The sequence below is a fragment of the Halomonas sp. IOP_31 genome, assembly GCF_021151495.1.
GTDB lineage: Bacteria > Pseudomonadota > Gammaproteobacteria > Pseudomonadales > Halomonadaceae > Modicisalibacter > Modicisalibacter zincidurans.
In genome coordinates this window covers 1-56248 of the sequence record NZ_JAIRBP010000023.1, presented here as the reverse complement: position 1 = coordinate 56248, position 56248 = coordinate 1, and the positions used below count along the sequence as shown (strand labels likewise).

Below are 56248 nucleotides of genomic sequence, written 5' to 3'. Positions count from 1 at the left end.
GCCGGGTGATGTTCGACGGCGAGTCCGTCAACGCCCTGTCGCCTCAGCAACGCAACATCGCCCAGGTTTTTCAGTTTCCGGTGATCTACGACACCATGACGGTGCACGACAACCTGGCCTTTCCGCTACGCAATCAGCGCCAGCCGGCGGCCAAGATCGCCGAGCGTGTCCAGGAGGTTGCCGAGGCGCTGGAAATCTCCCATCTACTGCAGCGCAAGGCCCGCAACCTGACTGCCGACGAGAAACAGAAAGTGTCGATGGGACGCGGCCTGGTGCGCGACGACGTCGCGGCGATCCTCTTCGACGAGCCGTTGACCGTCATCGATCCGCAACTGAAGTGGCGCCTGCGTCGCAAGCTCAAGCAGATCCACGAGCGCTTCAACATCACCATGGTCTACGTGACCCATGACCAGCTCGAGGCCTCGACCTTCGCCGACAAGATCGCGGTGATGTATGACGGCCAGATCGTCCAGTTCGGCACTCCGCGCGAGCTTTTCGAAAACCCCGCTCACACCTTCGTCGGCTACTTCATTGGTAGTCCCGGCATGAACTTGTTCGAGGTCGAACTGACGGCTGACGGCGTGTGCCTGGCGGGCGCCGATCTACGGTTGTCCCCAGCGGTGCACCAAGCCCTCGAAGCACATGCCGGACAGCGTTTGACGCTGGGTATCCGCCCGGAATTCGTACAGCTGGTCGAGCCCGCCGAATCATCGCTGCGTGCCACGCTCGATCTGGTTCAAGACCTGGGAACCTACAAGGTGCTCGATCTGCAGCTCGGCATGACGAACAAGTCGCCGATAAAGGCTCGTATCGAAGAGGACCAGACGGTGCCCGAAAGCGAGGTAGGGCTGCTATTCCCCGAGCTTTGGACCAAGTTCTACGCCGACGATTATCTGGTGGAGATGAATGATGGACAAGATTCACAACAATAAGGCCTGGCTGCTGGTACTGCCGGTCTTCGTGCTGGTTGCGTTCAGCGCCATCGTGCCGCTAATGACGGTGGTCAATTACTCGGTGCAGGACATCTTCGGCCAGGGGAATCGCTACTTCGTCGGCACCGAGTGGTTTCGCGAGATCCTGCGCGATCCACTGCTGCACAATTCCTTGCTTCGTCAGTTCGGTTTTTCGTTCAGCGTATTGGCGATCGAGATCCCGTTGGGCATTGTCGTTGCGCTCTCCATGCCGCGGCGCGGTATCGGCGTACCGATCTGCCTGATCTTGCTGGCACTGCCGCTGCTGATTCCGTGGAACGTGGTCGGCACCATCTGGCAAATTATCGGCCGCGCGGACATCGGGCTCTATGGCTGGACGCTCAATGAGATGGGCATCGATTACAACTACGCCTCCAATACCGTGGATGCCTGGGTCACGGTACTGATCATGGACGTCTGGCACTGGACCTCGCTGGTGGCGCTGCTGTGTTACTCGGGGCTGCGTGCGATTCCCGACGTATACTACCAGGCCGCGCGCATCGACAGGGCCTCGCACTGGGCGGTATTCCGTTACATTCAGCTACCCAAGCTCAAGAACGTTCTGCTGATCGCCGTGATGCTGCGCTTCATGGACAGCTTCATGATCTACACAGAGCCGTTCGTGCTGACCGGGGGCGGCCCAGGCACCACCACTACCTTCCTCAGCCAGACGTTGACCAAGATGGCCGTGGGTCAGTTCGACATCGGCCGCGCCGCCGCCTTCTCGCTGATCTACTTCCTGATCATCCTGCTGGTCACCTGGTTGTTCTATACCGCCATGACCCACTCCGACGATAACGCCTGAGGTGCGCGATGAAAACCCGCAAACTGTTGGTGCTATTCACTTATCTGCTGTTCGTGCTGGTGCCGATCTATTGGTTGATCAACATGTCGCTGAAGTCCAACCAGGAAATCCTCGGTGGGCTGACACTGTGGCCGGAGAACCTCACGCTCGGCAACTACCAGACTATTTTCACCGATCCGACCTGGTACACGACGTATCTCAATTCATTGAGCTACGTGTCGATGAACACGGTGATTTCGCTGGCGGCGGCGTTGCCTGCGGCCTATGCGTTCTCGCGCTACCGTTTTCTCGGCGACAAGCACATGTTCTTCTGGCTGTTGACCAACCGCATGGCACCGCCGGCAGTATTCCTGCTGCCGTTCTTCCAGTTGTATTCCTCGGTCGGCCTGTTCGACACCGCGATTGCCGTGGCGCTGGCCCAGACTCTGTTCAACGTGCCGCTGGCGGTGTGGATTCTCGAAGGCTTCATGTCGGGCGTCCCCAAGGAGATCGACGAGACGGCGTATATCGATGGCTATAGCTTTCCGCGCTTCTTCTTTCGAATCTTCATCCCGATGATTCGCCCTGGCATCGGCGTCACGGCATTTTTCTGCTTCATGTTTTCGTGGGTCGAGCTGCTGCTGGCCGGCACGCTGACCTCGGTGGATGCCAAGCCGATCGTGGCGCAGATGACCAGCACCATTTCCGCCGGCGGCATCGACTGGGGGCTGCTGGCCGCCGCCGGGGTGGTGGCATTGCTGCCCGGGATCGCGGTGATCTACTTCGTTCGTAATCATGTCGCCAAGGGCTTTGCGCTGGGGCGGGTATGAACCGCCTGGCAGCAGGCATCGTCAATTAACGAATCGGCAAGGAGAAAGATATGGAATGGATGGCATGGACACTGCCGACGGCGATTTTCTTCACCGTCATCGGCCTGATCCTGATTGGCATGACGATCTGGCAGACCGTGTCGCCGGGTATTCAGCGCCAAGGTTTCTTGCCGATCTCCACGACCCGCGGGGATCGTCTATTCATCAGCTTGCTGATGGCCGGCTACGGACACCTGTTGCTGCTCGGGTTCACCGAGTGGCCGCTGTGGATCGCCACGCTTGCCAGCGTGGCGGCATTTCTCATCATCATGAAGTGGGGGTGACGCATTCATAAAGAAACCTGAGCCGCACCAAGCGCAGCACTGTACTCCACAATAACGAGGTAACTATGTCTTCCATCAATTACATGCCACGACCGACGCGCATCGCCATGGCCATGAGCCTGGCCGCCTGCTTTGCGGCGCCTTCACTGGTGTTTGCCGATCAGTATCAAGATGCCGCCAAGCGTTGGATCGAGAATGAATTCCAGCCCTCCACGCTAACGCCCGAAGAGCAGATGGCGGAGATGCAATGGTTCATCGACGCGGCCAAACCGCTGCGCGGCCAGGAGATCAATGTCGTCTCGGAGACGCTGACCGTCCACAAGTACGAATCCGAGGTGCTGGCCAAGGCATTTCGTGAGATCACCGGGATCAATCTGACTCACTCACTAATACAGGAAGGCGACGTCATCGAGAAGTTGCAGACCCAGATGTACTCTGGCACCAACATCTACGATGGCTATGTCAACGATTCCGATCTGATCGGTACCCACTTCCGTTATGGCAAGGTCGTACCGATTTCAACCCTGATCGAGCAGAATCCCGATTTCACATTGCCGACGCTGGATCTCGAGGACTTCATCGGCCTGTCGTTCACCACTGCGCCGGATGGTAAGGTCTATCAGCTGCCAGACCAGCAGTTTGCCAATCTTTACTGGTTCCGTGCCGACTGGTTCGCCAATCCCGAATACAAGCAGCAATTCAAGGAGAAGTATGGCTACGAGTTGGGCGTGCCGGTGAACTGGTCGGCCTATGAGGACATCGCCGAATTCTTCACCAATGACGTCAAGACCATCGATGGCAAGCGCGTCTACGGTAATATGGATTACGGCAAGAAGGATCCCTCGCTCGGCTGGCGCTTCACCGATGCCTGGTTCTCCATGGCGGGTGCCGGCGACAAGGGCATTCCCAACGGCTTGCCGGTCGATGAGTGGGGCATTCGGGTCGATGGGTGTAATCCGGTCGGCTCCAGCATGTCGCGCGGCGGCGCCGTCAATAGCCCGGCGGCGGTCTACGCGACCGAGAAATACGTCGAATGGCTGAAGAAATACGCCCCGCCGGCGGCGCAGGGCATGACCTTCTACGAAGCCGGGCCGGTGCCGGCGCAGGGCAACATTGCCCAGCAGATCTTCTGGTACACCGCCTTCACCGCCGACATGACCAAGCAAGGCCTGCCGGTGGTCAACGAGGATGGCACGCCCAAGTGGCGCATGGCGCCGTCTCCGGTGGGCGCGTACTGGCAAGAGGGCATGAAGAAGGGCTATCAGGACGTGGGCTCCTGGACCTTCCTCGAGTCGACACCCGAGAAACGCCGTCTGGGCGCCTGGCTGTACGCACAGTTCGTGACCGCCAAGACCGTTTCGCTGAAGAAAACGCTGGTCGGCTTGACGCCGATTCGCGAGTCCGACATTCAATCCCAGGCGATGACCGACGCTGCGCCCAAGCTGGGCGGGCTGGTCGAGTTCTATCGCAGCCCGGCGCGGCTGCAATGGACACCGACCGGGACCAACGTGCCGGACTATCCGAAGCTGGCACAGTTGTGGTGGCAGTATGTCGCCCGTGCGGCCAGTGGCGAGTCGTCCGCCAAGGAAGCGCTCGATGGCTTGGCCGAGGCGCAGGATCGGGTCATGGAGCGTCTGGAGCGTGCCGGTGTGCAGGAAACCTGCGGCCCGAAGATGAACGAGCCGCGGGACGTCCAGTACTGGCTCGACCAGCCCGGCGCGCCGAAGCCCGAGCTTGACAACGAAAAGCCGCAGGGCAAGACCGTGCCCTACGAAGAGATGGTCAAGTCCTGGGAAGAAAGTTGATCCTGCGGGCGTCTCTTCTGTCTCTCTTGCGGCGCCTGCGGGCGCCGTTTTTGCATCTGCGTTGCGAAACCGGCAGGCGTGACGTCAGCGATAGCGGTAATAAAGGCGCTCGCTCTTGCGCGGTCCCTCGATGCTCCAGGCCAGGTCGAAACCGGCTTCTGCCGGCGTGAGTCGCACGCGATAGCGATCGGCGGCACACTGATGCGCCTCTCGGGCGACCCAGTCGGCGGCGTCGCGGGGGCCGGTCGGTATCAATTCGAACAGTTGAACGGCCGCTTCGACGCCACGCCGCTCGTGGCTCAGGGCGATGGCATCCGCCCGCGGTGTCCAGCGGAAGACGTTGCGAAAGGCGATCGACTCGGTCGCGCCCTCCAGCCGGAAACGACCCCATTCAGTGAATGTAAGACTGGTGTCGGCGTGGGTCTCGACCTTCACCGTGCCGTTGCCCCGGCCGGCCCAGCCGCTGCGCGATCCTGCCAAGGGTTGTGAACTAAAATATACTGTTGAAGTTGACAGAAGCCGTTGGCGCAGCGCTAAGATAGCCGCCTCGATTGGTTGACTCATGGATCGCTCATGTCCTATCTGTTCGCTGTCACGGCCCTCTGGGCCTTCTCGTTCTCGCTGATCGGCGCGTATCTATCCGGTCAGGTCGATAGCTATTTCGCGGTGCTGGTGCGCATCGCTCTGGCCAGCCTGCTGTTTCTGCCGTTTCTGCGTCCGCGGGCCTTGAGCCATGCCCACAAGCTGGCGCTGATGGCCATCGGCGCCATCCAACTGGGGCTGATGTACATCTTCTTCTACCAATCCTTCCTGCTGCTGTCGGTGCCGGAAGTGCTGCTGTTCACCATCTTCACGCCGCTCTACGTGACGCTGCTCGATGACGCCCTGGACAAGCGCTTCACGCCATTTTATCTGGTCACCGCGGCGGTTGCCGTCATCGGCGCGGCGGTGATCCGCTACCAGGGCGTGAGCGCCGATTTCTGGCTGGGTTTCGCCATCGTCCAGGGCGCCAATCTGTGTTTCGCCATCGGTCAGGTCGGCTACCGTCACCTGGCGCGCCGGCTGCCGCCCGAGGTGCCCCAGCACAGCGTATTCGGCTGGTTCTACCTGGGCGCGTTGGGATTGGTGATCATCGCCTACGCACTGCTCGGCACAGCGCAACTGCCGAGCAACGGCGTGCAATGGGGCGTGCTGGCCTGGCTGGGACTAATCGCCTCGGGACTCGGTTATTTTCTGTGGAACAAGGGCGCGACGCGGGTCGATGCCGGCGCCCTGGCGATCATGAACAATCTGTTGATTCCCGCCGGGTTGCTGGTCAATCTGCTGATCTGGAATCGCGACGCCGACCTGCCCAGGCTGGCCGCCGGTGGCGCGATCATCGTCGCCGCGCTGCTGGTCAACGAAGGATGGGCGAGGCGTCGCCCGCTTCAGCGTCAACCAGGTCGGCAGCAGCTCGCCCATGGCGGCCAGCTCGGCTTGGATGTCGAGCCCCACGGCGGCAGCGGGATCGCCCGTGGCCAGTCGTCGGCAACCACGAACAGCCGCCGATAGCTGCCGTTCGCTTCGCGCAGCCAGGCAAGATCGCGTACCAGCGAATCGCCGGGTGCAGTCTCGGGGCCGATGGGGTCGGGACACGAGACACCTCGTGGCGGTTTGCCGGGGCCACGTCGAGCCCCCATAATAGCCGGCTCGACATGGCTGGGAGCGCCCATGGAACCTTTCAAGAACATCGGTCTGATCGGTCGTCTCGGCAGCGGCAGCGTGGTCGAGACGCTGCGCCGGCTGATCCGTTTCCTGGGCACGCGTGGCTATCATGTCATCATCGAGGACCGTACCGCCAGCGGGCTGGACGAACATCGCCAGCAGGAAGCCAGCCGCAGTCAGCTCGGCGAACTCTGCGATCTGGTGATCGTGGTCGGCGGCGACGGCAGCATGCTCGGCGCCGGCCGGGCGCTATGCCGTAGCGGCACGCCGGTGCTGGGCATCAACCGGGGTCGGCTGGGCTTTCTGACCGACATCCTGCCCGACGAGGTCGAGGAAAAGGTCGGCGAGGTGCTGGCCGGCGACTATGAAACCGAACGGCGCTTTCTGCTCGACGCCGAGGTGTATCGCGAGGGCTTGCTGGTCGGCGCCTCCGATGCGCTGAACGACGTGGTCGTGCACCCCGGCAAGGCCGTGCAGATGATCGAGTTCGAGCTGTTCATCGATGGCCTGTTCGTCTATAGCCAGCGCGCCGATGGGCTGATCATGGCCACGCCCACCGGCTCCACGGCCTACGCGCTGTCCGGCGGCGGCCCGATCGTGCACCCCGGACTCGAGGCGATCACTCTGGTGCCGATGTTCCCGCATACGCTGTCGAGCCGGCCGATCGTGGTCGACGCCGCCAGCGAGATCAAGATCCATATCGGCGAGACCAACGAAGCCTATCCGCACGTCAGTTGCGACGGCCAGACCCAGGTGGTCTCCAAGCCCGGCGACATCCTTTATGTGCGCCGCAAGGCGCAACGCCTGACACTGATTCATCCGCGCGGTCACAACTATTACGAGATCTGCCGCAGCAAACTCGGCTGGAGCAGCCGGCTGGGGGAGTGACATGAACATGACCGGCGGCATCGACGGCTACGACCTGGTCGGCGACGTGCACGGCTGCGGCGCGACGCTGGGCGCACTGCTGGAAAAGCTCGGCTATCACCTCGCCGGCGGCGTCTATCGCCATCCGCGCCGCAAGGTGATCTTCCTCGGCGATCTGATCGATCGCGGCCCGCGGATTCGCCTGGCGGTGTCGATCGCCCGGCGCATGGTCGAGTCCGGCGAGGCGTTCATGGTGATGGGCAACCATGAGATCAACGCGCTGGCCTACTATCAGCGTTGCCCTCCGGGCGCCGGCTGTGAATGGTTGCGCGAGCACACGCCGCGGCACAACCGGGTCATCCGCGAGACCCTCGAGCAGTACCGCGATCATCCCGCCGAATGGGACGACACGCTGGCCTGGTTCATGGAAATTCCGTTGCTGCTCGAGCGTGACGGCCTGCGGGTGGTCCATGCCTGCTGGGATGCACCGTTGATCGAGCGCTTTCGCGCCGCCTATCCCGAGGGTCGCATCGACGCGGCTTTCCTCCGGGAGTCCGCGTATTCCGGAAGCTTCGCGTTCCGGGTGCTCGAGCGGTTGACCCGAGGCGTTCACCTGAGTCTGCCCGAAGGCATTGCGATTCACTCCGGCGACGGCTTCACCCGGCGAACCTTCCGTGCGCATTTCTGGGCCCGCGACCCGCAGACCTACGGTGACGTCATATTCCAGCCCGACAACTTGCCCGGCGCTCTGGAACTGCGCCGGTTGTCGGATGACGAGCGTGCGCTGCTGCCTTATTACGGCCCCGAGCAGTGTCCGCTGTTCCTCGGCCATTACTGGTGCGAAGGGGTGCCGGCGCTGCCGGCGCCGAACATCGCCTGTCTCGATTACAGTGCGGTCAAGTTCGGCCGTCTGGTCGCCTACCGCTGGGACGGCGAGACGACCCTGAGCGCCGACAAGTTCGTCTGGCTGCGCGTGCCCCAGGATGAACGCGCCCGTCCCCGGCCCGGGGGAATCGATCTCGACTCATGAAGCTACAATTCATTACACAATTTTTTCGCCCTGCCATGAAACTAGTTTACGCGGCGGCCGTCAGAGTGAGTGTTCCCTTGAATGATCCCTTGCTTATTGTCCGGCGGCCTCCTCCGCCGGACTTTTCTTTTTGGTGCGTTTTTCATGTGCCCCTGTTTTTCATGTGCTCCTATCGCGTGTTCAGGCTGCATCGGGCTCGCGAGTCGCTGGCGATACGACCCGGCCGGGTGAGGGCTGGCCAAAGAGGATAAGGAACGATCATGCACAAGGTGCTGATGATCCCCCGCGAAACCGATACCCGTGCCCTGCGCCAGGCGCTCTGGGCGCAACGCATCGGGCATCGTTTCAGCGAGGAGGGCGATGCTCAGGTGTTATGGCTGGCCGACCCGCGCCAGCACGCGCAGATGATGCAGCTCATCGAGCGCTGGCAGCGTGGCGAGCCGCTGCTGCGCGACGACGACCCGCCGCGGGCCAGCGCCGGCTGGGGGCGCGGTGCACTGGCCGAGGCGCCGCTGACCGCCGGAATCATAGGGCTATGCCTGATGGTCTTCGCGCTGATGGCCCTGTTCGGCGATCGGGTCATCGCCTGGCTGACCATCGTCCCGGTGAGCGTGGTCGGCAACGGCCTGAACGTCGGTACGCTCACCGGCGCGCTGGGCGACGGTCAGTTCTGGCGTCTGCTGTCGCCGGCCTTCCTGCACTTCGGCTGGATGCATCTGATCTTCAACATGCTGTGGCTGTGGTACTTCGGTCGCCAGATCGAGAGCCTGCACGGCAGCGCTCGGCTGGCCTGGGTCGTGGCGATCAGCGCGGCGGGTTCCAACCTCGCGCAATACGTCACCGGGACGGTGCTGTTCGGCGGCATGTCCGGCGTCGACTACGCGCTGCTCGGCTATGTGTGGCTGATGTCGCGACGGGTTCCGCAGAGCGGTTTTTTCGTGCCGACCATGCTGGTGGTCTTCATGCTCGGCTGGATGGTCTTCACGATGACCGATTTCGCCGCACCGGTCGGCTTCGGCAATGTCGCCAACGAGGCCCATCTGGGAGGCCTGCTGTTGGGGCTGGCGATCGGCTGGCTGGCCAGCCGGCGTGCCAAATCCCATTGACGTTATTCAACCAGCGCCCGGCCAGCGTCCGGGTCGGGCAATAGCTCGCGAACACGATGCCGGTATCGGCTATGGCGGAGATGACGATGAGTGAAATGACCTTCGAGCGAATGATCGCGCAAATGACGCCGACGATCTACGACAGCCTCAAGCAGGCCGTGGCACTGCGCAAGTGGCCCGATGGCAGGCGCCTCAGCGACGAGCAGACCGAGCTGTGTCTGGAGGCGGTGATCCGCTACGAGATCGAGCACAACGTGCCCGAGAGCGAGCGGGTGGGGTATCTGCAGAACAGCTGCAAGAGCCAGCCTGCGGAGAGCGCTGGCGAGGACAGCATCAAGTGGATGAACTGATTGCGCGTCAGGGGAACCTGAGCAAGATGGCGATCGCCATGGGCGACGACGGTCTGGCGCGCTATACGCTACGCGCCGGCGAGTCGCGCCTGGATCTCAATGCGCGGCTGGGCCAGACGTTGCGGCTGAGCCATAGCGGGGCGATCGCCTGTACCCACTGCGGGCGAGCCACGCGCAAGAGCTTCGGCCAGGGTCATTGCTATCCCTGTTTCAAGCGCCTGGCGCAGTGCGATACCTGCATCGTCAAGCCGGAAACCTGCCACTACTTTGCCGGCACCTGCCGCGAGCCCGAGTGGGGCGAGCGCCACTGCTTCCAGCCGCACGTGGTCTATCTGGCCAACTCCTCGGGGCTCAAGGTGGGTATCACCCGGCATACCCAGTTGCCGACCCGCTGGCTCGACCAGGGTGCGATCCAGGCGTTGCCGATCCTCGAGGTGGAGACCCGCCAGCAGTCGGGCTTTGTCGAGATGCTGTTCAAGGGCCAGGTCGCCGATCGCACCAACTGGCGGGCGATGCTCAAGGGCGAAGTCGCCGAAATCGATTTGTGCGCCGAGCGCGACCGGCTGCTGGCGACGCTGGCCGACGGACTCGCCGACCTGCGCGAGCGCTTCGGCGAGGGCGCGATCCGCACGCTCGACGCCGAGCCGCTGGCTATCGACTATCCGATACTCGAAGCGCCGACCAAGGTGGTCTCGCACAACTTCGACAAGACGCCCAACGTCGGCGGGACTTTGATGGGCTTGAAGGGCCAGTACCTGATGTTCGATACCGGAGTGATCAACCTGCGCAAGTTCACCGGCTATGAAATCAGCGTGGAATAGCCTTCGAGGGGCGTTGGGCTGCCGCCTCCTTGGGATCGAGTATGCTGATTTCGCGGTTCCAGCGGGCCATGAAGGCGGCGCGGCGCAGCGGGTCGACGAAGGCCAGCAGCGAGGCATCGATGGGGATTGGATAGAGCCGTTCGCCGACCTGGTCGCGCAGCCGCTGGGCGGTGTAGGGGCCGATGACCTCGGGCAGCACGCTGAACAGCGGCGTGCTGCCGGCGAGGATGCGCTGGCCCTCGACACCGAGCAGAAAACTGACGAACGTCTTGGCGGCCGCCGGGTGCGGCGCATCGCGGTGCACGAAGGCCATGCGTATCATCACCAGCGCATAGTCCTGGGGCACCTGCACGATCAGCTCCGGATGGGTCTGCGCCCAACGCATGGCGTAGGAGCCCAGCAGGTTGTAGCCCACCCAATACTTGCCGCTGGTCAGGCCATCGAGCATGGCTTGGGTCGTTGCCTCAAGGCTGACTTCGGCGGCGCCCATGGCGGCGACCAGATCCCAGAAGCGTGGCGAGTAGCGCGCGTCCTGCTGGAACAGGGTGTAGCCGACGCCGCTACGCGAGGGCGAGTAAGTGGTCACCTTGCCACGCAGGATGTCGAGCTTGGAAGTCAGCAGGGCGTTCAGGTCGGCGTGGGTGGCCGGTGGCATCATGCGCCGCGACAGGTCGAGCCGGTAGGCCATGACTATCGGCTCGAAGGTGAAGCCGAACACCTCGTTGCGCCACTTGGCCCATGCGGGCCAGTCGCGCGCCTCGTCGCTGTCAAGCGGCTGGGCGAGTCCCTCGTTGACCCGCGCCAGTTGCCAGGGCATGGCGGAGCTGATCACCACGTCGGGGGCTGGCCGGACGTTCCGGGCGCGCCGGTCGACCTCGAGCGTGGAGCGATCGTGATATTCCAGGGCAATGTCGGGGCGCGCGCGCTCGAAGGCATCGAGCAGCGGGGCGATGACCTGACGGTCGAGGGCGGCCTCGATTACCAGGGGCGTCCTGACTTGCGCCAGCGTATCGAGGGGGATCAAGCACAGCAGCACCAGATATGCCCGCCAGTGTCGCAGCATGTCAGGTTTCCTCCGGCAGCAGCGAGAAACGTATACCGATCCACAAGCCATGGCCTGGCGCATTGCGTACGCTCAGCACGGCGTCGTGTCGTCGGGCAATGGAGTCGACGATGGCCAGGCCAAGGCCGGTGCCCTGGGTGTCCTGCCGTCCGCCACGCTCGAAGGGCTGATGCAGGCGGCCGAGCAGGTCGTCGCTCACGCCGGGCCCGTTGTCCTCGATGCCGAGCGTCACCATGTCGGCCCTGCGCTCCAGGCCGAGGGTGATCTCGCTGCCCGGCGGCGTATAGCGCAGCGCATTGTCGATCAGGTTGCCGATCATCTCACGCAGGGACCAGGGCTCGCCCTGGATGCGCAGCGGCGCCTCGGGTAACGGCGCCAGGCCCAGGTCGTGATGCTGGGCGATATCGCGCTCGGCCCATTCCATCACGGTGTCGCGCAGCAGGGCGGCCAGGTCGATCGCTGTCAGGCTCCCCTCATCGGCGTGACGCAGGCGGGCCAGGCTCAGCAACTGGCCGGCCAGGCGGCTGGTGCGTGCCGCGCTGTGGTGGACGGTCTCCAGGGCCTGGCGCCAGTCGGCGGGACATTCACTCTGCAGGGCCAGCTCGCTGGTGCTCTGCAAGCCGGCGAGCGGGGTCTTGAGCTGGTGGCTGGCATCGGCGGTGAAGCGCAGCAATGCATCGCGACCCTCGCGCTGGCGAGCGAGCAGCGTATTGAGGGTATCCGCCATGTCGTAGAGTTCGCCGGGTACCCGCGCATGCAGCGGGCTGACGTCGTCGGCATCGCGCTGGCGCAGCAACTGGCGCAGGCGGCGTACCGGGCCGAGTGCGGTACGGATGGCCAGCAGCATCAGCAACCCGGCCAGCAATACCATGGCCAGAAAACGCGTCAGGGTGCCCACGAACAGGTCGCCGGCCAGGGTCTCGCGGCCCGACAGGGTATGCCCGACCCAGATCTGCACCGGATCCAGCGACTCCCAGCCGGCGGAGGTCAGCTCGTGGCCGTGCAGGCGGATGGGCGTCCCGGCATGGGGAACGGTCATCCACACCGGCTTGGCCTGGGCGGCGCGTTGCCACGCGGGTTTCACGGCGCCGTCGAGGTTGCCGGTCACTTCATTGCCGGCTGCGTCGAGAATCGCGTAGAACACCCGCTCCTGCTGGTCGGTGGCGAGTATCTGGAAGGCTGCCGCCGGCATCTCGACGATCGGTCGACCGTCCTGCCACTGGATCGCCTCGGCGATGGTCAGCCCCGCCGCTTCCAACTGGCTGTCGTAGGCGCGATTGGCGGCGCGCTGAGCGCTGGTATAGGCCTCGACCAGCAGGAATGCACCGAGCACACCGACGGCGGTCAGCAGCCATACGGCCAGACGCCGCTTCAGCGTGCCGTCGACGACGATCACGCGGGGTCGTCCTCCAGACGATAACCCAGCCCGCGCAGGGTGCGGATGCGCAGGCCGCTGCCCTGCAGGCGCTTGCGCAGGCGGCTGATGTAGACCTCCAGCGCGTTGGGGCCGACCTCGCCGAAGCCGAACAGGCGGGTCTCGAGCATCTCCCGAGGAGCGATGCGCCCGGCATGCAACAGCAGCCCTTCCAGCAATCCCAGCTCGCGGCGCGGCAGCGCCAGCGTCTCGCCCTGCAAGGTGGCGGCGCCCGAGGCAGGATCGAAGCACAGCGGCCCGAACTGCAGGCGGTTGTCGGTGCGCTGCTGGCTGCGGCGCAGCAGCGCACGCACCCGGGCTTCGAGTTCGGCGATCGAGAAGGGCTTGGCCAGGTAATCGTCGGCGCCCAGGTCGAGACCGCGCACGCGCGCGTCGATCCCATCGCGGGCGGTAAGGATCAGTACCGGCGTGGCGTCGCCGCGTTCGCGCAGTTCGGCGAGCAGTGCCAGGCCGTTGCCGTCGGGCAATCCCAGGTCGAGCACGACCAGGTCGAACCGACTATGCGCCAGTGCCGCGCAGGCATCCGTCAGGCGGGGGAACGTCTCGACGGTATTGCCCAGCGGGCCGAGGGCAGCGACGAGCGAGCGGGCGATCAGCGGGTCGTCTTCGACGATGAGCAGGCGCATTGGACCAAAGTCTCGCGGGGGTGGGGCACCGATGACAGGTTGATGAAAGGTTGGATGCCTAGCATCTCTCGAGTCATCGAGATGATGACGGCAGGGAGGGGATGCCCCTCACGCTGACACTCTGACAACAAAGAAACAGGAGTCCGCCATGAAATTCAACTCGGCATTTCGCCGCTGGTCCTCGCTGATCGCGCTCAGCGGCGCGCTGATGACCGGCACGGCCCAGGCCCAGTCCGACGCCCCCGAGTGTATCGCCCCGGCCAAGCCGGGCGGTGGTTACGACCTGACCTGCCGCCTGGCGGCCAATGCGCTGCAGGAAACCGGCCTGATCGACAAGCCGATGATGGTCAGCTACATGCCCGGCGGCATCGGCGCGGTGGCCTACAACCATGTCAACGGCGTGCGCAACGACGATCCCAACCTGATCGTCGCGGCGAGTACCGGTGCGGCCGTCAACCTGGCGCTGGGCAAGTTCGGCGAGTACGACGCTGATGAGGTGCGCTGGCTGGGGGCGCTGGGCGCCGACTACGGCGCCATCGTGGTCAAGGCCGACGCACCTTGGCAGAACCTCGACGAACTCATGCAGGATCTCAAGACCCAGCCGGGCAAGATCGTCTTCGGCGCCGGGGGTACCGTGGGCAGCCAGGACTGGATGAAGGCGGCACTGACCGCCAAGGCGGCGGGCATCTCGCCGCGCGATCTGCGCTACGTGGCCTTCGAGGGAGGCGGCGAGTCGTTGGCGGCCCTGCTCGGTGATCACGTCCAAGTCTTCACCGGCGACATGTCGGAGCTGCGCCCGTACCTGGAAAGCGGCAAGATCCGCGTGCTGGCCTCGCTGTCCGAAGAACGTCTGGGCGGGCCCTACGCCGACATCGCCACCGCCGCCGAGCAGGGCTACGGTGTGCAGTGGCCGATCTGGCGTGGCTACTACATGGGCCCGGATGTCAGCGATGAGGCCTATCAGCAATGGGTGAGCAAGCTCAAGACGCTGTCCGAAAAGAAGGCGTTCGCCGAGCTGCGCGCGGCGCGCGGCCTGTTCCCGATGTCGCGTTTCGGCGATGACTTCGACAGCTACGTCAAGCAGCAGGTCGCTCAGTTCAAGCAGCTTGCCGAGGAAGTGGGTCTGACACAATGAAACTCGCCGCCGACCGCATTTTGGGACTCGCCCTGATCGGTCTGGCGGCGTTCGCCGCCGTCCAGGCCGCCAACCTGCAGATCCCGTTCAGCTACGAGCCCGTGGGGCCCAAGGTTTTCCCCATCGGCCTGTCGATGATGCTCGCCGCGTTGTCCCTGGTATTGGTGTTTCGTCCGGGCGAGAACGGCCACTGGCCGGACAAGGCGCTGATGCTGAAGTTGCTGGCGGTGCTGGGTGCGCTGGTGATCTATGCGCTGCTGTTCACTCAACTGGGCTTTTTCGGGTCCACCTTGCTTGTGGTGCTGGTCCTGGCCCGGTTGTTCGAAGCGACCTGGCTCAAGGCGCTGCTGGCCGCCGTGCTGATGGCCCTGGGCAGCTACTTTCTGTTCACGCAGGGGTTGGGAATTTCCCTGCCACGTGGCTATTGGCTGTCCGATTTCGCCTGAGGAACCCGGCATGTTCGATTTTCTGATAGATGGTTTCGGCGTCGCCCTGACCCCGCTCAATCTGGGGCTGGCCTTTCTGGGCGCCGTGCTGGGCACGCTGTTCGGCGCGCTGCCGGGTATCGGTCCGATCAACGGCATCGCCATTCTCATGCCGCTGGCCTATACGCTGGGGCTGCCCGCCGAGTCAGCGCTGATCCTGCTGGCCGGGGTCTACACCGGCGCGGAGTACGGCGGCCGCATGTCGAGCATCCTGCTCAACGTGCCGGGGGATGCCGGGGCGGTGATGACCACCCTCGACGGCCATCCGCTGGCCAAGAAGGGCCTGGCCGGCCCGGCGCTGGGGCTGTCCGCGGTGAGCTCGTTCGTGGGGGCGACCATCGCCATCATCGGCCTGACGCTGTTCGCGCCGCTGCTGGCCGAGGTCGCGGTGATGTTCGGCCCCGCCGAGTTCTTTGCCTTGATGGTGTTCGCTTTCTCTTCCATGGCGGTGATGATGGGCAAGGACCCGGTCAAGACTGCCATCGGCGCCGTGCTCGGCGTGATGATCGCCATGGTGGGCGTGGATTCCGGCACCGGCGTGCTGCGCTATACCTTCGGCATGGCCGAGCTTTACGATGGCATCGACTTCGTGGTGATGATTATCGGACTGTTCGCGATCAGCGAGATCCTGCTGATGCTGGAACACGCCAATCGCCAGGATGCCAGTGACGAGATGCCGCCGCTGGGGCGGGTGATGGTCAGCTTCAAGGAGCTCGCCTACTGCAAGTGGACCATGCTGCGCTGCGGGTTGATCGGCTTCATCGTCGGCGTGTTGCCGGGCACCGGCGCCTCCGTGGCCGGGGCGGTCTCCTATACCACCGAGAAGCGCATCTCCGACAAGGAAGGCACCTTCGGTACCGGCGACATGCGTGGTCTGGCCGCGCCCGAGGCGGCGAACAATGCCTCCGCGGCGGGCTCCTTCGTGCCCATGCTGACACTGGGCATTCCCGGTTCGGGAACCACCGCGGTGTTGCTGGGTGCGCTGATGCTCTACAACATCACGCCGGGGCCGCTGCTGTTTTCCGAACGCCCCGAGGTGGCCGGTGGCCTGATCGCCTCGCTGTACATCGGTAACGTGGTGCTGCTGGCACTCAACCTGCCGCTGGCGGGACTGTTCGCCCGGGTGCTGACGATTCCGCGCTGGGTGCTGGTGCCCGGCATCGCCATTCTGGCCTTCGCCGGGGTCTATCAGCTGAACTCCGACCTCACCGCCATCTACCTGATGCTGATCATCGGCGTGTTCGGCTACTTGCTGCGCAAGCTGGGCTTCTCGCTGGCCCCGGTGATTCTCGGCTACGTGCTCGGCGGGCTGATGGAAGACAACCTGCGCCGCGCCCTGTCGATCAGCGGCGGCGACCTGGGCATCCTGTGGCAATCGGGCATCTCGCTGGGGCTATGGATCGCCGCGGCGTTGCTGCTGGTGGTGCCGTGGCTGATGGCGAAGTTGCTGGCCCGCAGGTCGCTGGACGGCGTCTGACAGTTGCCGCATCCTCTGGCGGCGCTGGACCCGGACCGGACGCGTGGAGAGCCGATCCGGCCGCGCTTTCAATGACCACATGACAGAGGGGTTGCCTTGATTGGCACGATCAAAGGTCGGTGCATTGCCACCGGCAAGCTGCTTCCGACACTCGCCGTCGGCGCCGCCGGTGGCGGTATTGCCTATGCATTCGATATTCCATTGCCCTGGCTGCTGGGAGCACTGATCGCGACCACCGTGCTCAGCCTGGGCGGCGTGCGTCTGCGCGCGCCCACCACCTCGCGCAAGGCGGTGCTGGTGGTGATCGGGGTAATGCTCGGCGCAGCGTTCACCCCCGATATGACCGGCGACGTGGCCCTGTGGGGCACGAGTCTGGTGCTGATGCTGCTGGCCACGGCGGTGATGATGGCGTTCTCGGTGTGGTTCGGTCGGCGCGTGGCCGGCTATTCCATGGCTACCGCGATGTACTCGGGAGTGCCCGGCGGCGTATCGGCGGTCACGCTGATGGCGGCGGACTCGGAGGCCGATCTACGTGTGGTGGGGCTGACCCATGCGGTGCGCATTCTAGTGCTGCTGGTGGCGATACCGCCGGCACTCGATCTGGTCGGCCATGTCAGCCTGCAGTCGCGCCGTCTGACACTGGACGAGTGGCTGGCGGTACCGGGTTTCGGCGATGCCCTGCTGCTGGTCGGAGCCGGCATCATTGGCATGTGGCTGGGGCGACGCCTGCACCTGCCCAACCCGTTGCTGTTCGGGCCGGTGCTGCTGTCCGGCGCCCTGCACGTGAGCGGCGTGACCGAGGCGGCGATTCCGCCGACCATCGTCGCGCTGGCGCAGATCATCATCGGCGTCTCGGTGGGCGTGCGCTTCGGCGGAACGTCGCTGGCCACGGTGGGAACGAACCTCATGATGGCGGTCTTGCAGGCGGTTGCGCTGTTGCTGATCACCATTGTTGCCGCCTGGCTGGTAAACGCCCTCACCGGCTATTCGACAGCGGCGCTGTTGCTGGCCTACATGCCGGGTGGCGCGCCCGAATTGAGCCTGGTGGCGCTATCGCTGGGCATCGATCCGGCCTTCGTCACGTCGCACCACCTGCTGCGCATCAGCGTGCTGGTATTGCTGTTGCCTGCGCTGCTGCGAATCGCCATGCGGCGAATGCATAATGCTTGATTCCTGGAGCCTTGCGGCAGCGTGCGCAAGGCCTGATCAGTGCGGGTGCCGGCGGTTGGCCTCCATGCGCTCGAGAAAGACGCCCATTACCTTGTCGTAGAGCCGCGGACCGAGCACCAGGTCCTCGACGCCGGCATCCAGGTTGGGGTTGTCGTTGATCTCGATTACCACCACCCGATCGCCGAGATGCTTGATGTCCACCCCGTAGAGGCCGTTGCCGATCAGTCGCGTGGCCTTCAGCGCGGCCTTGATCACCGGCTTGGGGACGTCCTCCGGAGCGTGGGTGGTGAACCCGCCGCTGCGCGTCTTGCCGCGCGAATGATCGTAGATCTGCCAGTGGCCGCGGGCCATGTAGTAGCGGCTGGCGTAGAGCACCTGGCCATCGAGTACGCCGATGCGCCAGTCGTAGTCGGTGGGCAGCCACTCCTGGAGCAGCAGCAGCGCCGACGATTCGAACAGTCGCGCGGCCTCCTGTGCCAGCGCCTCGGCCGAGGCGATCTTGACCACGCCCCGCGAGAAGGCGCCGTCGGGAATCTTGAGCACCATCGGGAACTCTAGCCCGGCGGCCTTTTCGGGCAGCTGCTTGAGATCGTCGCGGTACAGCAGCAAACCATCCGGCGCCGGCACGCCGCGCGCACCCAGCAGGGCATGCAGGTAGACCTTGTTGGTGCAGCGCAGGATCGAGCGCGGGTCGTCGATCACCACCAGGCCTTCATGCTCGGCACGTCGCGCCATGCGGTAGGTGTGGTGATCGAGGCGGGTGGTCTCGCGGATGAACAGCGCGTCGAACTCGGCCAGTCGCGCTTCGTCGCGCTTGGTGATCAACGACACATCGATGCCCAGCCGGCGTCCGGCACGGATGAACTGCTTGAGCGCGCTCCTGTTGCTCGGCGGCAGGGCTTCCTTGGGGTCGACCAGGATCGCCAGGTCGTAGCGGTAGCGGCGACGCGCCTTGGGAGTGCGCCAGATCTTGCGCGAATGGCGGTTCAACGCCTGGGCGAAGCGGTCCTGCTCGGCTCCGCGCAGGGCGCTGAGCGCCAGCGGCTTGAGCCGGGTCAGCCGCCACAGCCCCTGGCGGCGCTGGAAGCGCGCCTCCATCAGCGGGCAGGGCAGGCGTTCGAACAGTCGCCGCGCCAGCCGGCCGAGGCCTTCCTCGAGACACTCGCCGAACATCACGCGCAGCGTGAACGCCTCGCCGGGCAGCGCGCCACGTCGCGACAACTCGTCCATCAGCGGCGCCAGCGACTCGAGCTGCAGATCGACCAGCGCCTTGCGCGACAGCTGGTTGAGCGTCTCGACGCTGGGCAGTACCCGCTGGCCGCGGGCCTGGGCCAGCAGCGACACATAGTAGCCGGTGTCCAGGTAGTCCAGCCCGCCACACAGGTTGATGACCTGGGTGGCGCTGTCCTGGGTGCCGGTGGCTTCCTGGGCCAGGTAATCGGCGGCGCTGATCAGGTCGTCGCTGGGGTAGTAGGGGCGCCAGTCGGCGAGCCGGTCGACAACGATACGCAACGGTGACATGGGCGAGCTTCCTGGCTGAAGTATACGGAGCGGGCGGGCCCCGATTGGCGCTAGAATGCACTTGACCGCGATCGGCTACAATAGCTTCAATCGCATAAAATGAGGGTGCTCGCAGGGCCTGATGGCCGCGTTGGCGCCGGCTCCAACCCTTCGCCACTAGCTTGAAAACTTCGTCATGAACCCGTTGCAGTCTTCCACGCTGCGCCCCGCGTGCGGCGCTGATCTCGATGCCCTGTGTCAGCTCGAGTCGATCAGCTTCGAGGGTGATCGCTTCACGCGTCGCCAATTGGCGCATCTGCTCAACCGCGCCCATGCGCACACCTGGGTCGCCGTCACCGAGCAGGGCACATTGCAGGGTTACGGCACACTGCTGTTTCGCCGCAACAGCCGTAGCGCGCGGCTGTACTCGTTCTGCGTGCATCCCGAGGCGCGTGGCACCGGCCTGGGGCGGCGCCTGCTCGAGGCGCTGGAGGGCGAGGCGCTCGAGCGCGGCATGCAGCGCCTGACGCTTGAAGTGCGCGCCGACAATCGCGTGGCGATGGGGCTCTATCGGCGCATGGGTTTCCTGCCGAGGCGTTGGCTGGAAGACTACTATGTCGATGGCTGTGCCGCCTGGCAGATGGACAAGGCGTTGTCCGAGGCCGGCGAAGCGCCGCGCGAGACCTTGGAGGCTGCACCCGCGGCGCGCTTCGGCTAGCATGCTCGCGGTCAACATTACTGGAGTTCTCTTATGCCATCCTTCGACATCGTCTCCGAGCTCGACAAGCACGAGGTCACCAACGCCGTCGATCAGGCCAACCGCGAGCTGGGCACGCGCTTCGACTTTCGCGGCGTCACCGCCAGCTTCAGCGAGGAGGACGGAGCGGTGACGATGGAAGCCGATGCCGACTTCCAGCTGCGCCAGATGCTCGACATCCTCAAGGGGCGCCTGATCGCGCGCGGCATCGATGTCGGCTGCTTGGACGAGCAACCCGCCGAGACCGGCGGCGTGCGCGCCCGCCAACGCGTGGAGTTGCGCCAGGGCATCGACCAGCCGCTGGCCAAGAAGATCGTCAAGACGCTCAAGGACGCCAAGCTCAAGGTCCAGGCGCAGATCCAGGGCGACAAGGTACGGGTCACCGGCAAGAAGCGCGACGACCTGCAGCAGGCCATCGCGCTGCTCAAGGCCGATGAATCCATCGATCTGCCGCTGCAGTTCGACAATTTCCGCGATTGACCTTGCGCTGAATCAAGATTCGTCGGCGTACCCGGGTAGCCTGGACGCGGATGACGCACCGATTGAAGTTGCCTAGGATGACCATAGGCGGTGGTTATTTCCCTCGGCTGGTCGGTCACGCTGTAATGAGCACGGGTAGCCGCCGAGCCGCCAACCGACGAGTATGCCCCCGCGGGGCTCGGTGGTTACCCCTGTTCGCTAGGGTCGTCGTCACAGGAGGGCGTGATGCCCAACATCAGACATGCCATTTACACGGCCCTGGCGGGTATCAGCTTCGCCCTGGGCGTGATTGGCCTGTTCCTGCCGGTGATGCCGACGACCTGTTTCATGCTGCTGGCGGTATGGCTGGCCTCGCGAGGCTCGCCACGCTTTGCGCTGTGGATCCGCGAGCATCCGCGCTTCGGCCCCTCGATCAGCGCCTGGGAACGCGAACGGGCGATTCCTCGCCATGCCAAGCGCTGGGCGCTGGCGATGCTGATCGTGTCGATGACCGTCATCGGCCTGAGCGTCGAATCGCTGGCCCTGCGTGTCGCGCTGATCGTCGGCCTGAGCGGGCTGGCGCTGTGGATCGCCACGCGTCCCGTGCCACGCCAGGGCCTCGGCAGCTGCCCGATGTTGCCTGCACCCTCCGAACGCCTCACCGGCGCCTCCTGCTCCTCGCAGCGCGCCAACCGCTGAAAACTGCACGAATGAGAAGGGCTGGCAGGCGGCGCCTTTGAGACTCTTGCCACGCTCACCGTACAATGGCGGCAACCTTGTATCAGGAGTACCCGTCATGCCCGATTCGCCGATTTCCGCAGAGGTCGAAATCAAGCCGGTCGATGCGCAGCCGCAACCGGTCTATCTCAAGGATTACCAGCCGCCGGCCTTTCGCGTCAGCCATACCGAACTCAAGTTCGACCTCGCGCCCTCGGCGACTCGCGTCAGTGCGGTCCTGCACATGGAGCGCCATCCCGACAGCGCGCCCGGCCGGCCGCTGGAGCTCGACGGCGAGCGGCTCTCGCTCAAGCGTATCGCCATCGACGGCCAGGAGCTGCAGGCTGGCGAATACCGGGTCGACGAAGCGCGGCTGACCATCGCCGAGCCGCCCGAGCGCTTGCGCCTGGAAACCGAGGTCGACATCGATCCGGCCAGCAATACCGCGCTGGAAGGCTTGTATCTGTCCAACGGCATGTTCTGTACCCAATGCGAGGCCGAGGGGTTCCGGCGCATCACCTATTATCCGGATCGCCCCGACGTGATGGCGACCTTCTCGACCACCGTGATCGGCGATGCCGAGACCCTGCCGGTGCTGCTGTCCAACGGCAACCCGGTGGAGCGCGGCGAGTTGCCGGACGGCAAGCACTTCGTCACCTGGGAGGATCCGCATCCCAAGCCCTGCTATCTGTTCGCGCTGGTGGCCGGCCAGTTGGAGAAGGTCGAGGATCGCTTCACGACCGCCAGCGGTCGCGAGATCACCCTGCAGATCTGGGTCGAGTCCGAGAACCTGGACAAGACCGAGCACGCGATGCGCTCGCTGAAGTCGGCGATGGCCTGGGATGAGCGGACCTACGGTCGCGAGTACGATCTCGATCGCTTCATGATCGTTGCCGTCAACGACTTCAACATGGGCGCGATGGAGAACAAGGGCCTCAACATCTTCAACTCGGCGGCGGTGCTGACCCATCCGCAGACCGCCACCGACGCCGCCTTCCAGCGCGTCGAGGGGATCGTCGCCCACGAATACTTCCACAACTGGTCGGGCAACCGGGTGACCTGTCGCGACTGGTTCCAGCTCTCGCTCAAGGAGGGCTTCACGGTCTTCCGCGACCAGAGCTTCTCGGCCGACGTCAATTCGGCGCCGGTCAAGCGCATCGAGGACGTGTCGTTCTTCCGTACCGCGCAGTTCGCCGAGGACGCCGGGCCCACCGCGCATCCAGTGCGTCCGGAGTATTACATCGAGATCGGCAACTTCTATACCCTGACGATCTACGAGAAGGGCGCCGAGATCGTGCGCATGCTGCGCAACCTGCTGGGCTGGGACGCCTTCCGCCAGGGCTCGGATCTGTACTTCTCGCGCTTCGACGGGCAGGCCGTGACCATCGAGGACTTCGTCGCCTGCATGGCCGAGGTCTCGGCCATCGATCTCGGCCAGTTCATGCGCTGGTACTCGCAGGCCGGCACGCCCGAGATCGACGCTCATGGCGAGTACGATTACGCCAATAGCGCCTATCGCCTGACGCTGCGCCAGCGCACGCCCCCGACGCCCGGCCAGCCCGACAAGCAGCCGCTGCACATCCCGGTGCGCATCGGCCTGGTCGGTACCAAGTCCGGCGACGATCTGGAACTCACGCTGGATGGCGAGCGGCTCGGCAAGGAGTGCGTCCTGCACCTGCGCGAGGACGAGCAGACCTTGGTCTTCACCGAGCTGGCCGAGGCGCCGGTTCCCTCGCTGCTGCGCGGCTTCTCGGCGCCGGTCAAGCTGCGCTTCCCCTACGGCCGCGAGGATCTGGCTTTCCTGCTGCAACACGATAGCGACGGCTTCAATCGCTGGGATGCCGGCCAGCGGCTGACCATGCTGGCGCTCGACGACCTGATCGCCGCGCACCGCAACGGCGTCGAGAAGGTCATGGACGCCCGGGTGACCGAGGCGTTCCGCGGCTTGCTGACGGCGTCTACCGACGACAAGGCGGTGCTCGCCGAAATGCTCACGCTGCCCTCGGAGGCGTACATCGCCGAGCAGCAGCCGATGGTCGATGTCGATGCGATCCATGCCGCGCGCGACTTCGTCAAGCGCTCGCTGGCCACCGTGCTGCGCAATGAGTTCCTGACGCTGTATCGCGCCAACCAGTCGCAGGCCGATTACGCCCCCAGCGCCGAGCAGATCGCCCAGCGCGGCCTCCAGAACGTGGCGCTTTCCTACCTGATGAGCATCGAGGACGACGAGGCGGTCGAACTGGCCCGCGAGCAGTTCGAGGCCGCTCGCAACATGACCGACGTGCGGGCCGCCCTGACGCTGCTGGTACACAGCTCGCGCGGCGACATCGCCGATCCGGCGTTGCGCGCCTTCGGCGAGAAGTGGGCCCACGATCCGCTGGTCATGGATCAGTGGTTCAGCGTTCAGGTCACGCGCCCGCAGTCGGATGCCATCGAACGCGTCAAGTACCTGATGGGCCACCCGGCGTTCTCGCTCAAGAACCCCAACCGGGTGCGCGCATTGATCGGCGCCTTTGCCGGCCAGAACCCGGTCAACTTCCATCGTCTCGATGGCCAGGGCTACCGGCTGCTCGCCGACGTGGTCATCGAACTCAACACGCTCAATCCGGAGATCGCCGCGCGAATCATTACCCCGCTGACTCGCTGGCAGCGTTACGACGAGCAGCGTCAGGCGCTGATGAAAGCCGAGCTGGAACGCATCCAGGCCGAGGAACTCTCGCCCAACGTCTATGAGGTGGTCGAAAAGGCGCTGGCTTTCTAGCACGCCAGGTGCCGGGTCGATGGTAGACAAAAGGGCCGCTCATGAAGCGGCCCTTTAGAGGTGTCAAATCATCCCTGGCACAGGAGGGGCACCGGTTACGGTGCGATGCGCTGGGTGGCGTCGGTGAAGCCCATCAGCGAGATATCCAGGTCCATGCGCTCGCCACGCGGTCCGATCATGCTCAGCGTGGCGGTGCTGCCGCCGCGCAACTGACGCATCAGCTCGGGTTTGACCGGCAGGTCGCCGCGGCAGCCCTGCTGCTGGCAGACCTGATAGGGGAAGCGGATCGGCTCGCCATTGTCGACGCTCAGTTGCATGCCTGGTGCCAGGCGCACGCCCAGCGGCAGCAGGAACACCAGCACGGCGCCATCGGCTTGTGGCGGATAGGCCTGCACCACGCGCATCAGCGGCTGGCCACTATTGGGATTGTCGATCAACTGGGTCATCGTACAGGCACCCTGGGCCGTGTCGCCCTGCGGGCAGCGCACCTCCCAGTCTTGGACCTTTTGGATATCGACATTGGCCTCGGCCGGGGGCTGTTGTTGTTGAGCGAAGGCCGCGGGAGCCAAGGCAAGCGCGGCCAGCAGCGATAAGGCCCAGTGGCGCAATGCGAAGCGATTCAACATGTTGTCCGTCTCCTGTCGTCATGATCTTCTATAAGGGCCGGGTCGCGATTGACCCGAATCAGTCATAAAAGCAAGCAATCGTGGCGATGACAATGCCCGGTGAGCAGCGTGCGCGTCAGGCGATCAGCCAACTGAGCACCAGCAGGCCCACCAGCACCCAGCACACGCCGCCGAGCAGCGAGCCGCGCAGAAAGGCGCGCAGGCCCTTGTAGAGCATGACCAGGCCGACGATCAGTACGAGCAGGCTGAACAGCGAACCGCTGATGCCCAGCGAGTCGGACAGGCCATCGGCGAAATCCTCGACGGCCCAGTAGAGTCCGCCGAATAGATTGCCCAGCAACTCGACCAGGGTGCGGATGGCGTCGCCGATCGCCTCCCCCAGCCAGGTGAAGAATCCGTCATCCTGCATGGTTCGTCCTTGATGATGGTGTCATCGCGCGTCGCGTGTCTCGGCCGGTGCGCCTGGCTGCTGTTCGCGCAGCCAGGCGAGCTCCTGAGACCACGAGGCTGACTCGATGGTTCGTAGCCCGCCGCGAAGCCATGGCGGGTGTCGATGCACATGTCGACCCGCAAGCGATCGTCGACCTGCACGATGATCTCGTGGGCGCCGAGATATTTCATGGACGCATACGGGTAGCTGGTTTGCGCCTATGGTAAGGCCTGTGGCGACAGCTAGCGAGTCGCACAGACCTGCCCATTAGCCGCCCAGTCGCCGCGTGGCCGCCAGCGGTGTGATGCGCGGCGGTTCGTTCGCCGGCCATTCGACACGCGCCTCGATGGCGTAGATGTCGCGCAGGCAGGCTTCGGTGAGCACCTCGGCGGGCTCGCCGCAGGCGGCGGTGCGGCCCTCCTTGAGGACCCAGAAGTAGCGGGCGAAGCGCGCCGCCAGGCTCAGGTCGTGGATGGCGATGACCACGATCATGTCGCGCTCGACGGCCAGCCGTTCGAGCCAGTCGAGCACCTGCAGCTGGTGGTGCAGGTCGAGGGCGCTGGTCGGTTCGTCGAGCAGCAACAGGCGCGGCTCGCGGATCACCGCCTGGGCGATGGCCACGCGCTGGCGCTGCCCGCCGGACAGCTTGGCCAGTTCGCGTTCGGCGAGCGTCTCGAGCTCCAGGGCCCGGAGCATGCCGCGGACCTGGGCGAGCGCGGCGCTCGAGGGTTCGTGAATGCGCGTGCGGCGCGCCAGCAGCACCGCCTCGAAGACGCTCAGCACCGCCTGGGATCCCAGTTCCTGGGGTAGATAGTAGAGCCGCTCGGCGCGCGCCTCCAGCGACAGCGCGGTCAGGGAGCAGGCGTCGAGGGTCGCCTCGCCCCGGGCTCGCTCGATTCCGGCGATCGCCTTGAGCAGCGTCGACTTGCCAGCGCCATTGGGGCCGATCAGCGCGGTCAGTTCGCCGGGGCGGGCGTGCAGGCCCGTCACGCCGGGCAGGATCTCCGTGCGCCCGATTCGGCACGTCAGCCGCTCGATGCGCAGGCTCATCCCCAGCCTCCCCGGCGACTGCGCAGGATCAGCGAGACGAAGAAGGGCAGGCCGATCAGGGCGGTGAGAATGCCGATCGGGAAGAGAATGCCCGGGATCAGCATCTTGGAAAGGATCGAGGCCAGCGACATGATCAGCCCGCCGCTCAGCGCCGACATGGGCAGGAACACGCGCTGGTCCTCGCCCACCAGCAGCCGGGCGATGTGCGGGCCGACCAGCCCGACGAAACCGATGGTGCCGACGAAGGCGACGGCGGTGGCGGCCAGCAGCGAGCAGCACAGCATGATGCTCAGCCGCAGGCGGCCCACGTTGATGCCCATCGCCTTGGCGTGCAGATCGCCGAGGCGCAGCGCGGTGAGCCGCCAGCCGGCGGCCAGGAACACCGGCAGCGTGGCCAGCAGCGCCAGCAGCGCCAGGCCGACCGTTTCCCAGCTCGATCGGGCCAGGCTGCCCAGCGACCAGAACACCAGCTGCTGCAGCGCCTCGGCCGAGGCCAGGTACTGCATCAGCCCGAGCAGGGCGTTGAAGAAGAACATCATGGCGATGCCCATCAACACCATGGTCTGTACCGTCACGCCCCTCAGCCGGCTGATTCCCCAGATCAGCAGCGCGGCGAGCATCGCCAGCGCGAAGGCGTTGGCGGTAACCAGCAGCGTCCCGGCGAGCGGCACGACGCCCAGGCCGAGGATGATCGCCAGCGCCGCGCCGAAACTGGCCGCCGAGGAGATGCCCAGCGTGAAAGGATCGGCCAGCGGATTGTCGAGGATGGTCTGCATCTCGGCCCCCGCCAGGGCCAGGCTGATGCCCACCAGCACCGCCATCAGCGCCGTCGGCAGGCGAATCTCCCAGACCACCACGGCGAGCATGCGCGACGCGGAATCGGGATCGATCAGAGCCGCCAGCAACGCGCGCAACGGGTACTGACCGGGCCCGGTGGCCACGTCGGCGAAAAATGCCGTCAGCATCGCTAGTGCGGTGATCGCGATCAACGCAATATGACGACGGCGACGCGCCAGGTAGCGCGACACGCTGTCGTCGGGCTCCGACGTCGCGGCCGAGGCGGAAAGGAGTCGGTTCATGGCACTTGGATCTGGGAAAATCGGTGGCCCAACATACTGCAGGATTCGCCGGCCCGTAACTTCACGGTCGGTAGTTGCCAAGCATGGCTTGCTGGACACAGCGCTCGATGTCCTGGGCGGTGGGCACGAGCTCCTCGCGTACCATCAATATCAAGGCCTGGCATTGAAGCGGTGGTCGTGGGCCGGGTGGCAGGTGATGTGGCCGTCCTCCGCCACGTAAGCCATCAGCGTGCCCATGCCCGCCGTCATCAGCCGGCAGGTCACGTCGGACCACACGGCGTCTTCAAGATGAACCGGATAGCGCATGGCATGGTCGTCGTGATGGGTGAACAGGTTCTCGAGAATCTTTTCCGCCCCCGGCGCCACCAGCGAACGGACCAGCATCTCCGGGTAGGCGCGGATCGGGCGTGGCGTGGTGCTGGCGCCCGCCATTTCAGTGCGCCTGCGACTGTCCTCGTGAACGCATTCGGCCACGGTGTAGGGTAGCCCCGCCTGGCAGAGCTCCTGCAGCTGGCTCAATACGTCCAGGGTGATGCTATCGGATACCCGGCTGTACTCGTCGCGGGCCAGCACGATGATCGCCTTGGCCCGCGCCGGGGTGTCATGCAGCTCCGCGGTCGAGCGCAACTGGCTCACCAGGCGCTCGAAGTAGACAGCAGCGTTGTTGTTCGGGCTGTTGATGATCAGTACGTGATCTTGCACCTGCCACCTCCAGCGGCCCTTGATCATGGATTCCTTGTTTGAGGCGATAATCGCTGTAATCGCTGGCCAGCCGCGCGCGCATGTCGATATTCAACCGCTGGGTGACCCTTGCGGAGGTCTGCCGACGGCGCAGTAGGCGGAGTAGATACATCTCGTACAGGTCCCGAAGGGCCACGTCTCCCGCTGAGTGGGGGCAGGCCGGGTCGGCGCAGATATCCGCTGATGCTACGTGAGTCGGTTGCCCGGCGCCAATGCCGTGCGGTGTGGGCCTGGCGAGACTGTGCATCACGCGGCCCAATAGCAGGCGGCCGCCCTAGTCCGGCTTTCCGGCGGGCTCACCCCGTCGGGAGCACGGGGTTGTCGATGACCCGGCGGAGCACGAAGCTCGAGTGGGCGCCGCTGACGCCTTCGATGCGGGTGATGCGGTTGAGCAGCAGATCCTGGTAATCGTCCATGTCGCGTACCACGACCTTGAGCTGATAGTCGGCTTCCTGACCGGTTATCAGCAAGCACTCCTGCACTTGGGAAAGCGCGGCGACCTTGGCTTCGAAGTTGGCGAAACGTTCCGGCGTGTGGCGATCCATCGAAATGTGCAATAGCGCCATCAGGCTGTAACCGAGCCGCTTGCTGTCGACCATGGCGCGATAGCCGACGATCAAGCCGCTGTCTTCCAGCGCGCGGACGCGGCGCAGGCAAGGGGACGGCGACAGGCCGATGCGCTCGGCGAGTTCCTGATTGCTGATGCGGCCATCGCGTTGCAGCACGTCGAGAATGGATCGATCATAACGGTCGAGAGCAGCTGTTGGCGAAATACTGGTCATGGTTGGCAACAACCTGTTGGTAATGGCGTAAGACAGGCAATTTTATGCCGCTTGGCCCACGCATTCATCCGAAATTAGCAATCCATCGCCGCGCAATCGCGGCTAGACTGGTAGCCATCGTCACAAGCGCTATCCGGAATGCTATGTTTCGCTCAGATGTCGGCTTCACGAGAGCCGGCTTCGCTTTGCCGCTAACGCCTATCCGGCCCGCGGCGCCCATTCCGCCTGCGGCCACCGCTGCTTTCGTTCATCACCGGTAAGGATCAGACCCATGGCTTCGTTCGACCATCGCAAGTACACGCCGGCAACGCCGGTACCGCTGACCCAGCCACGCCAGTGGCCGTCGCGCACGCTGAGCCGCGCGCCGATCTGGGCGAGCGTGGACCTACGCGACGGCAACCAGGCGTTGCTCGAGCCGATGAACGTCGAACAGAAGAAGCGGCTATGGGCCTTGCTGGTGAAGGTGGGGCTCAAGGAGATCGAAGTCGGTTTTCCGGCGGCCAGTCAGCCCGATTTCGATTTCGTGCGCTGGCTGATCGAGGAGGACCAGATCCCCGACGACGTGACCGTTCAGGTGCTGGTCCAGGCTCGCGAGCACTTGATTGCGCGTACCTATGAAGCGCTCGAAGGGGTCAAGCGGGCCATCGTCCATGTCTACAACTCCACCTCGACCGCCCAGCGCGAGCGGGTCTTCGAGATGGATCGCGCCGGGGTGGTCGAGATCGCCCGCCAGGGCGCGAGCTGGGTGCAGGAATACGCCAAACGCTACCCGGACACCGAATGGCGCTTCCAGTATTCGCCGGAAAGCTTCACCAGCACCGAGCCCGACTACGCGGTGGAGATCTGCGAGGCGGTGATGGCGATCTGGCAACCGACACCGGAAAATCCCTGCATCCTCAATCTGCCGGCCACCGTCGAGGTCGGCCCGGTGAATCATTTCGCCGATCTGATCGAGTATTTCATCACCCATCTCGCCAACCGCGACGCGGCGATCATCTCGCTGCACACCCACAATGATCGCGGCGGCGCGGCGGCAGCGGCGGAACTCGGCCTGCTGGCCGGTGCCGATCGCGTCGAGGGCACGCTGCTGGGCAACGGCGAGCGCACCGGCAACATGGATATCGTGACCCTGGGCATGAACCTGTACAGTCAAGGCATCGACCCCGAGCTCGATCTGTCGAACCCCGACGAGATCATTCAGGTCTGCACCGAGTGCACCAATCTGCCAGTGCATCCGCGCCACCCCTGGATCGGCGAGCTGGTCTATACCGCCTTCTCGGGCAGCCATCAGGATGCGATCCGCAAGTGTTTGCACCAGCAGGGCGCCGACGAGCCGTGGCAGGTCGCCTATCTGCCCATCGATCCGCACGATCTGGGACGCGACTACCAGGCGGTGATTCGCGTCAACAGTCAGTCGGGCAAGGGTGGAATGGCGTTCCTGCTCGAGCGTGATTTCGGCATCAGCCTGCCGCGCTGGATGACGCTGGAACTGGCCCCGCACGTGCAGCAGGCCAGCGAGAAGGTGCCCGGCGAACTCTCGAGTCAGCAGATTCGCGACATATTGCTGACCACGTTCGCCAACGAGGTGCCGCTCACGCTCAAGGGCTATCGTCTGAATCGCGACGAGGCCGAGCAGCTGACCGTCACGTTGCAAGATGGCGATCGGGTGCTGACGCTTGAGGGCAACGGCAACGGCGTGATATCGGCGTTCATGGATGCCTGGCAGCGCCATAGCGGCAGCTCGGTAAACGTGGTCGATTACGGCGAGCATGCGCTCGGCGAAGGCAGCGACGCCGTGGCGATCGCCTTCGTCCAGCTCAATGTCGATGGCCGGCGGGTCAGCGGCATGGCCGAAGACGGCGATACCGTCAGCGCCTCGCTCAAGGCGGTGCTTTCGGCGCTCAACCGCGCCGGGCGCACGGCGGCCAGCGAGCGCGAGGCCAACGCGGCGGCGATCACCGCCTGATCCGGGTCAGGCCTCTGCGACGCAAACGGCCGCCTTCGGGCGGCCGTTTGCGTTGTAACGACGGGCTCAAGTGTCGCTGGGTAACTGGGCGTGGTTGATCAGCGCAAAGGTGCCGACCACGTTGCCCGCAACGGCCGGCAACGATGCCCACTGGCTGTGGACGAACGCATGCGGGCTGGCAAGCCTTTGCAATGCTGAACTTGGCTATTCTTGTAATTGACTGATGACACAGGGAGTGGCACATGCCTGGAGAAAGTCTGGAGATGCTCTATTACTTGGGTGCTGCGTGGCTGGCGGGCAGCCTGATCGGGCTGGAGCGGAGTTTCCATGGGCGCCCCGCGGGGTTTCGCACTCATGCGCTGGTCTGTGGCGCATCGGCATTGCTGATGATCGTCAGTACCAACCAGTGGCAGTGGCTCGACACCAATATGCCCGAGTCGGCGATTCGTACCGATCCCACGCGTATGGCGCAAGGCATCATGACCGGGATCGGCTTTCTCGGCGCCGGAGTGATCTTCAAGGAGGGCTTGAACGTTCATGGACTGACCACGGCGGCCTCGATCTGGATCACCTCGGCGCTGGGTATCCTGTTCGGCGTGGGCTTCTGGTTGCCGGCGCTGACCGCCACCGTGGCTACGCTGTTGACGCTGTCGCTGTTTCGCTGGGTCGAGCTGCGCCTGCCCAGCGAGTACTACGCCGATCATGTGCTCAGTTATGCCATCGAGAAGACGCCGAGCGAAGAACAGGTTCGCGAGCTCGTCGGTCGGCATGGCTGCGTGGTCAAGTCGATGAGCTATAGCCTGGGTGAGCATGGCGCGGTCTATCGTTACCACATGGTGTTGCAGACCAAGGATCGCCAGAACCTGACCCGCCTGGCCGGGCATTTGCGGCATTCGTCGCGCGATCTGCTCGAGTTTCACCTGTCGCAGGCCGGTGAGTGAATCGCTTGCCATTCGCAGGTAGGGCGTTACAGTGGCTCTCCGCTACTTCTGGAGCACCCATGGTCATCCCGCCCACCCGAGCCAGCCTGATGTGGCTACTGGTCGCCAGCGTAATGTTGACGCCGCTGGCGATCGATATCTACCTGCCGTCGTTGCCGGTCATGGCCGCCGATCTCGGGCAGCCCGCCACGGCGCTGCAGATCATCATCACGCTGTTGCTGTCAAGCGTCGGTCTCGGCCAGATCGTGGTGGGACCGCTGACCGACCGCCGCCGCCCGGCATTGCTGGTCGGCTCGGCACTCTAATGCGCTCGGCGCGCTGCCGGACATCGCGGCGACCAGCCTCGGACCGCTCTATGCGTCGCGTATTCTTCAAGGGCTGGGTGCCTGTGCCACGACCACGGTGGCATTCGCCGCGGAACGCGATGCCTTTACGCCGGCTCAGGGGGCGCGGCTCTACAGCTATCTCAATGGCGCGCTGTGCCTGACATGAAGGGCAGTGACGGCCTGATGTGTCGCTTGCGATGCAGGCGCCGACAGGCGAAGGTATAGCGATCAATGGAATGACAGTACAGGGAATGCAGTGAATGGCTCAGTCGAGTAACCTGGCGCGCTTGATCATAAACGGCAAATCGGCACAGATCGATGAAGTGCGCGAAGCAGTCACTGCATTGCGCGAAGAGGGCCATGCGCTGGATGTACGCGTCACCTGGGAAGGCGGCGACGGCCTGCGCCTGGTGCGTGAGGCGGCCGACGAGGGCGTGTCGCGCATCGTTGCCGGGGGCGGGGACGGCACGGTCAACGAGATCGTCGCCGGGCTGATGGCCGTGGCGTCGGAGCGGCGCCCGGCGCTAGGCATTCTGCCGCTGGGCAGTGCCAATGATTTCGCCCATGGGGTGGGGCTGCCGCTGGAACCGCAACCGGCGCTCGAACTCGCGCTGACCGGTCGCGTGCACGACGTGGATGTGGCTCGCCTCGGTGAAGACTGCTTCATCAACATGGCCACTGGTGGCTTCGGCGCCGAGATCACCACCTCGACGCCGGTCGCCTTGAAGCGCCTGCTGGGCGGCGGTGCCTACTCGTTGATGGGCATGCTCAAGGCCTGGCGCTATCAGCCGTATCAGGGCGCACTCAGCTGGCCGGGTGGCGAGCTGACCACACCGCTGTTTCTGTTGGCGATCGGCAACGGCTCCCAGGCCGGTGGCGGGCAATGTCTGGCGCCGGCCGCCAAGCTGGACGATGGTCTGCTCGAGATCGTCATCGTGCGCCACTTCTCGTCGTTGCATGACATGCGCCAATTGCTTGGCGAAATAGAACGATTGCCGGCGGATGGCGAATTCGTTCGGACGATTCGCGCGTCCCGGTTGAGCTTTCGCAGCGACACTCGCTTTCCGCTCAATCTTGATGGCGAGCCGCGTCATCTCCAACATTTCGAAGTATCGCTCGAGCCGCATGCCATCAAGCTGTCGATGCCCGGTGCGAGCCGGCTTTTGAATTCACCCCACTGTCCGTGATTGCTATTCGAGGAGAACCCGCTATGCCCAACCCTTTCCATCTGGCCGTTCAGGTCCGTGATATCGCCGAGGCTCGGCGTTTCTACGGCGAGTTGCTGGGTTGCCCGGAGGGGCGCTCCAGTGAACGCTGGGTCGATTTCAACCTCTACGGACATCAATTCGTCTGTCATCTCAATCCAGAGCTCGATGAGGAAGAGACTGGCGTACATCGCAATCCGGTCGACGGACACGGTGTCCCGGTCCCGCATTTCGGCGTCGTATTGAGCATGAGCGACTGGGAAGGGTTGGCCGATCGCCTGACCCAGGCCGGGGTTCGCTTCGAGATCGAACCCTACATTCGCTTTCGGGGCGAGCCCGGAGAGCAGGCCACCATGTTCTTCTTCGATCCCTCGGGCAATGCCTTGGAGTTCAAGGCATTTCGCGATATCGAAGGTCAATTGTTCGCGACCTGAGGCGAGGGGCTGGCATGGACATCTTTATGCAGGCTGCGATCGAAGAGGCGCGCAAGGGGTTGGCCGAAGGCGGCGTGCCGATCGGCGCGGTGCTGGTCCACGGCGGACGGATCATCGGTCGCGGCCACAATCAGCGCCAGCAGCGGGGTAGTGCAATACTGCACGGTGAGATGGATGCCCTGGAGAATGCCGGGCGCCAACCGGCTTCGGTGTATCGCGAAGCGACGCTCTATACCACGCTGTCGCCGTGCCCGATGTGCAGCGGGGCTGTCCTGCTGTATGGCATTCCGCGGCTGGTGATCGGCGAGAACCGCACCTTCATGGGCGCCGAGGCGCACCTGCGCGAACAGGGCGTTGCGCTCGAAGTGCTCGATAGCGAGCCCTGTCGCGAGTTGATGGCGAGGTTCATTGCCCGGCATCCCGATGTCTGGAACGAAGACATCGGCGTCTAGCGTGCCTTGCACCCAGGCGCGGCGTTTGCTGCAATGACGCGGCGTCAACAAACCCTTTTATTCACGACGAGGAGAATACCCGATGGCCAAGACGTCCTGGATGACGACGGTTCTACCCTTGGCGCTAATGCTCGGCCTGGCGGGCTGTAACGGTGGCGACGATGACAACGGCGCCCCGGCGGTCGAGGAGAGCGGCCAATCGTCTCAATCATCTCAGGCGTCGACCGAGGATAGCGAAGCCGGGCGCATCTCGCGTGACGGCACGCCAGCGGCGGAAGACACAGCGGGTACGGCGGCAGGTAGCGGCTCGACCGGTGAACAGGCCCAGGCCGATGCCGGCGGAGGCGGCGACACCGCGCAGCCCGGCGAGGCGGAACAGAACGGCGATACGGTTACAGGCGATGCCGTGGTAGGTGAGCCGGCGGACGCATCGGCAGCAAATGGTTCCTGGGAAAGTTCCGGGAGCAACGTTAGTGAGGCCTTGAAGGAAACCGAGCGGCGATTCAAGGAGGCCGAGAAGGAACTCAACGAGCAGTTCGAGCAAGCGCAGAAACAGGACGTCAAGGAACAGCTGTCGATCGAGCCCGATGAGACGACCGAGGGCAGTGCACGCTCGAGCACCAATTGAATCTGGTGGTCGAGCATTAAAAAAGGTCCGCATGTGCGGACCTTTTTTACAATGCCACGTCCAGGGACGTGGCGATCGGTGCAACCTGTACGTGGTTAGACGTATCAGGCCGGCTTGATGTTAGCGGCCTGGAGGCCTTTCTTGCCCTGAGTGACGTCGAAGGAAACCTTCTGGCCGTCTTGCAGAGACTTGAAGCCTTCTGCCTGAATTTCGGAGAAGTGAGCGAAGAGGTCATCACCACCGTCGTCCGGAGAGATGAAGCCAAAGCCCTTGGTATCGTTGAACCACTTGACAGTGCCAGTTGCCATTGTCGAATTCCTTAACTATCTAACTTACTGATGATGATGCGATTACGTGAAGCCTTGCGGACTGCTACGAACCGCCGGTGCGAGGCTTATAAGCCAGAGAAACGCGCACGGGGTTATCGAGGGAATCGATTAACAACTGACGTCATTCTGTCTACAAACCAATCGCATCAAGGATGCGCTTTTAAACGTTGCGGGTCAAGCTTAATTTGGTCGCACTCCAGAGGTGAGTCTGACCAGCCGCGGTACGTAAGTGAAGCCCGCCGAGGCGGGCTTCACTTGGCGCTGCCTCGTGCGAGGACCCGCCTGCGACCGGCAAGCGCTCACAGGCGCTAGAGCGCCTTGATATTGGCGGCCTGAAGTCCTTTCTTGCCCTGAGTGACCTCGAAGGAGACCTTCTGGCCATCTTGCAGGGTCTTGAAGCCTTCAGCCTGAATCTCGGAGAAATGGGCGAACAGATCATCACCGCCGTCATCGGGAGAGATGAAACCGTAGCCTTTCGTATCGTTGAACCACTTGACAGTGCCAGTTGCCATTGTCGATTTTTCCTTAACTAACCATTGATGGTGCCGGGCTGCGAGAACCTTGGCTCGCGATGTGCGCGTCATGCGTGAGGTGACAAGAAAAATGCGTACTGGAAGTCTTCGGAAACCGATAACCTATTGACGCCATTCTGCTTGCTGACCCACGCAGCGGCGTGTGCATCGTTGTCATCGACCATGCCAAGCTGCGCTGGAAGAGGGTCTTGCACGTTACGATGCCCGCATCAAGCACCATAGATGCTAATTCCGAGTGCGTCCAGACCCGCATGACCCATGGCATGGGGGCGGAGTCAATGGTTTTTACACGTGGCCCGGCGGGCCCCATGGCGAGCGACCATGAGGTTTCGACATCGCTCCGTGGTAAGATTGCCGCCTGCGTCAAGCAGGCAGGGACGAGCCGGCAGGCTCACTCCGAGATGCTCCCGCGGCTTGGGCCGTCCTGCTATTCTTCAGTCCTTTACAAGGAGCGAGGCGTGACACAATTTGCGTCCAGCAACACGCATAGCAAGCTGGTGGGCTATCTACTGTGGATCTTCGGCTTCACCGGGGCTCACCGCTTCTATTTCGGCAAGCCGATCACCGGCACGATCTGGTTTTTCACCTTCGGGCTACTGGGTATCGGCTGGCTGATCGACGTGTTCCTGATTCCGGCAATGGACCGTCAGGCTGACATGCGTTTTCACACCGGGCCGACCGACTACACGCTGGCCTGGATCTTGCTGACGTTCCTGGGCGTGTTCGGCCTGCATCGCATGTACATGGGTAAATGGCTCACGGGGCTGATCTACCTGTTCACGGGCGGGTTGTTCCTGATCGGCGTGCTCTACGATTTCTGGACCTTGAACGATCAGATATCGCTCAAGCATGCCCGGCGCGGCTTGTTCAGCCAGTAATCACGATACCGACCGGGCGGCTGGATGCCTTGGGTCAGGCGGTAGAGAGACAGGGAAGGAGGCCCCGATGGCCGAACGGATGGCCTTGACCGGACTGCTCGATCAGCTCGACGGAACGGACAGCGGAAGCAAGATCCGCCTGCAGGACATCATCGATAACTTTGCATCGCGGGGTTTCGGGCCGTTGCTGGTGCTGCCGGCGCTGATCGCCTTGCTGCCGACCGGTGCGATTCCCGGTGTGCCGACGCTATGTGGACTATTCATTGCCACCGTGGCCAGTCAACTGGCGCTGGGCAAGCGAACCCCCTGGCTGCCGCGCCGCTTGCGGGAACGCGGCTTCAGTCACCGGCGCTTCCACCAGGCAGTCGCTCGTGTGCGGCCCTGGACGCAGTGCTTTGACAGGTTGCTCAAGCCGCGCCTGCAGTTCCTGACGAGTCCGCTGGTGCAGCGCCTGGTTGCAGTGCTTGCGGCACTGCTGGCGTTATCCATGATTCCGCTTGAATTGCTGCCATTCGCCGCGGCGATCCCGGCGCTGGCGATTGCTCTGCTGGGGCTGGGGCTGGCGGCAGAGGATGGGCTGCTGATCATGGCCGGCCTCGCCGTGGTGGCGCTCGGCGCCGTCGTCATCTGGCGCTGGCTGTTGCCATAAGTCATCGACCGATTTTCTGAAACGGGTACCTGGAGAGGGGACGATGCATGATTGATGCTCAATTCCTGCCCTTCGTGGTGGCGATCACCCTGCTGAGCATGACTCCCGGTGTGGACACCTTGCTGGTGATCCGCAACACTGCCCGCGGCGGAGTGCGCGACGGCGTCATCACCAGCGTGGCCATCTGCTGCGGGTTGTTCGTGCACGCCGCGGTATCGGCGCTGGGCATCTCGCTGATCCTGGTGCAATCGGCCTGGGCCTTCGGGCTGCTCAAGCTGGCGGGCGCCGCCTACCTGGTGTGGCTGGGCGTGCAGAACCTGCTCGGCATGCGGCGCGGCAATCCGCTCCCGGTTGCCGCGGTGGATACGCCAAGGCGCAACGTACCGGTCATGTTGTCCATACGCGAGGGCTTTCTCTCCAATGTTCTCAATCCCAAGACCGTAATCTTCTACATGGCGTTCCTGCCGCAGTTCATCGCGCCGAGCGACCCGGCGCTGCTCAAGTCGCTGTGGCTGGCCGGGGTGCATTTCGTGATCGCCAATCTCTGGCAGATCGCCATCGTCCTGCTGGTCGGCCGAGCCGGCACCTGGCTGGCCAAGCGCTGGGTGTCGCGCGTCCTCGATGGCGTTACCGGCACGGTCCTTATGGCGCTTGGCATCAAGCTGGCCCTGCAGCAGCGCCCGTGAGACAGCATGGCGAGGTTCGCCGAGCAGGCTTTTGCTGATCTCATGTGTCGTCAGTCAGAGCGAGCCTGGGTGACATGAAGCGGCTGTCTCGATTCCTGGCCATAACGCTTTTCCTGCTCGGTGAAACGATCGTCGCAATGACGCTTGATGCATGACCTACTATTATCAGTTTGTATGACAGGTATGCCATTAACAGACATCGAGAAAAAGGAGCGCACGATGCATGAGCCGTCTCGGGGCAGGCGGGTCCCGATTGCCGGGGAAAGTCGAGGGATCGGTGCCTATCTGTGCCCGGTCAGCGACGCACTCAGTGTCTATGTGACCGGCCAGGTCATCGAGGTCAACGGCGGACAGTCGATGCCATGACGACACAAGCCCCTTCTGCGATTGCCATCACCATGGGCGACCCGGCCGGGATCGGGCCGGAAATCATTTGCCGCGCCTTGGTCGGCATGTCCGATGAGGAACGGTCGGGCACGCTACTGGTGGGAAATATCGATATCTTTGCCAGGGCGGCGGCCACGATCGATGCCAGGCTGACATTCCATGGGCTCGATGCGCCGGAGGCGGCATCGCCCGACAGCATTGCGGTGGCCCAGGTCGATAAGCCGCTCGACGCCCTGATACCCGATGGCGAGATCAGTGCCGCCGCCGGAGAAATGGCGTTTCGTTGCGTCGAGCGCGCCGTAAAGCTGGTCCAGGCCGGGCAGGCCGGCGTAATCGTCACCGCGCCGCTCAACAAGGCGGCGCTGCATGCCGCCGAGCGCTATTACGATGGCCATACCGGCATGCTGGCGTCGCTGACCGGGGCGCCGGCGTCGTTCATGCTGCTGGCCTCAAAAACGCTGTCGACGATCCACGTGTCGACTCACGTTTCGCTGAAGGAGGCGATCTCGCGGGTCACGATCGAGCGCATCGAGGCGACCGTCAAGGCTGGACACGAGCATCTTCGCCAATTGGGTAGGGCCGCGCCGCGTATCGCCGTGGCGGGGCTCAACCCGCATTGCGGCGAGGGGGGCATCTTCGGCGACGAGGACGAACGCATCATTCGCCCGGCGGTGGAGAAGCTTTGTCAGGCAGGCTACGAGGTGCGGGGGCCGATCTCCGCCGACACGGTATTCTACCGTGCCAGCCGTGGCGAGTTCGATCTGGTGGTGGCGCAGTATCACGACCAGGGTCATATCCCGGTCAAGCTGATCGCCTTCGACACCACCGTCAATGTCAGCCTGGGCCTGCCGATCAAGCGTACCTCGGTGGATCATGGCACGGCCTTCGACATTGCCTGGCAGGGCAGGGCGGATGCCACCAACATGAAGGCGGCCATCGCCTATGCCCGGCAACTGGCGAGAGGACTCCACCTTGACTGAGCTTGTCGTGGCGATCGTCGCCGATGACCTGACCGGGGCGATGGATGCCGCGGCACCGTTTGCTCGTCGCGGTGCGCAGACCAGCGTCGTCCTTGCACTGGAGCATCTCGCCGAGGTCCTTGCTCAGGGCAACCTGCCCGACGTGCTGGCAATCAATACCGAGTCGCGTCATCTGACCGCCGATCAGGCCGCGAAACGGGTCGCCGAGGCCTTCGAGAGACTGCTTCCCCTCGCACCGCACCTTCTTTTCAAGAAAGTCGACTCGACGCTGCGCGGTAACGTCGTCGCGGAATGTCTGGCCGCGCGGCGCAGTAGTGGACGTGGGCTGCTGGTGTGTCCCGCCGTCCCCGTCCAGGGACGCACGCTGCGTGGCGGTCAGGTCTATGTGCATGACGAGCCTTTGACGGCGTCGGACTCTGGGCGGGATGCACGCTCGGCGCCGCCCGTCGAGCCACTGGCGACCCTGTTCGAGCGCGGGGGGCTAGCTGTTCCGAGCCTGCCGGCAGGCAGCGTGTCGGGTGAGCCCGACGCGATTGTGGATGCCGTGAGCGACGCCGATCTCCAGGCGCTGGCCCAGCGTCTGCTCGAATACCCGCGGCGCTGGCTGGCTGTCGGGGCATCGGGGCTGACCGAAGCATTGTCGAGAAGCCTGTTTCCGGCAGCTGAGGCGCGTCTGTCGCCTCCCGTGGATGCCCTGCTGTTGGTTGTCGGGTCGCGCTGTGATCAGGCGCGCCGCCAGGTTGCTTGCTTGTGCGAGGCGGCGCCGGATTTACCGGTCATGCATGCCATGGACGACGAGGGGCTAGCACCCGGTCCGGCGCAGCAGCGCCTGGTTATGCCCGAACGCCAGCCGTCGGCACGTTTCACTGCAGAGCAGGTCGCCCGGGGCATGGCGCGTTGCGTCAGTGGATTGCTGGCTGGCGAGCCGGGTCGCAACCCGTTGCTGTTCCTGACCGGTGGCGACACGGCCATGGCCGTCCTCGGACATCTAGGGGCCAGGCAAGTCGTGCTGGCGGGGGAATGGGCGCCGGGCGTGGCCTTGGGGCACCTCGATGGAGATCCGCATCGCTTGGTGATGACCAAGGCCGGCGGCTTTGGGACACCGGACTTGTTAAAGCGCTTGCACCGCGACTTCCACTAAAGGCGAGCGCCGCAAGGCTTTGCAGTGCTTGCGCGTCGCTGCGGCAAGGACTAATTTGAAGCTGCTGGTATGATACGTATACAGCCATATGTGCAGTTAAGCACGCGGGTACCACCGATTCCGCTACCAATAAAACAAATCCAACGAATGTAGGAGTACAAGATGAGCGACAAGCCACAACGTCAGTTCAAGCTGCCCCGGCTGATAACCGCCATACTGGTCGCGGGTGGCGTCAGCCTGGCCGGTGCAACCCAGGCCCAGGCCGAAACGCTGAAATTCGCCCACGTGTACGAGACCTCGACGCCCTATCAGAAGTGGGCCCTGTGGGCAGCGGAGCAGATCGAGGAGCGTACAGACGGCCGCTATACCATAGAGGTCTATCCGGCCTCATCGCTGGGCAAGGAAGCGGATATCAACGAGGCACTACAGCTCGGTACCGTGGACCTGATCTACACAGGCAATCAGTTCGCCGGGCGCTTCTACGGTCCTATCGGCATTGCCGGTGCGCCTTACATGTTCCGCGACTTCGATCACTGGCAAGCCTATGCCAATAGCGATCTTTTCAAGGAGATCGCTCAAGGCTACCAGGACGCCACCGGCAATGTGCCGCTGGCGCTGAACTACTACGGCAAACGCCACGTCACTTCCAATAAGCCGATCAACACGCCTGAGGACATGCAGAATCTGAAGATCCGCACGCCCAACGCTCCCATGTACATGCTGTTCCCCGAGGCAGTCGGCGCCAACCCCACCCCTATCGCCTTTTCTGAAGTCTATCTGGCTCTGCAGCAGGGCGTGGTCGACGCGCAAGAGAACCCCCTGCTCACCATCAAAGCCAAGAAATTCTACGAGGTTCAAGACTATATCAACCTCACCGGGCATATCACCGACTCGCTGCTGACCATCGCCGGCGGACCGCTGTGGAACCGCCTGTCGGATGAGGACAAGCAGATCTTCCGCGACGTATACAAGCAAGCCGCCGAAAAGATTACCGATGACGTGCGTCAGTCCGAGGAGGACCTGGTGGCGTGGTTCGAGAATCAGGGCGTGACCGTCAATGAAGTGGATACCAAGCCCTTCCGGGAGGCGGTCCTGCCTTATCTCAATGGCGATGCCGCGACTTGGGACAAGGAAACCTTCGACCGTCTGCAGGCTATCGGCCAGTAATTCTCCTGTTAAATCCTGAATATCGCACCACCCCCAAGTTGGGAGTGGTGCGTGGGAATCTGACATGAACCAAGCAGATCGAGACGCGGCGACCGCCTTAAACTTGCCCGAGGAAGCTCCCTTCAACGCGAGGGACCATGGCCTGGAGGACTACCTGACGTTAGGAGTATTCTGGTTATTGGCGCTGGATGTCTTTGTCCAGTTCTTTAGCCGCTATGTACTCGGAAACTCCATCGCCTGGACAGAGGAAATGGCGCGCTACCTCTTGGTAATGGTGGGCTTCATGGGCGCTGCCATGACAGTGCGCAAGGGCTCCCAGATCGCCGTCGAGTTCTTCTATCGCTACATGCCGTTCTGGATGGCCCGTACAGCTTCGACACTGGTGGATCTGGCCAACATCGCCTTCTTTGCCGCCATGACCTGGCTCACCTTCAAGCTGGCTGACCTGACCACGGCGCTGATGGCCTCCGTGGATATCCCCAAGAGCTATCTCTATTACATCGTGATGCTGGGGTTCGTGCTGATGCTGGTGCGCGCCATCCAGGTAGCCATCCGCCACTGGCAAAGCGGTACCAGCGAGTTGCTGGATTCACAGTGATAACGTCGACCGAGAGAGCCTGTCCATGTCCAATATCCTGGCCCTGAGGGGGCGCGGCGCTCTGGTATCACCGGTGGTCGCGGCGCTTGCCATCCTCGGCTGCATCGCCCTGGCACTTACCGAGCAGTATTTGCTTTTTCTCTTCGTCATGCTTTTCACCCTGCTGGTACTTGGCGTGCCGATTGCCGTCTGCCTGGGGGGAGCCAGTCTGCTCTATGTGGTGTTGAGCGGGAGCGTGCCCGAGGTGGTGGTCGCTCAGCGCATGATCAGCGGTATCGATAGCTTTCCGCTACTGGCCATCCCCTTCTTTATACTCGCCGGCAATCTGATGAATAACGGCGGCATCACCAACCGTATTTTCGACTTTGCCAAGGCGCTGATGGGCTGGATGCGTGGCGGCCTGGGTCACGTCAACGTCGGTGCCAGCATCGTCTTCTCCGGCATGTCGGGTGCCGCCGTGGCCGATGCCGGCGGTCTGGGCACCATCGAGATCAAGGCAATGCGCGATGCCGGTTACGATCAGGAATTTGCGGTGGGCATCACAGCGGCGTCATCGACCATTGGTCCCATCATTCCGCCCAGTCTGCCGATGGTGATCTATGGTGTCATGGCTTCGGTATCGGTGGGCCAGTTGTTCGTGGCCGGCTTGATCCCCGGGCTGCTGATGGGCCTTGCGCTGATGCTGATGATATTCTTCCTGGCAAGGCGGCGTGGCTATCAGCGTGACGCGGCTTTCTCGTGGTCGGTGCTATGGCAGACTTTCAAGCGCGCCATACCGTCGCTGTTTACCCCGATAATCATCGTCGGCGGCATCATGACGGGTGTCTTTACTCCCACTGAAGCTGCGATCGCCGCCGTGGTTTATGCGCTCTTTCTGGGTGGCGTGGTGTATCGCATCCTGACCTGGCGGCGCTTGTTCCAGGTCAGTATGGAAACCATCGAAACGACCGCGGTGATCTTGCTGATCGTCGCCGGCGCCTCCATCTTTGCCTGGATCCTGACCAGCAATCAGGTTGCTCAGCAAGTGGTTGGCCTGCTCGGTCCCCTTGCCGATAACCCTGTGGCCACCCTGATCATTATCAATGTCGTGCTGCTCATCGTCGGCTGCTTCATGGAAACCATTGCCGCCATTACTATCCTGGTGCCGGTGCTGCTGCCGCTGGCGGTGGCGTCCGGTGTCGACCCGGTCCACTTCGGGGTGATCATGATCCTTAACCTGATGATCGGCCTGCTGACGCCGCCTGTCGGCATGGTGCTCTACGTGCTGTCGAGAGTCTCGAACATTCCTTTCGAACGCTGCATGCGCGGCACGCTGCCGTTTCTCGTGCCGCTGATCGTTGCGCTGCTGATGGTGACCTTCATTCCGGCGCTGTCCATGTGGCTGCCCGAACTGATCTATCGCTGAGGAACTCGGATCCCATGTCAGAAGACATTGTGGCGCGTATTGCCGTTAGCGAACTGGAAGATTTCATGCAGCGCGTGCTGTTGCGCTGTGAAATCGACGAGGCTTCGACGGAGGCCGTCACCCGTGCCTTGGTGACGGCGTCGCGCATGGGTACCGACAGCCATGGGCTGCGCCTGTTGCCGCATTACGTACAGGCGGTGAAAGGGGGGCGGGTCAAGAGACGGCCGACGCTGACGTTCACACGTCGCCTGGCGGCCACGGGCTACCTGGACGCCGATGACGGCTTCGGCCATTTGGCCGGTTACCGGGCCATCGAGCATGCCATCGAACTGGCCGAGACGGCAGGCATCGGTGCGGTAGCCGTAGGCAACTCATCGCACTTCGGCGCCGCCGGCTGCTATGCGCTGGCCGCGGCGCGGCGCGGCTACATCGGCCTGTCGCTGTGCAATGCCGATGCCCTGGTCAGCCTGCATCAGGGCCAGACGCCCTTTCATGGCACCAACCCCATCGCCTTTGCGGCACCGGTCCCGGACAGCCTGCCCTACCTGCTCGACATGGCGACCAGCTCGATCCCGTGGAACCGGGTCAAGCAGTACCGGGCCATCGGCCGGACGCTACCCCCCAATGTGGTGGTCGACGCTCATGGCGAATTGACCACCGATGCGCAACGGGCCGCGTCGCTATTGCCGTTGGGCGGTGCCGACTTCGGCTTCAAGGGTGCCGGGCTGGCCGGCATGGTGGACGTCCTCAGCGCCACGCTGACCGGCATGATTCACGGCTTTCGCATGCTGCCGATGACCGGCGAGGACATGTCGACACCACGTGGCGTAGGGCATTTCTTTCTGGTCATGCACCCTGGCGCGTTCAGTGATCGGGCGACATACGAACGTTCCATGCGGGCGTATCTCGAGGATCTGCGTGCCCAGCCCGCGCTGGCAGGCCGGCAAGTGTTGGCCCCGGGGGATCGCGAATGGCGCTGTCAGGCTCGGCGCGATGCCGAAGGCATTCCCCTTGATTCGGCCAATCTGGCTGCGTACCGCCAACTGGCGGAAACGCTCGAGTTGCCATCGCCGATGCTGGTATAGGCCGCATGCAGTACCATTGGGCAGCAGATGCGTTTGGCGAGGAGTCGTAACGAATGACGAGATACAAGGTGGAGCGCAAGACGCTCTCCGAACAGGTGGCCGAGCAACTCGAGAAAGACATTCTCGAAGGGCGTTTCAAGGAAGGCGACCAGTTGCCCGCCGAACGCGCGCTGATGGAGCAATTCGGCGTCGGTCGCCCGGCGGTTCGCGAAGCGTTGTTCTACCTGCAGCGCCTCGGGCTGATCGCCATCAACAGCGGTACCCGCGCGCGCGTCATCCGGCCCACCGCCGAAGCCGTGATGGCGCGTCTGTCGGGCGTGACCCGGCAACTGCTCTCCAAGTCGGAAGGGCAGCAATACTTTCAGGAAGCTCGGGCCATGTTCGAGATTTCGCTGGCCCGCTATGCCGCCGCGCATGCATCTCGCGAAGACCTTGACAATCTGCAGCGGGCGGTGGCGGAAAATCGCGAGTCGCTGGGCGACGAGGCACGCTTCAAGCGCAGCGACAACGATTTCCACGGTGTATTGGCATCCATCGCCCGCAACCCGATCTTCAACGCCGTGCACGATGCCTTGTCGGAGTGGCTCGATGACCGGCGTGCCCAGGTATTGCAGCGCGACGGCGAGGATCATGCCGCCTTGCAGGCCCATACTGAAATTGTCCAAGCCATTGCTTCCGGCGACCCGGATGCCGCCGAAACGGCAATGCGGCGTCACCTCGACCGCCACTACGGAACCTATCGCCAGCTCAAGGAGAGATTGTCCGATTCAGGATAGGAATAGACAATCACAATCAAAAGAAAGGACGAATCGACCGTCCTCTCTTCGTTGGCATCACAGCGACACGCCCCGTTTCCACGGGATGAAGTCGTATTGCCCCAGCTGTACCGCCTTGGGTCGGTAGCGTCCCGAGGCGGTATCGATGCATAGCTGCAGCAATTCATCGGCCAGCTCGGCGATCTGCGCCTCGCCGCGGATGATCGGGCCGGCATCGAAGTCGATGATGTCAGGCAGACGCTGGGCCATCTCGCTGTTGCTGGAGACCTTCAGCACCGGCGCGATGGGGTTGCCGGTCGGCGTGCCGAGGCCGGTCGTGAAAATCACCAGATTGGCGCCGGAGCCGACCAGGGCCGTAGTGGATTCCACGTCGTTGCCCGGCGTGCACAGCAGGTTGAGCCCCTTGCGTACGGCGGGCTCGGTGTAGTCGAGCACGTCGACCACCAGGCTGTCGCCGCCTTTCTTGGCGGCCCCGGCAGACTTCATCGCGTCGGTGATCAGGCCGTCGCGAATGTTGCCCGGTGAGGGGTTCATGGAGAAATGCGCGCCGACGGCGGCGGCATGCGCCTGGTAGGCATCCATCAGCGAGCGGAAACGCCCGGCGATCTGGTCATCGCGGCAGCGCGAAATCAGCTCATGCTCGACGCCGCACAGCTCGGGAAACTCGCTAAGGATGCCGCTGCCGCCCAAGGTGACCAGGCGATCGATGACGGCGCCGACCGTCGGATTGGCGGACAGCCCCGAAAAGCCGTCGGAACCGCCGCACTCGACGCCGATGGTGAGCTCCGCCAGCGACGCTGGCTGGCGCGTGATCCGGTTGGCTTCCTTCAGGCCATCGAAGATGGTGGTCAGCGCCTCGCGGATCAGGGTGTCCTCGCTGCGCGAGGCCTGCTGTTCGAAGTAATGTACCGGACGCAGCCCCTCGGGATCGCGCTCGGCCATGGCCTGCTTGAGCATATCGATCTGTGCCTTCTGGCAGCCCAGACTGAGCACGGTCGCACCGGCCACGTTGGGATGACAGATGTAGCCGGCCAGCAGCTGGCACAGTGCCAGGGCGTCGTCGTCGGTACCCCCGCAGCCCAGGGTGTGGGTCAAAAAGCGTACGCCGTCGACGTTGGGAAACAGGCGCTCGTCGGGTGACTGGTCAGCAGGCGATCCGCTCGCCTGGCCATGCAGCATCTCGCGGGCCATGCGCTTGTAATTGCGATAGGGATCCTCGCCGAGCGCGTCGGCGACGCACTGGCGCAGCACCTCGATATTGCGGTTTTCGCAGAACACCAGCGGCACCACGACCCAGACGTTGGCCGTGCCGACCCGACCGTCGGGACGCTGATAGCCGTCGAAGGTGACACCCAGGAAGCGGCTGACATCCGGTGCGTTCCAATGCGCTCGGCGCGCCTGGGCATGGTCGCTGTCGGTGCTGTGCTCGAGGTTGCCGGTGGTGATCGCCCCGCCTTCGGCGATGGGTTGGGTGACCCGGCCGACGGTGACGCCGTACATGATCACCAGATCGCCCACAGCCAGTGGTCGCAGGGCGAACTTGTGCTTGTGGCGAATGGCCTCGGTCAGGCGCACGCTACGGCCGTTGTCCTCGATCTCGATCCCGGCGGGCAAGTCCTTGAGGGCGACATGAACGTTGTCGGCGGCATGCACGCGCAGGCTGGGCCGCTGGAAGGTATCGCTGGCGATGGTCTGGCTCATGCTGGCTCCTATCGGCTTGCCCGGGGCGAAGGGACAGGCCGGCTCTGGTTCAGTCGTCGGCGACGACGCGCTGGCACTGCTCGCCCAGACCGTCGATGCCCAGGCGCATCTGCTGGCCCGGCTTGAGATAGACGGGCGGTTGTTGACCCATGCCCACCCCGGGAGGCGTGCCGGTGGAAATCACGTCTCCCGGCTGCAGGCTCATGAAGCGGCTCAGGTAACTAATCAGAAACGGCACCTGATAGACCATGGTGCGCGTAGTGCCATGCTGATAGCGCTTGCCGTCGACCTCGAGCCACATACTCAAATCATGCGGATCGGCAATCTCGTCAGGGGTCACCAGCCATGGGCCCAATGGGCCGAAGGTATCGCAGCCCTTGCCCTTGTCCCAACTGCCGCAGCGCTCGAGCTGAAATTCGCGCTCCGAGACGTCGTTGACCACGCAGTATCCGGCGACATGGCTCATGGCGTCGACCTCATCGATGTAGCGACCGGCCTTGCCGATCACCACGCCGAGTTCGACCTCCCAGTCGGTCTTCTGCGAGCCGCGCGGAATCTTCACATTGTCGTTGGGGCCGCAGATGGCGCTGGTCCACTTGTTGAAGATCACCGGCTCGCTGGGCACTGCGGCACCCGTTTCCGCCGCATGGTCGGAGTAGTTGAGGCCGATGCAGATGAATTTGCCGACCTGGCCGACGCAGGGGCCGATGCGGGTATCGGCGCCGATCACGGGAAGGCTGTCGGTCGGCAGCGCCGCCAGATCGTGCAGTCGCGCGGGCGCCAGCACGTCGCTGGCGAGGTCGTCGATCTGCCCGGACAGGTCGCGAAGGGTACCGTCCTCGGCGAGCAGGGCGGGTTTTTCCTGGCCCGAAGGGCCGACGCGCAGCAGTTTCATGCGTTGGGATTCCTTGTGGTCGAGTGAATGTCCAGCAGGGTCAGGCCAGCCAGCCGCCATCGATGACCGAAAAGGTACCGGTGGTATAGGCCGACTCGTCCACGGCGAGATAGGTGGCCAGTGCCGCGATTTCCTCGGGCGTGCCCAGCCGTCCCATCGGCTGGCGTGCGACGAACTCGCCATAGACCTCGTCCTGGGTGCGTCCCTGGCGGCTGGCCTGGTCGGCGATGCGTTCCATCAGCGATGGTGAGGCGACCGTGCCCGGGCAGATCGCGTTGCAGCGTACCCCCTGGCTCAGATAATCCGCCGCCACCGACTTGGTCAATCCGAGCACGGCGGCCTTGCTCGTGCCATAGGCGAAGCGATTGGGCACGCCCTTGAGGCTTGATGCCACTGACGCCATGTTGATGATGCTGCCCCCGCCCTGGTCGAGCATGCCGGGCAGGAACGCACGGATCATGCGGTACATGGCCGTCACGTTGAGTGCCAGGGAGAATTCCCAGTCGGCCTCGTCGCACTCTAGCAGCGAGCCGCTGGCGACATGGCCAGCAACATTGAAGAGCACGTCCACGGCGGGCAGCTCCTCGGCCAGGGTCTGAATGGCAGCAGTGTCGCGCACATCCAGATGGCGTATCTCGATGCCGGGCAATGCGGCGAGGGATTCAAGCTTGTCGGGGTCGATATCGGTGGCGATGACGCGGGCGCCTTCGGTGGCGAAGCGCAGAGCCGTGGCATGGCCAATGCCTTGGCCGGCCGCGGTGATCAATGCCGTCTTGTCTCGAAGTCGCATGGTGGCCTCATCATGGTATCGTTATTGTATGACAGGATAATAGCATGACTATACTTCGAGTATGATCCACCCGCTAGCGACTTGCCACTTGCTGATGGCCTGCGAGGAATTGCTTTCGTCTAACTGAAATAGCGCCCATGTGGCCAAGGGGAGCAACGGCCAATCGTCCCCGTCTCTCAGGCGTGGCGTGGCAAGATGCGCCCTGCGTTCATGATTTCGCCGGGGTCGATGAGTCGTTTGATGCCCTCTAGAAGCTCGTGCTCCACGAGCGACAGACCGGCTAGATAGGGCGCCTGCTTGACGCGCCCGATGCCATGTTCGGCACTGATGCTGCCGTGATGGGTATCAACAAGCTCGAACAGCACTTCCTCCAATTCATGCAGCAGGGCCTTCTTTGCCTCGAGGCCGAGTGTTGCAGGTGGCAAGAGGTTGAAATGCAAATTGCCATCGCCGATATGGCCATACATGAGGACCTGTGTCTCCGGCGAGCGTTGCAGCATGGCTTGATGGGCCGCTTCGCAGAACGCCGTCAGAGCGGAAATCGGCAGCGAGATATCGGTACGCAAATGCTCACCGCGCATCTGCTGGCCTTCCAGCATGCTTTCGCGAATCTGCCATAGCTGCGCCGCCTGTGTCTCGCTGCTGGCGAGCACGCCATCCAGCACGTGACCCTTTTCCGCGCCGGTCTCGAAGAGATGCTCGATCATGGCATCTATATCTACGGGACCACTGGCCGAGACTTCCAGCAGCACATAGATGGGATGGGCATCGCCAAGCGGGTCGGGCAAGTCCGGCGCCGCTTCGAATGCCAGCTCCATGCATACGCGGGGAATCAACTCGAATGCCGAGAGCAGGTCGCAGCAACTGCGCCGTGCCTGAGCGTACAGCGCCAGCACCGAGCCGATATCCGGCACGGCGATCAGCGCGGTGCGGCTCGTCTGCGGGCGCGGTACGAGCTTGAGCACGGCCCCCGTGACAATGCCCAGCGTGCCTTCGGCACCGATGAACAACTGCTTGAGATCGTAGCCGCGATTGTCCTTGTGCAGGGCCTGCATACCGTTCCAGATCCGGCCATCGGGCAGTACCACCTCCAGGCCCAGTACCAGCTGGCGCATCATCCCGTAGCGCAGCACGTTGAGGCCGCCGGCATTGGTGGAGACGTTGCCGCCGATCTGACAGCTACCCTGTGCGCCGAGAGCGAGCGGGAAATAGCAGTCGGTCTCTTCGGCGGCATCCTTGACGTTCTGCAGGATGCAGCCGCTATCGACGCTCATGCTGAAATTAATGGGATCGATAGCGCGAATCTTGTTCAGTCGCTCGAGACTGATCAGCAGCTCGCGGTGTTCAGGGTCGGGTTGCGCACCGCCGACAAGGCCGGAATGGCCGCCCTGCGCCACCATGGGAATCTGGTGGCGATGACAGAATGTGACGATCTCGGCGACCTGTTCGGTGGTGCTGGGGCGGGCAACCATCCAGGGGTCGCCGCGCTTGTCGCCGGCCCAGTCGTTGGTATAACGAGGAAACTCCGAGGGGGCGTCGATAACCCCGCCGTTGCCGAGCAAGTCGCTGAGAAAGCAATGCAGTTCCGCCGTGGCGATGGGCATGTGATTTCTTGCTCCACTGTCATGTCGTTTATGCAGCGCGTTATTGGTACCAAGTCACTTGTTCCAAAATGCTATTTGTACCAGAGCACTATGCCGGGAAAGGCCAGAAACGCGATGAGCAACGCAATCAACGTGAAGTAGTAGGGAAGCAGGCTCTTGACCAGGTCTTCCAGGCTGACCCTGCCGACCCCGCATCCTACGTAAAGCACAGTGCCCACCGGTGGTGTGATGAGGCCGATGCCCAGGATGAACGACATCATCACCCCGAAGTAGACCGGATCGATGCCGAGTTTGACCACTACGGGCGTCATCAAGGGCGCCAGGATGACCATCGCCGGGGTCAGGTCCATGAAGAAGCCTACAACCAGTAGAAACAGCATCAATACGCTGAGGATGGCGTACTTGTTCTGGGAAAACTCCGAGAGCATGACGACGATCTGCTGAGGAATCAGGTTGGCAGTCAGCAACCAAGCCAGCACGCTGGCAAATGCCAGCAGCAGCAGGACCACCCCGGTCAAGCGGCCCGTGGAAACGCATAATGCGAAGAAACCCTTGAGCGTCAGGCTGCGGTAAATGAACATTGACACGCCAACAGCATAGAGTAGCGCGATGGCGGCGCTTTCAGTGGGTGTGAAGACGCCGCTGAGAATACCCCCGACGATGATGAACGGCAGCAGCAACGCGAGCACCGAGTCCTTGAGTGCGGCGACGAGTTCCTGGAAATCGAACGGTTGAGCGGCGCCGGTCTTCTTGGACTGGAAGTACGTCGCCAGGGCCAGGCCCATGGTGATCAGAATACCCGGCACGATACCGGCCATGAAGAGCTGCGAAATCGAGGTGCCGGTCACCACTCCGAACAGTATCATCGGAATTGATGGGGGAATGATGATACCCACCACCGAGGCGGCGACGACGATGGCGGTGGCGCGTGGTCCCGAATAGCCGTGTTGCTTCATCGGGTTGATCATCATGCTGCCTACCGCCGAGGCATCCGCTACGGCGGAGCCGCTGATGCCGCCGAAGAACATTGACGTCAATACGGTGACTTGGCCCAGGCCGCCGGCGATGAAGCCCACCATGGCGCTGGCCAGGCGTACCAGGCGCTTGGCGATGCCGCCCGAACTCATCACCTCGCCGACGAGGATGAACAAGGGAATGGCCAGCAAGGGAAAGGAATCCAGCCCGTTGACGGCCTGCGAGACGAGGGTGGTCAGTCCATAATCGGCGACATAAAAGATGAAAAGGCTGATCGCGGCCAAGCCAAACGAGATTGGCATGCCGATCACGATGCAGGCGAGCAGCCCCAAGAGTATGCTCCATAGGATCATGCCGCACCTCGTTTGAAGACGTTATAGAGAAAAAGGCTGTTGCCGATGACGGTGAGCACCGCCATGACCACCATCGCGCTATAGAGCACTGTCTGGGGTATGGCCAGGAACGGGGTCGAGCTTACGTAGCCCGAAAGGATGTCGTCGAAGCCGACGAAGATACTGATACACACCGCGTAGATGATCGTCGCCGATAGCAATGCAAAGATTTTACGCAGGGCAGGCGGCGCCTTGTCCTTGAACAGGGTCACGGCGACGTGTTCGTTGGTCAGGCTGGCGATGCCAGCGCCTAGCAGCACCATCCAGATAAAGAGCAATCGTGATATTTCCGCCGCCCAGGCAAAGGAGTAGTTGAATACGAAGCGGCCAATGACATTCATCGACACAGTGATGACTACGCCAATGACGAGGAGTCCAATGATGATATCCAAGCCGCTTATCAACTTATTCAAGTAATCATTACCCGAACGTGACTTCATGAAGCCTCCAGAGGGGAGCTGACGAATGATGCTGAAATGGGGAAGGGCGTTGCCACCCTTCCCCGTAGGCTTGTGGTATTGGTTTGGGGCGACTTATTGCTGCGCTTGCGCCTGCTGTACTTTGGTGCGAATTTGGTCGATCAATTCGCCGCCAATCTCGTCGCGCCAGTTTTTATAGACCGGCTCCAGCTTGTTCTGGAAGACCTTGATCTGCTCGTCGGTAAGTTCGGTGATCTGCATGCCTGAATCCTTCAGGTCCAGTTTTATCTGATCGTTCAGCGTACGGCTGACGTCACGCTGGTAGTTGCCCATCTTGGTCGCCGCGTCGCGCAGCAATTGCTGATATTCTTCCGGCAGGCGGTCCCAGAAACGCTTGGACACCAGGGTGATAAATGGTGTGTATACGTGGTTGGTTTCAGTGGCGTAGTCTTGCACTTCATTAAACTTCGAAGACTTGATAGTGATCCAGGGGTTTTCCTGGCCGTCGACGACCCCTTGCTCAAGCGCCGTGAACAACTCCGCGAAGGACATCGGCGTTGGGTTGGCGCCCAGTGTCCGCCAGATATCCATATGAATTTCATTCTGCATGGTGCGGATCTTGAGGCCTTCGAGATCGTCAGGGCTGTCGACGGGGCGCTGGCTATTGGTCAATTGGCGGTAGCCGTTCTCGCCCCAGCCGATGGCGACCAAGCCCTTTGATGAAGCGTCTTCGAGCATTTGTTGGCCGATTTCGCCATCGAGCACGGCATCCGCCATCTCCGGCTTCGGAAACAAGAAGGGTAAGTCGAAGACCGCGAATTTCGGGAACATGTTCACCAGCGGTGACGTAGACGGCATGGTCATTTCCAGGGTGCCGGCTTGAAGGGCGCTGGTAGCTTGAAGATCGTCGCCTAGCTGCGCGCCGGGGAAGAGCTCGACCTGGATGTCGCCGCCGCTGCGTTGCTCGACGATTTTCTCGAAATACTCGAGGCCGCGGTATTGTGCGCCCGATTTCGTGGTGCCGATGCTGAACTTGATATTGAAATTGCCTTCGGCCTCGACCTTGTCGCCGGTGACTTCCGGTAACGGCGGCATCTCGGTCGCCGCGGAGGCGCCTAGCGCGGTGAGTCCGATAAACGCGCCGCCAACGATGGAAACAAAGCGAGTCGTTGTGGTTATTGTCATCCTGTCCTCCTGGAACTGATGGTTAGTGCTGGTACATGGGTCATGAATGACACCAATATCATCATGACCTAACGATAAAAAATTCCTGTTTCCTGTTTCCTGGGCAAGCTGCCAACAGCATGTCTGCTTTGGGCTACCTGAATGTTGAACATACACCCAGATGTCCCCGGTGTGACTTGACCATTAGTCGTAGTCGGCCAATTGATTGAGCTCCTGTGATGAAGTCCAGGCCTCACCGTCGGGATAACAATGATGCGAAAGGGACTTCTCATGCATGGTGATGCTGTATCCCGGCGCCTCGGTTACCCGGTAGCGCCCATGCTGGATGCGCACCGGATCGACGAAATGCTCGTGGAGGTGATCGACGTATTCGAGAATGCGCCCTTCCAGCGAGCCAGACACGGCGATGTAGTCGAACAGCGAAATGTGCTGGGTGTACTCGCAGAGCCCCACGCCGCCGCCGTGGGGGCAGATCGGCACGTCATACTTGGCGGCCAGGAGCATGACCACGATCACTTCGTTGAGCCCGCCGAGACGCGCGGCATCGAGCTGGCAATAGTCGATGGCGCCGGCTTGCAGCAGTTGCTTGAACATCACCCGGTTATGGCAATGCTCGCCGGTGGCGACCCCGATAGGGGCCAGGCGGCGACGGATGTCGGCGTGACCGAGGATGTCGTCGGGGCTGGTGGGTTCCTCGATCCACAGCGGGTCGAACTCGGCCAGATCACGCATGTTGGCGACGGCTTCGTCGACTTCCCACATCTGGTTGGCGTCCATCATCAGTGCTCGATCCCAGCCGATCTCCTCGCGCAGGATGCGCGCACGCTGACGGTCTTCCTCGAGATTGCCGCCGACCTTCTGCTTGAAGTGCGTCCAGCCCTCGGCCAGCGCCTCGCGCGCCAGGCGGCGCATCTTGTCCTCGGAGTAGCCTAACCAACCGGCGGAGGTGGTGTAAGCGGGATAGCCCTCGGCGCGCATGTGGGCCTCGCGTTCTGCCTTGCCGGCCTCGCGGCGCTTGAGCAGGGCGATGGCCTCCTGCGGCGTAAGGGCATCGGTGACGAAGCGAAAGTCCAGGCAGCGGACCAGCTGCTCCGGGGTCATGTCGACCAACAGCTTCCATACCGGCTTGCCTTCACGCTTCGCCCACAGGTCCCACACGGCATTGACGATGGCGGCGGCGGCCAGGTGCATCACGCCCTTCTCCGGCCCCAGCCAGCGCAGCTGGCTGTCGCCGCTGGTGAGGTCGCGCCAGAACGCTCCCATCTCGGCGGTGATGGCCTCGAGATCGCGCCCCACGATACGCGAGGCCAGGGCCTCGACGGCCATGACGCAGACATCGTTGCCGCGGCCGATGGTGAACGTCAGGCCGTGTCCCTGATGGGCGTCGTCGGCGTCGGTCGTGAGCGTGACATAGGTCGCCGAATAGTCCGGCGCCTCGTTCATGGCATCCGAGCCATCGAGCTGTCGCGAGGTGGGAAAGCGGACGTCTCTGGCTTCTAGATGGATGATCTGGGTCATTGCAGGCGTTACCTGGCTGTTAGGAAAAGTGTTAGCCACCATGGGTTTGGCGAGCACGCCTCGTTTAGGCTAGGCTTGTCGTTCAATAACGGCCAATTGAAGTTTTTGTGCTACCGATTACCTTGGGTTATCGTTTAGGCTGTACCATTGCCGGCGCAAAATCTCATGCCCCCGGATACGTCGATCCAACTGACCGGTTGGTTAAGGTTCAAGCATCTCGTGCTACTGACCACCTTGGCAGACAGTCGCAACATGCATGTAACGGCGCGCCGGATGCATCTCAGCCAGCCGGCGGCCAGCAAGATACTCAAGGATCTCGAAGGCTTCTTCGGCTTTGCAATATTCGTGCGCCAACCGCGAGCCATGATCCTGACGGAGCTGGGAGCGCATGTCGTACGTCATGCTCGCATTATGCTCAACGAGGCGGATCGGCTGGTCAGTGATATCAATGATCTACGCGAGGGGGGGTACGGGCAGTTGCTGATCGGTGCGATTGTCGCAGCGGCGCCGGAAATCCTGCCGGCGGCGATTGCGCGACTCAAGCGCCAGAGACCCCGGCTGTCGATTAGCCTGCAAGAGCAGACCAGCGATCGTTTATTGACCGAACTCGAATACAAGCGGCTCGATCTGGTGATCGGCCGCCTGACCCATGTCGACCAGCATAATCAGTTCGACTTCGAGCCCTTGCGTGACGAGCCGCTGCGTGTCGTGGTTCGTCAAGGTCACCCGCTGGCGACAGGCCATGGCATGCCGGATATTGAAAACCTCAGTCGCTGGCCGTGGATCCTGCATCCAATGACCAGCCCGATGCGCGGTGTGTTCGAGGCGGCGCTGGCGGCGGAGGGCATCGCCTCGCCCAGTGATATCGTCGAAACCACGTCCATCCAGGCCACCCTGCAGCTCCTGCTGAATTCCGACATGCTGGCGGTACTGCCGCATTCGATACTGCGGCGACCGCTGGAAAGTGGCCAATATGTGCTGCTCGAGCGCATCATCGGCAAACCTCTCGACTATTACGGGATCATTACTCGGCGTGACGAACCGCTGTCGACGGCAGCGCAGGCGTTGATCGAGCACTTGCGGGAGTTGACCGAGCAACCTCTTGATGAGAACGGACGTTAGTACGCCGCCAATCGCAGTAAAAGGAGGCTTATAGAACGACGGGACGGCCGAAGCCATCCCGTCGGGTCATGCATCACTCGCGCCGCTCAGCCTTCGCGCCTTCCGTCGTAAAGCCGCTTGAGGCCCAGCGGATTGGCCTCCTTGAGCGCTTCGGGACGCAGCGCGTCGGGCAGATTCTGATAGCACACCGGACGCAG

Annotated in this window: 59 protein-coding genes (1 of these 59 cut by a window edge); 38 read left to right on the top strand and 21 right to left on the bottom strand. The window is 63.3% G+C overall.

Annotation, left to right across the window (positions count from 1 at the left end):
- The 5 genes from K7I12_RS12315 to K7I12_RS12295 all read left to right on the top strand — a co-directional run.
- Nucleotides 1–932, top strand: the 3' portion of a protein-coding gene (locus K7I12_RS12315) for an ABC transporter ATP-binding protein (RefSeq protein WP_231664280.1). Its footprint begins 190 nt before the window's first position; the window shows 932 of its 1122 coding nt (coding positions 191–1122); its start codon lies beyond the left edge, outside the window; the stop codon is at nt 930–932.
- Nucleotides 910–1776, top strand: coding sequence for a carbohydrate ABC transporter permease (locus K7I12_RS12310; RefSeq protein ID WP_150113073.1), 867 nt, complete (start codon nt 910–912; stop codon nt 1774–1776). The genes K7I12_RS12315 and K7I12_RS12310 overlap by 23 nt, the downstream gene beginning before the upstream one ends.
- An 8-nt stretch (nt 1777–1784) precedes the next feature.
- The gene (locus K7I12_RS12305; protein WP_031382820.1) at nt 1785–2585 is read left to right on the top strand and encodes a carbohydrate ABC transporter permease; all 801 of its coding nucleotides are present in this window, start codon (nt 1785–1787) and stop codon (nt 2583–2585) included.
- Nucleotides 2586–2635: 50 nt separating this feature from the next.
- Nucleotides 2636–2908, top strand: a complete 273-nt coding sequence (locus tag K7I12_RS12300; protein ID WP_031382821.1) for a DUF2160 domain-containing protein — start codon at nt 2636–2638, stop codon at nt 2906–2908.
- Between the two features lie 65 nt (nt 2909–2973).
- Nucleotides 2974–4713, top strand: a complete 1740-nt coding sequence (locus tag K7I12_RS12295) for an ABC transporter substrate-binding protein (protein WP_035575125.1) — start codon at nt 2974–2976, stop codon at nt 4711–4713.
- A gap of 84 nt (nt 4714–4797) precedes the next feature.
- Here the strand turns inward: K7I12_RS12295 and K7I12_RS12290 are convergent, their stop codons facing one another.
- Nucleotides 4798–5193, bottom strand: a complete 396-nt coding sequence (locus K7I12_RS12290; RefSeq protein ID WP_150113074.1) for a DUF6314 family protein — start codon at nt 5191–5193, stop codon at nt 4798–4800.
- A 93-nt stretch (nt 5194–5286) separates the two neighbouring features.
- Here K7I12_RS12290 and K7I12_RS12285 point away from each other — a divergent pair, with 93 nt between their 5' ends.
- From K7I12_RS12285 to K7I12_RS12260, 6 genes are all read left to right on the top strand, one after another.
- Nucleotides 5287–6264, top strand: coding sequence for a carboxylate/amino acid/amine transporter (locus K7I12_RS12285; RefSeq protein ID WP_084173319.1), 978 nt, complete (start codon nt 5287–5289; stop codon nt 6262–6264).
- A 159-nt stretch (nt 6265–6423) separates the two neighbouring features.
- Nucleotides 6424–7305 carry an NAD(+) kinase gene (locus K7I12_RS12280; protein ID WP_031382825.1) on the top strand — a complete coding sequence of 294 codons (882 nt, stop codon included), beginning with the start codon at nt 6424–6426 and terminating at the stop codon, nt 7303–7305.
- A gap of 1 nt (nt 7306) precedes the next feature.
- Nucleotides 7307–8314, top strand: coding sequence for a metallophosphoesterase (locus K7I12_RS12275; protein ID WP_031382826.1), 1008 nt, complete (start codon nt 7307–7309; stop codon nt 8312–8314).
- A gap of 260 nt (nt 8315–8574) precedes the next feature.
- Nucleotides 8575–9420 carry a rhomboid family intramembrane serine protease gene (locus K7I12_RS12270; protein ID WP_031382827.1) on the top strand — a complete coding sequence of 282 codons (846 nt, stop codon included), beginning with the start codon at nt 8575–8577 and terminating at the stop codon, nt 9418–9420.
- Nucleotides 9421–9506: 86 nt separating this feature from the next.
- Nucleotides 9507–9770 (top strand): YeaC family protein, encoded by a 264-nt coding sequence (locus tag K7I12_RS12265; protein ID WP_031382828.1) that lies wholly within the window; start codon nt 9507–9509, stop codon nt 9768–9770.
- 26 nt (nt 9771–9796) lie between these two features.
- Nucleotides 9797–10591: a DUF2797 domain-containing protein gene (locus K7I12_RS12260; protein WP_231664282.1), complete on the top strand. Its 795-nt coding sequence runs from the start codon at nt 9797–9799 to the stop codon at nt 10589–10591.
- Here K7I12_RS12260 and K7I12_RS12255 read toward each other — a convergent pair.
- The 3 genes from K7I12_RS12255 to K7I12_RS12245 are packed head-to-tail and all read right to left on the bottom strand — an operon-like array spanning nt 10578 to nt 13715.
- Nucleotides 10578–11654 (bottom strand): ABC transporter substrate-binding protein, encoded by a 1077-nt coding sequence (locus tag K7I12_RS12255; protein WP_231664279.1) that lies wholly within the window; start codon nt 11652–11654, stop codon nt 10578–10580. The two genes, K7I12_RS12260 and K7I12_RS12255, sit on opposite strands and share 14 nt — an antisense overlap.
- Before the next feature lies 1 nt (nt 11655).
- The gene (locus tag K7I12_RS12250) at nt 11656–13050 is read right to left on the bottom strand and encodes a sensor histidine kinase (protein ID WP_231664278.1); all 1395 of its coding nucleotides are present in this window, start codon (nt 13048–13050) and stop codon (nt 11656–11658) included.
- Nucleotides 13047–13715: a response regulator gene (locus K7I12_RS12245; protein WP_231664277.1), complete on the bottom strand. Its 669-nt coding sequence runs from the start codon at nt 13713–13715 to the stop codon at nt 13047–13049. The genes K7I12_RS12250 and K7I12_RS12245 overlap by 4 nt, the downstream gene beginning before the upstream one ends.
- A gap of 148 nt (nt 13716–13863) precedes the next feature.
- On the opposite strand from K7I12_RS12245, the gene K7I12_RS12240 reads away from it, so the two are divergent.
- The 4 genes from K7I12_RS12240 (at nt 13864) to K7I12_RS12225 (ending at nt 17982) form a co-directional block, all read left to right on the top strand.
- The gene (locus tag K7I12_RS12240) at nt 13864–14850 is read left to right on the top strand and encodes a Bug family tripartite tricarboxylate transporter substrate binding protein (RefSeq protein WP_231664275.1); all 987 of its coding nucleotides are present in this window, start codon (nt 13864–13866) and stop codon (nt 14848–14850) included.
- The gene (locus tag K7I12_RS12235; RefSeq protein ID WP_231664274.1) at nt 14847–15296 is read left to right on the top strand and encodes a tripartite tricarboxylate transporter TctB family protein; all 450 of its coding nucleotides are present in this window, start codon (nt 14847–14849) and stop codon (nt 15294–15296) included. The genes K7I12_RS12240 and K7I12_RS12235 overlap by 4 nt, the downstream gene beginning before the upstream one ends.
- 10 nt (nt 15297–15306) lie before the next feature.
- Nucleotides 15307–16812, top strand: a complete 1506-nt coding sequence (locus tag K7I12_RS12230; RefSeq protein WP_231664273.1) for a tripartite tricarboxylate transporter permease — start codon at nt 15307–15309, stop codon at nt 16810–16812.
- A gap of 96 nt (nt 16813–16908) precedes the next feature.
- A complete protein-coding gene (locus tag K7I12_RS12225) occupies nt 16909–17982 on the top strand; it encodes an AbrB family transcriptional regulator (RefSeq protein ID WP_031382836.1) in 1074 nt (357 codons plus the stop codon).
- 36 nt (nt 17983–18018) lie between these two features.
- On the opposite strand, the gene K7I12_RS12220 is transcribed toward K7I12_RS12225, so the two are convergent.
- Nucleotides 18019–19503: a RimK family protein gene (locus tag K7I12_RS12220; RefSeq protein ID WP_031382837.1), complete on the bottom strand. Its 1485-nt coding sequence runs from the start codon at nt 19501–19503 to the stop codon at nt 18019–18021.
- A gap of 175 nt (nt 19504–19678) precedes the next feature.
- On the opposite strand from K7I12_RS12220, the gene K7I12_RS12215 reads away from it, so the two are divergent.
- From K7I12_RS12215 to pepN, 4 genes are all read left to right on the top strand, one after another.
- Nucleotides 19679–20200 carry a GNAT family N-acetyltransferase gene (locus K7I12_RS12215; protein WP_051907354.1) on the top strand — a complete coding sequence of 174 codons (522 nt, stop codon included), beginning with the start codon at nt 19679–19681 and terminating at the stop codon, nt 20198–20200.
- A 33-nt stretch (nt 20201–20233) separates the two neighbouring features.
- Nucleotides 20234–20719: a YajQ family cyclic di-GMP-binding protein gene (locus K7I12_RS12210; protein WP_031382839.1), complete on the top strand. Its 486-nt coding sequence runs from the start codon at nt 20234–20236 to the stop codon at nt 20717–20719.
- A 225-nt stretch (nt 20720–20944) separates the two neighbouring features.
- Nucleotides 20945–21397, top strand: a complete 453-nt coding sequence (locus K7I12_RS12205; RefSeq protein WP_231664272.1) for a YbaN family protein — start codon at nt 20945–20947, stop codon at nt 21395–21397.
- A 97-nt stretch (nt 21398–21494) separates the two neighbouring features.
- The gene (pepN, locus tag K7I12_RS12200; RefSeq protein WP_051907355.1) at nt 21495–24176 is read left to right on the top strand and encodes an aminopeptidase N; all 2682 of its coding nucleotides are present in this window, start codon (nt 21495–21497) and stop codon (nt 24174–24176) included.
- Between the two features lie 95 nt (nt 24177–24271).
- Here the strand turns inward: pepN and K7I12_RS12195 are convergent, their stop codons facing one another.
- The 6 genes from K7I12_RS12195 to K7I12_RS12170 form a co-directional block, all read right to left on the bottom strand.
- Nucleotides 24272–24802 (bottom strand): invasion associated locus B family protein, encoded by a 531-nt coding sequence (locus K7I12_RS12195; RefSeq protein WP_031382842.1) that lies wholly within the window; start codon nt 24800–24802, stop codon nt 24272–24274.
- A gap of 115 nt (nt 24803–24917) precedes the next feature.
- Nucleotides 24918–25211, bottom strand: coding sequence for a hypothetical protein (locus tag K7I12_RS12190; RefSeq protein WP_031382843.1), 294 nt, complete (start codon nt 25209–25211; stop codon nt 24918–24920).
- A gap of 288 nt (nt 25212–25499) precedes the next feature.
- A complete protein-coding gene (locus K7I12_RS12185) occupies nt 25500–26282 on the bottom strand; it encodes an ABC transporter ATP-binding protein (protein WP_231664271.1) in 783 nt (260 codons plus the stop codon).
- Nucleotides 26279–27361, bottom strand: a complete 1083-nt coding sequence (locus K7I12_RS12180) for a FecCD family ABC transporter permease (RefSeq protein WP_031382845.1) — start codon at nt 27359–27361, stop codon at nt 26279–26281. The genes K7I12_RS12185 and K7I12_RS12180 overlap by 4 nt, the downstream gene beginning before the upstream one ends.
- A 150-nt stretch (nt 27362–27511) precedes the next feature.
- A complete protein-coding gene (locus K7I12_RS12175) occupies nt 27512–28063 on the bottom strand; it encodes a hypothetical protein (RefSeq protein WP_201448169.1) in 552 nt (183 codons plus the stop codon).
- Between the two features lie 335 nt (nt 28064–28398).
- Nucleotides 28399–28884 carry an Lrp/AsnC family transcriptional regulator gene (locus tag K7I12_RS12170; protein WP_031382846.1) on the bottom strand — a complete coding sequence of 162 codons (486 nt, stop codon included), beginning with the start codon at nt 28882–28884 and terminating at the stop codon, nt 28399–28401.
- 271 nt (nt 28885–29155) lie between these two features.
- Here K7I12_RS12170 and K7I12_RS12165 point away from each other — a divergent pair, with 271 nt between their 5' ends.
- From K7I12_RS12165 to K7I12_RS12135, 7 genes are all read left to right on the top strand, one after another.
- Nucleotides 29156–30850 carry a 2-isopropylmalate synthase gene (locus K7I12_RS12165; protein WP_031382847.1) on the top strand — a complete coding sequence of 565 codons (1695 nt, stop codon included), beginning with the start codon at nt 29156–29158 and terminating at the stop codon, nt 30848–30850.
- Nucleotides 30851–31092: 242 nt separating this feature from the next.
- Nucleotides 31093–31791, top strand: coding sequence for an MgtC/SapB family protein (locus K7I12_RS12160; protein ID WP_031382848.1), 699 nt, complete (start codon nt 31093–31095; stop codon nt 31789–31791).
- Nucleotides 31792–31850: 59 nt separating this feature from the next.
- Complete coding sequence (locus K7I12_RS12155; RefSeq protein WP_031382849.1) at nt 31851–32096, top strand: hypothetical protein; 246 nt, start codon at nt 31851–31853, stop codon at nt 32094–32096.
- A 281-nt stretch (nt 32097–32377) separates the two neighbouring features.
- Complete coding sequence (gene yegS / locus K7I12_RS12150; RefSeq protein ID WP_231664270.1) at nt 32378–33304, top strand: lipid kinase YegS; 927 nt, start codon at nt 32378–32380, stop codon at nt 33302–33304.
- Nucleotides 33305–33327: 23 nt separating this feature from the next.
- A complete protein-coding gene (locus tag K7I12_RS12145; RefSeq protein ID WP_231664269.1) occupies nt 33328–33756 on the top strand; it encodes a VOC family protein in 429 nt (142 codons plus the stop codon).
- 14 nt (nt 33757–33770) lie between these two features.
- Nucleotides 33771–34208, top strand: coding sequence for a nucleoside deaminase (locus K7I12_RS12140; RefSeq protein WP_231664267.1), 438 nt, complete (start codon nt 33771–33773; stop codon nt 34206–34208).
- A gap of 82 nt (nt 34209–34290) precedes the next feature.
- Nucleotides 34291–34836 (top strand): hypothetical protein, encoded by a 546-nt coding sequence (locus tag K7I12_RS12135; protein WP_231664265.1) that lies wholly within the window; start codon nt 34291–34293, stop codon nt 34834–34836.
- A 104-nt stretch (nt 34837–34940) separates the two neighbouring features.
- Here the strand turns inward: K7I12_RS12135 and K7I12_RS12130 are convergent, their stop codons facing one another.
- Together K7I12_RS12130 and K7I12_RS12125 are read right to left on the bottom strand one after the other, a co-directional pair.
- Nucleotides 34941–35144 carry a cold-shock protein gene (locus K7I12_RS12130; RefSeq protein WP_031382854.1) on the bottom strand — a complete coding sequence of 68 codons (204 nt, stop codon included), beginning with the start codon at nt 35142–35144 and terminating at the stop codon, nt 34941–34943.
- Between the two features lie 329 nt (nt 35145–35473).
- On the bottom strand, nt 35474–35677 hold the full coding sequence (locus K7I12_RS12125) for a cold-shock protein (RefSeq protein ID WP_031382855.1): 204 nt from the start codon (nt 35675–35677) through the stop codon (nt 35474–35476).
- Between the two features lie 479 nt (nt 35678–36156).
- On the opposite strand from K7I12_RS12125, the gene K7I12_RS12120 reads away from it, so the two are divergent.
- From K7I12_RS12120 to nanR, 11 genes are all read left to right on the top strand, one after another.
- Nucleotides 36157–36576 carry an NINE protein gene (locus K7I12_RS12120; protein WP_031382856.1) on the top strand — a complete coding sequence of 140 codons (420 nt, stop codon included), beginning with the start codon at nt 36157–36159 and terminating at the stop codon, nt 36574–36576.
- A gap of 67 nt (nt 36577–36643) precedes the next feature.
- Nucleotides 36644–37225, top strand: a complete 582-nt coding sequence (locus K7I12_RS12115) for an exopolysaccharide biosynthesis protein (protein WP_231664264.1) — start codon at nt 36644–36646, stop codon at nt 37223–37225.
- A gap of 47 nt (nt 37226–37272) precedes the next feature.
- On the top strand, nt 37273–37911 hold the full coding sequence (locus tag K7I12_RS12110) for a LysE family translocator (RefSeq protein ID WP_231664263.1): 639 nt from the start codon (nt 37273–37275) through the stop codon (nt 37909–37911).
- Between the two features lie 219 nt (nt 37912–38130).
- Nucleotides 38131–38277, top strand: a complete 147-nt coding sequence (locus tag K7I12_RS12105) for a hypothetical protein (RefSeq protein WP_231664262.1) — start codon at nt 38131–38133, stop codon at nt 38275–38277.
- Nucleotides 38274–39278: a 4-hydroxythreonine-4-phosphate dehydrogenase PdxA gene (gene pdxA / locus K7I12_RS12100; protein ID WP_231664261.1), complete on the top strand. Its 1005-nt coding sequence runs from the start codon at nt 38274–38276 to the stop codon at nt 39276–39278. The genes K7I12_RS12105 and pdxA overlap by 4 nt, the downstream gene beginning before the upstream one ends.
- Nucleotides 39271–40419, top strand: a complete 1149-nt coding sequence (locus tag K7I12_RS12095; protein WP_231664260.1) for a four-carbon acid sugar kinase family protein — start codon at nt 39271–39273, stop codon at nt 40417–40419. The genes pdxA and K7I12_RS12095 overlap by 8 nt, the downstream gene beginning before the upstream one ends.
- A gap of 162 nt (nt 40420–40581) precedes the next feature.
- The gene (locus tag K7I12_RS12090) at nt 40582–41586 is read left to right on the top strand and encodes a sialic acid TRAP transporter substrate-binding protein SiaP (RefSeq protein WP_031382861.1); all 1005 of its coding nucleotides are present in this window, start codon (nt 40582–40584) and stop codon (nt 41584–41586) included.
- Between the two features lie 64 nt (nt 41587–41650).
- Nucleotides 41651–42184 (top strand): TRAP transporter small permease, encoded by a 534-nt coding sequence (locus K7I12_RS12085; protein ID WP_231664259.1) that lies wholly within the window; start codon nt 41651–41653, stop codon nt 42182–42184.
- 25 nt (nt 42185–42209) lie between these two features.
- Nucleotides 42210–43589 (top strand): TRAP transporter large permease, encoded by a 1380-nt coding sequence (locus tag K7I12_RS12080; RefSeq protein WP_231664257.1) that lies wholly within the window; start codon nt 42210–42212, stop codon nt 43587–43589.
- A gap of 14 nt (nt 43590–43603) precedes the next feature.
- Entirely contained in the window at nt 43604–44674 is a 1071-nt protein-coding gene (locus tag K7I12_RS12075) for an Ldh family oxidoreductase (RefSeq protein WP_031382864.1), read from the top strand.
- Between the two features lie 53 nt (nt 44675–44727).
- Entirely contained in the window at nt 44728–45450 is a 723-nt protein-coding gene (nanR, locus tag K7I12_RS12070) for a transcriptional regulator NanR (RefSeq protein WP_031382865.1), read from the top strand.
- Nucleotides 45451–45507: 57 nt separating this feature from the next.
- Here nanR and K7I12_RS12065 read toward each other — a convergent pair whose 3' ends face one another.
- The 8 genes from K7I12_RS12065 to K7I12_RS12030 all read right to left on the bottom strand — a co-directional run bounded on the left by K7I12_RS12065 (nt 45508) and on the right by K7I12_RS12030 (nt 54929).
- Nucleotides 45508–47151: a UxaA family hydrolase gene (locus K7I12_RS12065; protein WP_031382866.1), complete on the bottom strand. Its 1644-nt coding sequence runs from the start codon at nt 47149–47151 to the stop codon at nt 45508–45510.
- Between the two features lie 49 nt (nt 47152–47200).
- On the bottom strand, nt 47201–48046 hold the full coding sequence (locus tag K7I12_RS12060) for a fumarylacetoacetate hydrolase family protein (RefSeq protein ID WP_031382867.1): 846 nt from the start codon (nt 48044–48046) through the stop codon (nt 47201–47203).
- Between the two features lie 40 nt (nt 48047–48086).
- Nucleotides 48087–48836, bottom strand: a complete 750-nt coding sequence (locus tag K7I12_RS12055; RefSeq protein WP_231664256.1) for an SDR family oxidoreductase — start codon at nt 48834–48836, stop codon at nt 48087–48089.
- A 176-nt stretch (nt 48837–49012) separates the two neighbouring features.
- A complete protein-coding gene (locus K7I12_RS12050; RefSeq protein ID WP_231664255.1) occupies nt 49013–50440 on the bottom strand; it encodes an FAD-binding oxidoreductase in 1428 nt (475 codons plus the stop codon).
- A 71-nt stretch (nt 50441–50511) separates the two neighbouring features.
- Nucleotides 50512–51747: a TRAP transporter large permease gene (locus tag K7I12_RS12045; protein ID WP_231664254.1), complete on the bottom strand. Its 1236-nt coding sequence runs from the start codon at nt 51745–51747 to the stop codon at nt 50512–50514.
- A gap of 17 nt (nt 51748–51764) precedes the next feature.
- Nucleotides 51765–52247, bottom strand: coding sequence for a TRAP transporter small permease (locus K7I12_RS12040; protein WP_231664253.1), 483 nt, complete (start codon nt 52245–52247; stop codon nt 51765–51767).
- Between the two features lie 93 nt (nt 52248–52340).
- Entirely contained in the window at nt 52341–53411 is a 1071-nt protein-coding gene (locus K7I12_RS12035; protein ID WP_231664252.1) for a TRAP transporter substrate-binding protein, read from the bottom strand.
- A gap of 183 nt (nt 53412–53594) precedes the next feature.
- Nucleotides 53595–54929, bottom strand: coding sequence for an L-fuconate dehydratase (locus K7I12_RS12030; RefSeq protein WP_231664251.1), 1335 nt, complete (start codon nt 54927–54929; stop codon nt 53595–53597).
- Nucleotides 54930–55076: 147 nt separating this feature from the next.
- Here K7I12_RS12030 and K7I12_RS12025 point away from each other — a divergent pair, with 147 nt between their 5' ends.
- Entirely contained in the window at nt 55077–56051 is a 975-nt protein-coding gene (locus K7I12_RS12025) for a LysR substrate-binding domain-containing protein (RefSeq protein WP_231664250.1), read from the top strand.
- Nucleotides 56052–56248 lie beyond the last annotated feature (197 nt).

Coding starts and splice junctions, on each gene's coding strand:
- K7I12_RS12235 (WP_231664274.1), top strand. CDS start 14,847: ATGAAACTCGCCGCCGACCGCATTTTGGGACTCGCCCTGATCGGTCTG.
- K7I12_RS12190 (WP_031382843.1), bottom strand. CDS start 25,211: ATGCAGGATGACGGATTCTTCACCTGGCTGGGGGAGGCGATCGGCGAC.
- pdxA (WP_231664261.1), top strand. CDS start 38,274: ATGACGACACAAGCCCCTTCTGCGATTGCCATCACCATGGGCGACCCG.
- K7I12_RS12125 (WP_031382855.1), bottom strand. CDS start 35,677: ATGGCAACTGGCACTGTCAAGTGGTTCAACGATACGAAAGGCTACGGT.
- K7I12_RS12085 (WP_231664259.1), top strand. CDS start 41,651: ATGAACCAAGCAGATCGAGACGCGGCGACCGCCTTAAACTTGCCCGAG.
- K7I12_RS12245 (WP_231664277.1), bottom strand. CDS start 13,715: ATGCGCCTGCTCATCGTCGAAGACGACCCGCTGATCGCCCGCTCGCTC.
- K7I12_RS12080 (WP_231664257.1), top strand. CDS start 42,210: ATGTCCAATATCCTGGCCCTGAGGGGGCGCGGCGCTCTGGTATCACCG.
- K7I12_RS12115 (WP_231664264.1), top strand. CDS start 36,644: ATGGCCGAACGGATGGCCTTGACCGGACTGCTCGATCAGCTCGACGGA.
- K7I12_RS12310 (WP_150113073.1), top strand. CDS start 910: ATGGACAAGATTCACAACAATAAGGCCTGGCTGCTGGTACTGCCGGTC.
- K7I12_RS12265 (WP_031382828.1), top strand. CDS start 9,507: ATGAGTGAAATGACCTTCGAGCGAATGATCGCGCAAATGACGCCGACG.
- K7I12_RS12230 (WP_231664273.1), top strand. CDS start 15,307: ATGTTCGATTTTCTGATAGATGGTTTCGGCGTCGCCCTGACCCCGCTC.
- K7I12_RS12255 (WP_231664279.1), bottom strand. CDS start 11,654: ATGCTGCGACACTGGCGGGCATATCTGGTGCTGCTGTGCTTGATCCCC.
- K7I12_RS12160 (WP_031382848.1), top strand. CDS start 31,093: ATGCCTGGAGAAAGTCTGGAGATGCTCTATTACTTGGGTGCTGCGTGG.
- K7I12_RS12165 (WP_031382847.1), top strand. CDS start 29,156: ATGGCTTCGTTCGACCATCGCAAGTACACGCCGGCAACGCCGGTACCG.
- K7I12_RS12270 (WP_031382827.1), top strand. CDS start 8,575: ATGCACAAGGTGCTGATGATCCCCCGCGAAACCGATACCCGTGCCCTG.
- K7I12_RS12205 (WP_231664272.1), top strand. CDS start 20,945: ATGCCCAACATCAGACATGCCATTTACACGGCCCTGGCGGGTATCAGC.
- K7I12_RS12220 (WP_031382837.1), bottom strand. CDS start 19,503: ATGTCACCGTTGCGTATCGTTGTCGACCGGCTCGCCGACTGGCGCCCC.
- K7I12_RS12295 (WP_035575125.1), top strand. CDS start 2,974: ATGTCTTCCATCAATTACATGCCACGACCGACGCGCATCGCCATGGCC.
- K7I12_RS12240 (WP_231664275.1), top strand. CDS start 13,864: ATGAAATTCAACTCGGCATTTCGCCGCTGGTCCTCGCTGATCGCGCTC.
- pepN (WP_051907355.1), top strand. CDS start 21,495: ATGCCCGATTCGCCGATTTCCGCAGAGGTCGAAATCAAGCCGGTCGAT.
- K7I12_RS12170 (WP_031382846.1), bottom strand. CDS start 28,884: ATGACCAGTATTTCGCCAACAGCTGCTCTCGACCGTTATGATCGATCC.
- K7I12_RS12105 (WP_231664262.1), top strand. CDS start 38,131: ATGCATGAGCCGTCTCGGGGCAGGCGGGTCCCGATTGCCGGGGAAAGT.
- K7I12_RS12090 (WP_031382861.1), top strand. CDS start 40,582: ATGAGCGACAAGCCACAACGTCAGTTCAAGCTGCCCCGGCTGATAACC.
- K7I12_RS12140 (WP_231664267.1), top strand. CDS start 33,771: ATGGACATCTTTATGCAGGCTGCGATCGAAGAGGCGCGCAAGGGGTTG.
- K7I12_RS12055 (WP_231664256.1), bottom strand. CDS start 48,836: ATGCGACTTCGAGACAAGACGGCATTGATCACCGCGGCCGGCCAAGGC.
- K7I12_RS12195 (WP_031382842.1), bottom strand. CDS start 24,802: ATGTTGAATCGCTTCGCATTGCGCCACTGGGCCTTATCGCTGCTGGCC.
- K7I12_RS12130 (WP_031382854.1), bottom strand. CDS start 35,144: ATGGCAACTGGCACTGTCAAGTGGTTCAACGATACCAAGGGCTTTGGC.
- K7I12_RS12180 (WP_031382845.1), bottom strand. CDS start 27,361: ATGAACCGACTCCTTTCCGCCTCGGCCGCGACGTCGGAGCCCGACGAC.
- K7I12_RS12145 (WP_231664269.1), top strand. CDS start 33,328: ATGCCCAACCCTTTCCATCTGGCCGTTCAGGTCCGTGATATCGCCGAG.
- K7I12_RS12280 (WP_031382825.1), top strand. CDS start 6,424: ATGGAACCTTTCAAGAACATCGGTCTGATCGGTCGTCTCGGCAGCGGC.
- K7I12_RS12065 (WP_031382866.1), bottom strand. CDS start 47,151: ATGAGCCAGACCATCGCCAGCGATACCTTCCAGCGGCCCAGCCTGCGC.
- K7I12_RS12060 (WP_031382867.1), bottom strand. CDS start 48,046: ATGAAACTGCTGCGCGTCGGCCCTTCGGGCCAGGAAAAACCCGCCCTG.
- K7I12_RS12260 (WP_231664282.1), top strand. CDS start 9,797: ATGGCGATCGCCATGGGCGACGACGGTCTGGCGCGCTATACGCTACGC.
- K7I12_RS12110 (WP_231664263.1), top strand. CDS start 37,273: ATGATTGATGCTCAATTCCTGCCCTTCGTGGTGGCGATCACCCTGCTG.
- K7I12_RS12285 (WP_084173319.1), top strand. CDS start 5,287: ATGTCCTATCTGTTCGCTGTCACGGCCCTCTGGGCCTTCTCGTTCTCG.
- K7I12_RS12040 (WP_231664253.1), bottom strand. CDS start 52,247: ATGAAGTCACGTTCGGGTAATGATTACTTGAATAAGTTGATAAGCGGC.
- nanR (WP_031382865.1), top strand. CDS start 44,728: ATGACGAGATACAAGGTGGAGCGCAAGACGCTCTCCGAACAGGTGGCC.
- K7I12_RS12030 (WP_231664251.1), bottom strand. CDS start 54,929: ATGACCCAGATCATCCATCTAGAAGCCAGAGACGTCCGCTTTCCCACC.
- K7I12_RS12075 (WP_031382864.1), top strand. CDS start 43,604: ATGTCAGAAGACATTGTGGCGCGTATTGCCGTTAGCGAACTGGAAGAT.
- K7I12_RS12275 (WP_031382826.1), top strand. CDS start 7,307: ATGAACATGACCGGCGGCATCGACGGCTACGACCTGGTCGGCGACGTG.
- K7I12_RS12185 (WP_231664271.1), bottom strand. CDS start 26,282: ATGAGCCTGCGCATCGAGCGGCTGACGTGCCGAATCGGGCGCACGGAG.
- K7I12_RS12035 (WP_231664252.1), bottom strand. CDS start 53,411: ATGACAATAACCACAACGACTCGCTTTGTTTCCATCGTTGGCGGCGCG.
- K7I12_RS12215 (WP_051907354.1), top strand. CDS start 19,679: ATGAACCCGTTGCAGTCTTCCACGCTGCGCCCCGCGTGCGGCGCTGAT.
- K7I12_RS12210 (WP_031382839.1), top strand. CDS start 20,234: ATGCCATCCTTCGACATCGTCTCCGAGCTCGACAAGCACGAGGTCACC.
- K7I12_RS12135 (WP_231664265.1), top strand. CDS start 34,291: ATGGCCAAGACGTCCTGGATGACGACGGTTCTACCCTTGGCGCTAATG.
- K7I12_RS12050 (WP_231664255.1), bottom strand. CDS start 50,440: ATGCCCATCGCCACGGCGGAACTGCATTGCTTTCTCAGCGACTTGCTC.
- K7I12_RS12305 (WP_031382820.1), top strand. CDS start 1,785: ATGAAAACCCGCAAACTGTTGGTGCTATTCACTTATCTGCTGTTCGTG.
- K7I12_RS12300 (WP_031382821.1), top strand. CDS start 2,636: ATGGAATGGATGGCATGGACACTGCCGACGGCGATTTTCTTCACCGTC.
- K7I12_RS12155 (WP_031382849.1), top strand. CDS start 31,851: ATGGTCATCCCGCCCACCCGAGCCAGCCTGATGTGGCTACTGGTCGCC.
- yegS (WP_231664270.1), top strand. CDS start 32,378: ATGGCTCAGTCGAGTAACCTGGCGCGCTTGATCATAAACGGCAAATCG.